33 protein-coding genes and 2 pseudogenes are annotated in these 55,609 nt (G+C 60.4%); 22 read left to right on the top strand and 13 right to left on the bottom strand.

The annotated features are described in order from the left end of the window. The first annotated feature begins 149 nt into the window (after window positions 1-149). Window positions 150-1,970 (top strand): DUF885 domain-containing protein, encoded by a 1,821-nt coding sequence (locus FJ398_03000; GenBank protein ID MBM3836927.1) that lies wholly within the window; start codon window positions 150-152, stop codon window positions 1,968-1,970. A 164-nt stretch (window positions 1,971-2,134) separates the two neighbouring features. Beyond that, on the top strand, window positions 2,135-3,625 hold the full coding sequence (locus FJ398_02995) for a hypothetical protein (protein MBM3836926.1): 1,491 nt from the start codon (window positions 2,135-2,137) through the stop codon (window positions 3,623-3,625). Window positions 3,626-4,057: 432 nt separating this feature from the next. On the opposite strand, the gene FJ398_02990 is transcribed toward FJ398_02995, so the two are convergent. Continuing rightward, entirely contained in the window at window positions 4,058-7,519 is a 3,462-nt protein-coding gene (locus FJ398_02990; protein ID MBM3836925.1) for a hypothetical protein, read from the bottom strand. Between the two features lie 202 nt (window positions 7,520-7,721). Between FJ398_02990 and FJ398_02985 the strand changes: the two genes are divergently transcribed. Together FJ398_02985 and FJ398_02980 are read left to right on the top strand one after the other, a co-directional pair. Next, window positions 7,722-8,393 carry a hypothetical protein gene (locus FJ398_02985; protein ID MBM3836924.1) on the top strand — a complete coding sequence of 224 codons (672 nt, stop codon included), beginning with the start codon at window positions 7,722-7,724 and terminating at the stop codon, window positions 8,391-8,393. A gap of 338 nt (window positions 8,394-8,731) precedes the next feature. Then, complete coding sequence (locus FJ398_02980) at window positions 8,732-9,820, top strand: hypothetical protein (GenBank protein ID MBM3836923.1); 1,089 nt, start codon at window positions 8,732-8,734, stop codon at window positions 9,818-9,820. 433 nt (window positions 9,821-10,253) lie between these two features. On the opposite strand, the gene FJ398_02975 is transcribed toward FJ398_02980, so the two are convergent. Together FJ398_02975 and FJ398_02970 are read right to left on the bottom strand one after the other, a co-directional pair. Continuing rightward, complete coding sequence (locus FJ398_02975; GenBank protein MBM3836922.1) at window positions 10,254-10,457, bottom strand: hypothetical protein; 204 nt, start codon at window positions 10,455-10,457, stop codon at window positions 10,254-10,256. 262 nt (window positions 10,458-10,719) lie between these two features. Then, window positions 10,720-11,277 (bottom strand): annotated as a pseudogene (locus FJ398_02970) (site-specific DNA-methyltransferase). 74 nt (window positions 11,278-11,351) lie between these two features. Here FJ398_02970 and FJ398_02965 point away from each other — a divergent pair. The 9 genes from FJ398_02965 (at window position 11,352) to FJ398_02925 (ending at window position 22,105) form a co-directional block, all read left to right on the top strand. Beyond that, a complete protein-coding gene (locus FJ398_02965; protein MBM3836921.1) occupies window positions 11,352-12,092 on the top strand; it encodes a hypothetical protein in 741 nt (246 codons plus the stop codon). Next, a complete protein-coding gene (locus tag FJ398_02960) occupies window positions 12,034-12,711 on the top strand; it encodes a response regulator transcription factor (protein MBM3836920.1) in 678 nt (225 codons plus the stop codon). The genes FJ398_02965 and FJ398_02960 overlap by 59 nt, the downstream gene beginning before the upstream one ends. After that, window positions 12,698-15,214, top strand: coding sequence for a DUF3471 domain-containing protein (locus tag FJ398_02955; GenBank protein MBM3836919.1), 2,517 nt, complete (start codon window positions 12,698-12,700; stop codon window positions 15,212-15,214). Before FJ398_02960 ends, FJ398_02955 begins: the two co-directional genes overlap by 14 nt. Window positions 15,215-15,282: 68 nt before the next feature. After that, window positions 15,283-16,239 carry an ATP-binding cassette domain-containing protein gene (locus FJ398_02950; GenBank protein MBM3836918.1) on the top strand — a complete coding sequence of 319 codons (957 nt, stop codon included), beginning with the start codon at window positions 15,283-15,285 and terminating at the stop codon, window positions 16,237-16,239. Beyond that, window positions 16,236-17,333 carry a hypothetical protein gene (locus FJ398_02945; GenBank protein ID MBM3836917.1) on the top strand — a complete coding sequence of 366 codons (1,098 nt, stop codon included), beginning with the start codon at window positions 16,236-16,238 and terminating at the stop codon, window positions 17,331-17,333. The genes FJ398_02950 and FJ398_02945 overlap by 4 nt, the downstream gene beginning before the upstream one ends. A gap of 131 nt (window positions 17,334-17,464) precedes the next feature. Then, on the top strand, window positions 17,465-18,832 hold the full coding sequence (locus FJ398_02940; GenBank protein MBM3836916.1) for a DUF1501 domain-containing protein: 1,368 nt from the start codon (window positions 17,465-17,467) through the stop codon (window positions 18,830-18,832). A gap of 37 nt (window positions 18,833-18,869) precedes the next feature. Beyond that, window positions 18,870-19,343 carry a Uma2 family endonuclease gene (locus FJ398_02935; GenBank protein MBM3836915.1) on the top strand — a complete coding sequence of 158 codons (474 nt, stop codon included), beginning with the start codon at window positions 18,870-18,872 and terminating at the stop codon, window positions 19,341-19,343. Window positions 19,344-19,617: 274 nt separating this feature from the next. After that, on the top strand, window positions 19,618-20,871 hold the full coding sequence (locus FJ398_02930; protein MBM3836914.1) for a histone deacetylase: 1,254 nt from the start codon (window positions 19,618-19,620) through the stop codon (window positions 20,869-20,871). A 91-nt stretch (window positions 20,872-20,962) separates the two neighbouring features. Then, on the top strand, window positions 20,963-22,105 hold the full coding sequence (locus FJ398_02925; GenBank protein MBM3836913.1) for a Gfo/Idh/MocA family oxidoreductase: 1,143 nt from the start codon (window positions 20,963-20,965) through the stop codon (window positions 22,103-22,105). A gap of 163 nt (window positions 22,106-22,268) precedes the next feature. On the opposite strand, the gene FJ398_02920 is transcribed toward FJ398_02925, so the two are convergent. Beyond that, a complete protein-coding gene (locus tag FJ398_02920) occupies window positions 22,269-23,567 on the bottom strand; it encodes an aminotransferase class V-fold PLP-dependent enzyme (GenBank protein ID MBM3836912.1) in 1,299 nt (432 codons plus the stop codon). A 481-nt stretch (window positions 23,568-24,048) separates the two neighbouring features. Between FJ398_02920 and FJ398_02915 the strand changes: the two genes are divergently transcribed. Next, complete coding sequence (locus FJ398_02915) at window positions 24,049-25,299, top strand: Gfo/Idh/MocA family oxidoreductase (GenBank protein ID MBM3836911.1); 1,251 nt, start codon at window positions 24,049-24,051, stop codon at window positions 25,297-25,299. Window positions 25,300-25,819: 520 nt separating this feature from the next. Here FJ398_02915 and FJ398_02910 read toward each other — a convergent pair. Then, window positions 25,820-26,920, bottom strand: coding sequence for a hypothetical protein (locus FJ398_02910; protein ID MBM3836910.1), 1,101 nt, complete (start codon window positions 26,918-26,920; stop codon window positions 25,820-25,822). Window positions 26,921-26,961: 41 nt separating this feature from the next. Here FJ398_02910 and FJ398_02905 point away from each other — a divergent pair, with 41 nt between their 5' ends. The 3 genes from FJ398_02905 (at window position 26,962) to FJ398_02895 (ending at window position 30,862) form a co-directional block, all read left to right on the top strand. Beyond that, window positions 26,962-28,227, top strand: a complete 1,266-nt coding sequence (locus tag FJ398_02905; protein ID MBM3836909.1) for a DUF3142 domain-containing protein — start codon at window positions 26,962-26,964, stop codon at window positions 28,225-28,227. A 358-nt stretch (window positions 28,228-28,585) separates the two neighbouring features. After that, complete coding sequence (locus tag FJ398_02900; GenBank protein MBM3836908.1) at window positions 28,586-29,659, top strand: hypothetical protein; 1,074 nt, start codon at window positions 28,586-28,588, stop codon at window positions 29,657-29,659. A 507-nt stretch (window positions 29,660-30,166) separates the two neighbouring features. Beyond that, entirely contained in the window at window positions 30,167-30,862 is a 696-nt protein-coding gene (locus FJ398_02895) for an MBL fold metallo-hydrolase (protein ID MBM3836907.1), read from the top strand. A gap of 109 nt (window positions 30,863-30,971) precedes the next feature. On the opposite strand, the gene FJ398_02890 is transcribed toward FJ398_02895, so the two are convergent. Continuing rightward, window positions 30,972-35,003, bottom strand: a complete 4,032-nt coding sequence (locus tag FJ398_02890) for a hypothetical protein (GenBank protein ID MBM3836906.1) — start codon at window positions 35,001-35,003, stop codon at window positions 30,972-30,974. A 503-nt stretch (window positions 35,004-35,506) separates the two neighbouring features. Here FJ398_02890 and FJ398_02885 point away from each other — a divergent pair. After that, window positions 35,507-36,850: a Gfo/Idh/MocA family oxidoreductase gene (locus FJ398_02885; GenBank protein ID MBM3836905.1), complete on the top strand. Its 1,344-nt coding sequence runs from the start codon at window positions 35,507-35,509 to the stop codon at window positions 36,848-36,850. Window positions 36,851-37,586: 736 nt separating this feature from the next. Here FJ398_02885 and FJ398_02880 read toward each other — a convergent pair. Next, window positions 37,587-43,097 carry a hypothetical protein gene (locus tag FJ398_02880; GenBank protein ID MBM3836904.1) on the bottom strand — a complete coding sequence of 1,837 codons (5,511 nt, stop codon included), beginning with the start codon at window positions 43,095-43,097 and terminating at the stop codon, window positions 37,587-37,589. Between the two features lie 348 nt (window positions 43,098-43,445). On the opposite strand from FJ398_02880, the gene FJ398_02875 reads away from it, so the two are divergent. Then, entirely contained in the window at window positions 43,446-44,153 is a 708-nt protein-coding gene (locus FJ398_02875) for a type II secretion system protein (GenBank protein ID MBM3836903.1), read from the top strand. 7 nt (window positions 44,154-44,160) lie between these two features. After that, window positions 44,161-44,400 (top strand): hypothetical protein, encoded by a 240-nt coding sequence (locus tag FJ398_02870; GenBank protein MBM3836902.1) that lies wholly within the window; start codon window positions 44,161-44,163, stop codon window positions 44,398-44,400. Window positions 44,401-44,547: 147 nt separating this feature from the next. Here FJ398_02870 and FJ398_02865 read toward each other — a convergent pair whose 3' ends face one another. From FJ398_02865 to FJ398_02845, 5 genes and pseudogenes are all read right to left on the bottom strand, one after another. Then, the gene (locus tag FJ398_02865; GenBank protein MBM3836901.1) at window positions 44,548-47,499 is read right to left on the bottom strand and encodes a hypothetical protein; all 2,952 of its coding nucleotides are present in this window, start codon (window positions 47,497-47,499) and stop codon (window positions 44,548-44,550) included. 272 nt (window positions 47,500-47,771) lie between these two features. After that, window positions 47,772-48,824, bottom strand: coding sequence for an esterase-like activity of phytase family protein (locus FJ398_02860; protein ID MBM3836900.1), 1,053 nt, complete (start codon window positions 48,822-48,824; stop codon window positions 47,772-47,774). A gap of 186 nt (window positions 48,825-49,010) precedes the next feature. After that, complete coding sequence (locus tag FJ398_02855; GenBank protein MBM3836899.1) at window positions 49,011-49,406, bottom strand: hypothetical protein; 396 nt, start codon at window positions 49,404-49,406, stop codon at window positions 49,011-49,013. Between the two features lie 199 nt (window positions 49,407-49,605). Beyond that, entirely contained in the window at window positions 49,606-50,556 is a 951-nt protein-coding gene (locus tag FJ398_02850; GenBank protein MBM3836898.1) for a M20/M25/M40 family metallo-hydrolase, read from the bottom strand. A gap of 480 nt (window positions 50,557-51,036) precedes the next feature. Continuing rightward, window positions 51,037-51,510, bottom strand: a pseudogene (locus FJ398_02845) (peptidase M28). Window positions 51,511-52,141: 631 nt separating this feature from the next. On the opposite strand from FJ398_02845, the gene FJ398_02840 reads away from it, so the two are divergent. Further along, window positions 52,142-53,404 carry a hypothetical protein gene (locus tag FJ398_02840; GenBank protein MBM3836897.1) on the top strand — a complete coding sequence of 421 codons (1,263 nt, stop codon included), beginning with the start codon at window positions 52,142-52,144 and terminating at the stop codon, window positions 53,402-53,404. Between the two features lie 10 nt (window positions 53,405-53,414). Next, complete coding sequence (locus FJ398_02835; GenBank protein ID MBM3836896.1) at window positions 53,415-54,095, top strand: class I SAM-dependent methyltransferase; 681 nt, start codon at window positions 53,415-53,417, stop codon at window positions 54,093-54,095. Window positions 54,096-54,164: 69 nt separating this feature from the next. Here FJ398_02835 and FJ398_02830 read toward each other — a convergent pair whose 3' ends face one another. Beyond that, on the bottom strand, window positions 54,165-55,412 hold the full coding sequence (locus FJ398_02830) for a hypothetical protein (GenBank protein MBM3836895.1): 1,248 nt from the start codon (window positions 55,410-55,412) through the stop codon (window positions 54,165-54,167). Between the last annotated feature and the right edge of the window lie 197 nt (window positions 55,413-55,609).

The raw sequence follows: 55,609 nt of genomic DNA, 5'->3' as shown, positions 1-55,609 counted from the left end.
TTTTTCGCCAGACTTCGTTGCTTGCTCCTTACAGATCCACTTCGGGATATGCTCGTCGCTCGCGCCTCGTCTGGCCGAAAAATCCCTTGCCGCGAACGTGAGCGTATTTATGAAATGGACCACTTAGCCGACGCAGGCAGGCTGGAAGCCTGCCCTACGTTGGCCAGACGCTGTTGAAGAGTTTCTCGGTTTCTCTGTTTTTTTTGCTGCTGGCGGGCTGCGCCCAGCACGCGCCCCCCGGCATCGTGCCGATCCCTGGAGCCTTTCGTCCCGGCAGCGCCGACGCGGAATTCACTCGCGTCTCGGAAGAGTTTCTCGCGGGTTATCTCGCCTTCCGACCCCAAACCGGAACTGCGCTCGGTTTCCATGAGTACGACGGAAAGATAACCGATTTCAGTCGGGCCGCGTTGGACGCGGAGTTGGCCCGCCTCAAGCGATTTGAACAGCAGTTGGCGGAGTTGAAGACCGGCGCCTTGAGCCGCCAGGCGTTCTACGATTACCGCATCCTCCGCGCCGCGATCCAGAGCGAGATTTTCAAATTTGAAGACATGGCCATCTTCACGAAGAACCCCATGACCTACGCCGGCGCGTTCGACGTGAACATTTACGTCAAACGCAACTTCGCGCCGCTCGAAGATCGCGTGCGGTCCGTGATCGCGATTCTGAACGAAGCGCCGAAAGTCATGGCTGCCGCGAAAGCCAATTTGGCGGAGTCCCTGGCCAAACCTTACGTCGAGACCGCCCTTGAAGTCGCCAACGGCGCGGCGGCGTTTCTGGGCAAGGACTTGGTCGAGGCTTTGCGGGGACTCAAGAACGAATCGTTGCGAGCGGTTTTTGAAGGGGCGAACGAGTGTGCGATTTCGGAGTTGCGGGGCTACGTCGCGTGGCTCGAAGTCCAGCAACTGCCCAGGTCGCACACGCGCTACGCCCTCGGCCGCGAGAAATACCAGAAGATGCTCATGGTCGAGGAGTTGATTGCTCTGTCGCCCGAACGAATCCTCGAAATCGGCCTGCAAGAGCTGCGGCGCGAACAAGCGATTTTCGCCGAGACCGCTCACCAGATCGATCCCTCGCGCAAGCCCATTGAAGTCTTCCGCGAGATTCAGAAAGACCATCCGACTGAGGACGGCCTGATTCCCGAGACGCGAAAGAATCTCGAAGCGATCCGGCAATTCTTGATCGACCGCAAGATCATCACCCTGCCCTCGGAAGTGCGCGCGCGTGTGGACGAAACGCCGCAGTTCGCTCGCGCGACGAGCTTCGCTTCCATGGATACGCCGGGGCCCTTTGAGACGAAAGCCACCGAGGCGTATTACTACGTCACGCCCGTGGAGAAGCATTGGACGCCGAAGCAAAAGGAGGAATGGCTCACGGCATTCAATTACTACACAACTGACATCGTCTCGATTCACGAGGCTTATCCCGGCCACTACACGCAATTCCTGTGCTTGAACGCCTCGGCGGCGACCAGGCTGGAGAAGATATTCACCAGCTACGCGTTCGTCGAAGGCTGGGCGCATTACACCGAGCAAATGATGATCGATGAAGGATTCGGCGCCGCGGCCGTGCGCAACGCGTCCCCGGCAGACCGCATCAAGGCGTTGAAATATCGGCTGGCGCAATCGGATGAAGCGCTGCTTCGCCTCTGCCGCCTTTGCGTGTCGATCAAGACGCACTGCGAAGGCATGTCGCTCGACGACGCGACGAGATTTTTCGAAGAGAACTGTTACTATGAACCGAAGCCGGCGCGCCAGGAAGCGCTGCGCGGCACGTTCGATCCCGGCTACCTCTACTACACCGTGGGCAAGCTGCAGATTCTGAAACTCCGTCGCGACTACCAAAAGCAGGAAGGCGCCCGTTACTCGCTGCAACGATTTCACGACGAGATGTTGCGCCACGGCGCGCCGCCCATCCGCCTGCTCCGAGAGGTGATGCTCAAGGATCGGAAGATTTGGGATGAAGTTCTGTGAGTCCTGGGAATCGGGGACCACACGCGCCCCCGCGTGTCCCGACCGGCGCCTTCGCCGGTCGGAACGTCGTTGAAACCATGGCACTGAGTCGGCCGATTCAGTCCGACTGAAGGTGGTTGGCGAGGGCGCCAACCACTGCGCGCGAGGGCGCGTGCGCTCCCCGGATGCGCTTCATGCGCTTCCAGAATGCCCGAATGATCGTTTCTGAGTTGCGCGCACGCGTGGCAACCGCTAAGCACAGCCCCATGAACCGCCCTCAACGCCTCTCATGGCTCGCGCACGCTCTACTGCAATTCGGCTTTTTCCTTAGCGCCTCGGCGCTTACGGCTAATTTTCTCCTGGCCGCTGAGCCAGTCAGCGCTCTGCAGGTCGGCCTCGCCGTGCGAGACGTGACGCCGGAGCTTCCGATCTGGCTGGCGGGTTACGCCGCGCGCAAAAAGGCCGCCGACAAACTCGATCACCCGCTGCTGGTTCAAGCCATGGCGTTGAAAAGCGCTTCAGGGACGCGGATTGTCTTCGTTTCGCTCGACAACTGCGAAGTCAGCCGCGCATTCACCGCGCCCGTCCTCCAGGAGATCGAAGACAAGCACGGACTCAAGCGCGGCGAAGTCATGATTGTCTCGAGCCACACGCATTCCGCGCCGGTTTTGGAAGGCACGCTGGAGACGATGTACCACTATTCGGATCAGGAAGCGCAGCGCGTGCGCCGGTACAGCGCGATGCTGCGCCAGAAACTCGTCGAAGTCGCCGGCGCTGCTTTGGCGGACTTGAAGCCTGCCCTGCTGGAACACGGAATTGGCCGCGCGGCCTTCGCGATGAACCGCCGCGTGTATCGCGACGACGCCGTCGTGTTCGGTGAGAACCCGGACGGCCCAGTGGATTGGGACGTCAATGTCCTGAAGGTCAAAGGCACGAACAACACCGTGCGCGCGGTTGTGTTTGGCTACGCCTGCCACGGGACGAGCATCGCGGGCGACGATTTTTACATCGTCTCAGGCGATTACATGGCCTACGCCCGCCAGCACATCGAGTCGCTTTATCCCGGCACGACGGCAATCTATCTGACAGGCATGGGCGCGGATTCCAATCCTTCGCCGCGGGGCACGCTCCTGGATTCCAAACGCCATGGCGTGGAGCTGGCCGGCACGGTGCTCGGCGTGCTCAACCGCCCAATGCGGCCTGTCGAAGGCCGGCTGAGACTTGCGTTCGAGGAACTGGAACTCCCGTTAGAGGATCCGCCCGGCCGCGAGCAACTCGAAAAGGACGCGCAAAGCAAGGACGCGTACGTCAAGAGTCGCGCCGAACTCTATCTCAAAAATCTCGCCGCCGGCAAAAAGCCGCCGACGGGCGTCCCACTTCCGCTGGCAGCAATCCGCATTGGCGACGACCTGACCTTCCTCGCGATGGGCGGCGAAGTCGTGGTTGATTACAGCATCCGCTTCAAGCGCCTGTTCGCCGCGGACCAGCCCTGGCCAGTCGGCTACGCCTACGAAGTGCCGTGCTACATTCCGTCTGTGCGGATTTTGAAAGAGGGCGGTTACGAAGCGCAATCGTCGCTCATCTATTACGGTTTTTACGGGCCTTTTCGGACCAAGATCGAAGGCCTCTTGACCGCCAAAATGACCGAGTTGGTCCGCCAGACGCGGAATCCGTAACACCGATGGAAAGGAAATCGCGTAGGCTGAGCGGTTGGAACGCGTGACGGGAAGGCTGCCTTCCCCATGAATCCCCCATCCCAATTCTGGGACACCACTTCGCATGAAAGTTACGCCCCTTGGAATTCAACGACGTGCTACTGCTTTCAGGGTAACCGTTCCGGACCGTGGCCGTTAGGCGCCTTTAGGCCGCTTCAGCGCTGGACTCCGGAGAGTGCGTGGAAGCAGCCTGAAGGCTGCGGCCCGCACAATCTCAGGTTCATGGGCCATGTGCATGGCTCGAAGGCCGTGGGAGCTTCCCATAAACCGGAGCGCTGGTCTCCGACCCGGCGCAATGACAAGGCGTCGCCGAAATCCGCCGGGTTGGAGACCGGCACTCCGCATGCCCGGTTCATTGGCGGCGAGCTGCGCTTTTGGGAAAGAGTTTGCGCATCACTGGTACGCAATGACGATCTGGTTCCCGGCGATCTTGATCGACGAAATCTTCTTCGGCGCGTCTGAATTGATCCGGAAGAAGCGTGCGGCTTCGCGCGGAAGCGGGATCGTGATTGTGCGGACTTGAGCGTCCACAATGGCGCTTGCTTCGGCGGCGAACGGCCCGGTCACGGCGAGCGCGGTTTCAAGTCTCACGGCCGGCGCTGGAGTCACGGTCCGGTAGGCTTTGACCGCTTTCGCATTCGCGGGATCGTTGATCAAAGTGCGTTCGCCGGTCGCGATATCCACCGAAAACCATTCGGCATACCCGGCCCCTCCACGTTCGTACCATACCATCCGGAACGGATAAAGGCCGGACTCCGGGACGACGAAGTCAAACGTCTCGTTCGCCGGACCGCCATTGTGGAATTCGAGCGGTGTGGCCGAGGCGTCGCTGATATTGCGGCTCGACGAAATCTTGTAGCCGTCATCCGAGACCACGCCGAAGCGATGAATGCCCGCTGACAATTCAAGGTAGGCCGTGATTTCGACCGCGAAATCGTCCAAGCCGTTGCCCGCCGGGTCGAGGTGAGGCAAGACGGCGTCGTTCTCGAAGTTGCCGCGCGGCCCTTCGGTCTTGTTAAAGTTGATGACGTCCGCCGTGAAATTCGTGGAGATCGCAGCGGGAATTGTGGAGTTGGCGGCGAGTTGATTCTCCGCGCGCTGGAGGCTGTTTTCCAAGGCCGAGCCTTGCGGCGCCTGGACCAATCGCAAGTTAAGGCCGCGCGCCAAACCAGGCCCTGGAACTCGAATCGACGTGTCGAGCGCTTTGTAAGTCAGCGTGAACCTCCATTCGTTCGTCTGCGCCACGTCGAGGTTGTCGCTGAAGGTCAGCCGCGCGGTGACGGTCGAATTCGGCGGCGGCAACGGCGACAGCGCATAACCCACCGTCGCGCCATTGGCGTCGCTGAGGATCGTGGGGGTGACCACGGCGTTGTTGACGCGCAAGGCGATGCTGTTGGTTTTGACGGTGGTGTCGCGATTCTGAATCGTCGCTTGCAGGAAAGGCGTCGCCGATTCCACGGTCGTGCCATGCGCCGGGGAAACTCCCGTTACCGTGGCTCGCTGAAGCCCCGGATCCGCCACCGGCACGAACACGAGGTAATTCTGAAAAATCCCGCCGTCCGACGGAGCGGAGGACACTTGACGCAACCGCAGCGTCTCGAGGCCGGAGAGGCGGACGATGACTTTGCTTTTGCCCAGGCCATCGGTGAGCGGAATGTTCCGCAGGAGATATCCGGTTCGCGGAGCCAGGAAAGAACCCAGTGTGCGCGTGGTCTGGTTGGGCTGAGAGCGGTCGCTTGTCATTTTCTCCAAGACCGCCTCGACTTGCGTGCCGTTGACGAGCGACTCGCGCAAATACACTTCGTAGGTGCCTGCCGGAAAAGTCCGGGTGTAGTTCATCCATTCGCCCGCCACGATGTCTCCGACGTCATAGTCGAACACCGAGGCCGCTGAACCGCCCGCTTTGGTGAACTTGTCGCGGGTCAGGTCGAGCGATTGCCGCATGCGCACGTAGTCGTCCGGGCGATACGGCACGTTCTGGAAGCTCGTCCGCGTGTCCGAATAGTCTGTGCCTTGAACGCCGGCCTGATTGGCGTATGCCTTCGCCTGCGGCCCGGTGCCTTCGGGGATCACGATCGGGTTATCGACGAACTGGCCGCCCCCGAAATTGAAATCCTCGATCTCGATCACCAGGTTGTTCGGCGAAAAGGTGTCGAAGTAAAGCGTCGAACCTGCGGAAGCGTTGTCGGAGTCCGTCACTTTGATTTCCACCGCGTAATTGGCGTTCGCGGCCAGGCCGCCGAATGAAACCGTCCGGCTGTTGCCCGCGCCGGTGATCGTCAAGCCGGTGGCGCTCGTGAGCGCGCTGCCGTTCAAACTGACTTCGATCTTTGCGTTGTCCAGGGGTTTGTCGTCCGTCGCCTTGAAGGAAACTGGCGTGGACGCGGGCAAGAAGTTGGCGAACTCAGCCGGCTTCACTTCGGAAATCACCGGGGGCGTGTTCGCGGCGACGGGCGGCGCCCAGATTTCGGCGTTGTCGTAAATGACTTCGTAGGAGTCTTGAGGCGCGTTCCGGTCGAAATCCTGATAACAATACAAGACGAAATTGCCGCTGCCCAAATACGCCGCGGACGGATTGTCGGTCCCGTTCCGCAGCACGTCCGGTCCCGCGGTGTCCACGTAAGTCTTCTCGAAGATGACGGCGTTGTTGTTGTCCTTGTCCAACACCTTGCCATTGATGATGACGCTGGTGCCTCGCCCTTCCAGAGACAGCACAAGCGTGACCTTTTCGTTCTTGAGCGCCGGGGTCGGATTCTCGTTGTGGAAATATTTGCCGATGCCTTTGGTGATCAAAATATCGGTCGTCGATTTGGCGAGGCCGTAGCCGGCGAGCGTGTCCGCGCCCGTCGTCGTCGGGATGAAACCCATGACCGCGAACGCGTCCTTGCCGTTCCCGCTGACCAGATCGACGCGGAGTTCGAGGCGCTCGCCTTCCACGAGATCGAACGTGCGCGAGGTCTTGGTGCTGGCGGAAAAGAGCGCCTGGCCTGCCGGCGGCTGGACAAATTTGAATTGGCCGCCCGTTTCCGTTGGCAACCCTAATCCCGTAACAAAGGTGAAATCCTTCCAATCGGTCTTCGTGTTGTCGTTGAAATCATCGACCACGGTGTGGTCCAGCACGAACGCTTCGGCGTTGTCGTAAGTCACTTCGTAAGTGTCCTGCGGCGCGCTGCGGTCGAAGTCCTGGTAGCAATACAGCACGAAATTGCCGGCGCCGAAGTAAGGCGCCGCCGGGCTGTCCGTGCCATTCCGCAACACGTCCGCGCCCGGGGTGTCGGTCACCGTCCGGTCGAAAATCACGGCGTTGTTGTTGTCTTTGTCCAGGACCCTGGCGTTGATGAGGACGCTCGTGCCTTGGCCTGTGAGCGAAAGCACCAGCGTGATGTTCTCATTCTTGAGCGGCTCGGCAGGATTTTCGTTCACAAAATATTTGCCAATGCCCTTCGTGATCAAAATGTCGGTCGTGGACTTCGCGAAGCCATAGCCGGCCAGCGTGTTCACGCTGGACGCCGTGGGGATAAAGGCCAGCACGGCGAACGCGTCCTTGCCGTTGCCCTTCACCAGATCGACGCGAAACTCAATCGTCCGCCCATCTTGCAGCGTGTAGGTCTCGGAGGTTTTCGTGCTGGCCGAAAAGATGGCCTGGCCGGCCGGCGGCTGGACGAACTTGAATTGCCCGGCGGTTTCGGACGGAATCCCGAACCCGGCCTGGAAGGTGAAGTCTTTCCAGTCGGATTTCTTGTTGTCATCAAAGTTGTCCAGAACCCGGGCGTCGTTCACAACGCAAGAGGCAGAGACGAGAAGGGACCACAGGACGGGGTTCGTGAGACATGCGTGATGGAGTGTCGAGTTCATAAGCGAGATTTTAGCCACTTGCCGCGCAATTCTTACCTTGGATCTGACATTCTTTCCATCACAATCCGCCGAAAAATGGACGGCTCCGCAGATATTGGGTCGATTTGGCAGCGAATCTTGGCTGGCTCTGGTCAAGAGATTACTCAGAAGCTCAGGCCACGAGGTTGCAGCGCGACCGGATGCACGGTAGGATCTGCGCAGCATGAGAGCCGTGGCCAGCCATCCTGCTCGACCGTTCGATGCGGGGCGAATTATTCAGTTGGCGCATGCGGCCAATCCAGCTAAGTGGTCGGGCGCGATGGAATCGGACTACGCCCGCGCGATGAACGATTTTCTGCTGTTGCTGCGGCAGCGGAATATCCCGTTCGTCGTGGTTGGAGGGATTGCTCTCCTGCAACATGTGCCCGGGCGAAACACCGAGGATTTGGACCTCATACTGGCCGCTCCGCATCTTCTGGAGATCCCGGAATTAGAACTCACCGAGCGAAACGACATGTTCGCCAAAGGCAATTTTCACGGTTTGCGCGTGGACTTGTTGTTTTACGAGCACCCTTTCTTCGGGAAGATTACGCGGGAATACGCGACCGAACTCTCCTATACCGTCGGCCAGCTCCGCACGGCGACCGTTGAAGGCCTGATCTTGCTCAAGCTTTTCGCGCTCCCCAGCCTCTATCGCCAATTCGACCTCGACCGCGCCGCCATTTATGAGGCCGACCTCGTCCAGCTTGTCTCGCGAACCGAGCATGAGGATTCGTTCTTTCTGAACGTCCTGTGCGAATACCTTCCCGGATCGGACCAGCGCGAACTCACTTCGATCTTGAAGGAAATCCGCCAGAAAATCGCCCGTCTGCGCGGCAGCGCTCCGGCGTCGTGAGTCGCAGCTACTGGAGACAAGCGGCGCCGTCCGCGACGAAGAGTTTCTCACTCTCTTCCCGAAAGGAGGAGAGGGCTGGGGAGAGGAGGGTGTTGGCTCGCTTCTGATGTTTCCAAGAAACCCCTCTCTCCAACTCTCTCCCCACTCGTTCCTCCCCGGGAGAGAGGGAAGTCTATTGGAGTCGCTGACCGACACTTTTAATCGCACCCCCAACGGCGTTCTTGAAATTCCCCGGCTGACTCGGCACGATTCGTCACCAGCAAACCTTGATCCCTATGACTCGAACTATTCCTTCCTGCCGGCGCCCAAGCGTTATCGCGCTTTCCCTGGGCGTTCTCATGTGGCTGCAATCCAGCGGACCGAGCCTCCGATCATGCTTCGCAGCCGATGCGGCCAAATCCGGCGAGCGCCGGCTCCTTTACGTGGCTCAACCTGGCATCCGCAATTACCTCGAATATGGCGGGCACGGCCTGATCGTCTTCGACATCGACCACGGGCACCGCTTCGTGAAGCGCATTCCAACCGCCGGTCTGGATGACGACAAGAAACCGCTCAACGTGAAAGGCGTTTGCGCGAGCGCCGACACCAAACGGATTTACATCAGCACGCTCAAATACTTGACCTGCCTCGATCTGGTCACCGAAAAGATTCTTTGGGAAAAATCTTACGAAGGCGGATGCGACCGCATGGCGCTGTCGCCCGATGGAAAGGTGATGTATTTGCCGTCTTTGGAGAAGGAGCACTGGCACGTCGTCAACGCGCTCACGGGCGAGATTATCAAAAAGATTGTGACCAAATCCGGCGCGCACAACACGATTTACGGCCTCGACGGCAAGCACGCTTTCCTGGCTGGACTGAAGTCGCCCTTGCTCCGGGTCACGGACACCAAGACCCATTCCGTGCTGCGCGAGGTCGGACCGTTCAGCAGCGCGATCCGGCCATTCACGGTCAATGGCCGGGGGACGCTCTGTTATGTGAACGTCAACGATCTGCTTGGATTTGAGATCGGCGATTTGACCACGGGCAAAATGCTTCATCGCGTCGAAGTGCAAGGCTACAACAAAGGCCCGACCAAGCGGCACGGTTGCCCCAGCCATGGCGTCGGCTTGACGCCGGACGAAAAGGAAATCTGGCTCACCGACGCGCACAACAGCCGCATGCACATCTTCGACAACACCGTGTTGCCACCGAAGCAAGTCGCGACCCTGGAAGTGCGGGATCAACCTGGCTGGATCACGTTCAGCATCGACGGCCGCTACGCCTATCCTTCCACTGGCGATGTGATCGAGGTGGCGACGCGAAGGACCGTGGCCGAGTTGAAAGACGAAGAAGGCCGGGCCGTGCAGAGCGAGAAAATGTTGGAAATTGTTTTCAAAGGAGACCGGCCGGTTCGCGCGGGCGATCAGTTCGGGTTAGGGAGGAAGTGAAGCGCCAGCCCTAGCCCCCTAGCCCTCTACAGTAGCCCGGATATTTCACACTCCTTCATGGGGAGCGCACGCGCCTCGCGTGCTGCGTGCGGCGCCTCGCCGCAATCGGGCGCCTGGACGACAAAGCTCGTAGCGCAGAGTTGCACTCTGCCGTATCGCAGAATTGTATTCTGCGGGGCGTCTCCCAGTCCGAGCACGCTGGGAGTTGCCGGCGCCCTGCCGATTGGAAATCGGCGATACCGCAGATTGAAAATCTGCGCTACGGTTCTCCGGTCGATCTGTCGTCAATCCCACGGTCTGCACAGTAGACCACATCAATGTCGAAGGTCAGCCGCGCCGAGCCATGGATGATCGCAGCCACCCCGCCGATGAGGATGAATTGACGTCGTGTCGAGTGAGCGATTGAAGAACTCCTTAAAAATCTGTTGGCATGTCACTTCAACCCCCATGAAGGATCTTTTGCTCTGGCTCGCCTGCCGGCTTCCCGCAGTTCGTCCGCGAAACGGGCAAAGTCCAGGAATTTCTGCGCCCGCTGCGCCGGTGTCAGTTTCAAGTTCTCTCGTAAGAGCGTTCGGTCCATGTCCTTTTTGAACGCTTCGATCAGCGGATCGTAAGTGTCGGCCGGAGCGAGGCCCATCTCGTCGTGGAACGCTTCAGACCGCGCGGATTCTCGGAATAGGAGGAAGGCTCATTCATGGGCGTTCGCCATCGTTGTTTCGATTGCTATTGAACACCATTCCGCCCTGCTTCGCCAGTGCCGTGTATCCTGACCAGCCGGTTCAGACCGTTCACGGGACTGATTCAACGATTTAACCTTGTAACGCTTTAACGGCTCTGACTGGGGCTTCCAGCGGTACGATGTAAATCGTGATGTCGGGCAGTTCGGGCAACCAACACCCTCATGGTTTGCGCCAGAGGCAAACGCATTTGCGCAGCGGATTGCGGCCATGCGCGCCCATTTGCTGGCTGCTGTTTCCTTTGCCGTTCGGCAAAACGAGGATTCGCTCCACTTTGAAGCCCAGCTTCTGCGCGAGGTCAGACAGAATCACATCCACCGAGACGCTCACTCCGGCGTAGCGCACGTTGTCGTTCACCATGAGCATCGGCGCTCCCGGCTTCAGCACGCGCGCGCACTCGGCGATGACGCACGCCATTTCGTAAAAATAGCCGCGAACCATGCGCGGGATGCCGTCGTTGTTGAGCAAGTCCAATTCCTTCTGGCTCTCCAGATAGCGGAGAATGCTTTGCAGCAAAGGCTGTTGGTCAGCCGCTTCGATGGCCTTGTGCCAGGCGGGATTGAGCTTCAGAAGTTCCTTGGTCCGATTCTCGACGGTGCAGCTCAACATCGCCTGGCGCAAGTTGACCAGCCCTGCTTCATCCACGCCGAGCAGTGCCAACTCCAGCGCGTAAGTGCGCGTGTAATCGTAGCGGTTGCAGTACGGCGGCGAAGTCAGGATACAAGTCAAGGAAGGTTTATGAGAAGAAGGATGCCTACCCATGGATCCACGGTTGGTCGCCGGAGGGTGCGCGATTGCTCACGCAGGTGTGGTCCGGGGAGGAGGGAAGCACCGCCATCGGCTGGTTGGAGGTCAAAACCGGAACGATGAAAGAAATCAAACGCTGGAAGCCTGCGTCGCAAATGACAATGCGCCTCTCCTGGAGCGGGCGTTACCTGGCTTGCCGATTGGGCAAAGGCGGTGAGAGTCAACGAAAAATTTCCGTCATCGACACGGAATCGGGCAGCGATACAATATTGATCGAAAGGGAAGTCCAAGACGTGGTCGGCTGGTTCCCCGGAGATGAAAGCTTTCTCTTTTCGAGTTCCCGCAGCGGCGCAACGGGATTGTGGGGAATTTCGCTTCGGGATGGCAAACCAGCGGGCGAACCCGAACTGTTGAAATCAAATGTCGGAGAGATCTCGCCATACACATTCACTCGAGAGGGGAGCTTTTATTACACGGAAGGCAAGCCCTCCGAGGATGTCTATGTGGCGACCGTGGATTTTCAAACGGGCGAAATATTGGAGCGGCCCCGCCGCCTGGCGCCCGATCGGATGCCCGGATTGCAATCCCATCCGGTCTGGTCGAAGGATGGCCAGAAACTGATGTTCGTCGTGCAACAGGGACAGAGAAGATTTATCTCGGTGTCGATGGCCGGCGGCGAACGGAAAGAGTTCCCGGTGGAGGAGGCATTCTCGAGTCCGCTTCAACAATATGACTGGTCGCAAGACGGCGCGCGACGGGCAGGAGGGTTTGGACGCAGCGCTGTCTAATCCGCCGGATCTCGTGATCCTGGATCTCATGCTGCCCAAGATGAACGGCTACGAAGTTTGCCGCCTGGCGCGAGGCCGAAACCTGGACATGCCCATCGAGATGCTCACCGCGAAAGGCCAGGAGGAGGACATCGTGCGCGGCTTGGAGTTGGGCGCGGACGATTACGTGACCAAACCGTTCAGCATTCGGGAACTGCTCGCGCGCGTGAAGGCGTTCTTGCGCCGCCGGCAGGCGCTGGAGTCCACCGTTTATGAATTTGGCGATTGCCGGCTGGACCTTGATTCGCATCGCTTGACGCGGGACGGCGCCGAAGTCGCGCTCACGGGCAAGGAATTCGGGCTGCTCGAATATTTCGTGAAGCGCGCCGGCCGCGCTCTGACGCGCGACAGCATTCTCGACGCGGTCTGGGGCAACGACGTGATCGTCACGGACCGCAGCGTGGACCGTTGTGTGACGACGCTGCGGAGCAAGGTCGAACCCGATCCGCGGCACCCGACCTTCATCCACACCATCCGGGATATCGGGTATCGATTTGAGATTCCTGATGCGGCGGGAGAGTCCCGAGTGCCTTCCAAGAATTCGGGTCAACCGCGAATGAACGCCAATGAACGCCGATAAACACGTGAACACACCACAGTTCCATCCCCACGAACCCACCCCTTCCCCTCTCGGATCGGGGAATTCTCTCGCCAATCGCCAATCAACAATCGCCGCTGTGATTTGCACCGCACTGCTGGCGGCTTTGGCGCTGTTTGTGCAGATCGCCCGGGCGGCTGACTCGGCAACCTACTCAGACCTGGAGCCGAACAAGTTTCTCAAGACCTGGCTGATCCTGGGCCCCGTCCCCGTCAGCCAGGCGGACTCCGACCCGGACGATGCCGCCCAAAGGAAGGCCTTCGAATCCGATCTTCTTGCAAGGGCCGGCGGCGAAGCGCAAATCCACGCCACCGCAGGCGCGAAACTCAAGCTCGGCGATTCCCAGTACGCATGGAAGCTCATCCATTCCCCCGAAGACATCGTCGATCTGACGGCGCCCTTCGGGAGCAAAGAATTCGTCACCGCTTACGCCTATGCCGAGATCGAAATGCCGGAGGCGTCCAGGGTGCTGGCCGGCCTCGGTTCGGATGACGCGGTGAAGGTTTGGCTGAACGGCAAACTCGCCCATGAGAATCTTGCCGGCCGGCCGGCCCGCAAAGACGAAGATCTGGTGCAACTCGACTTGCAGCGCGGCAAGAACCGGCTTTTGCTGAAAGTCCAAAACGCGCGCGCAAGCTGGGGTTTCGTGTTCCGCCGTCTGGGCGAGCAGAGCCTGGCAGACAAGCTCGTCGGCGCGGCGGCGACCGGCGATGCGGAGGCCCTGCAAAAAATCCTGGCGCGTGGGGTCAGCGTCAACAGGACGAACAAGGTTGGTCTGTCACCGCTCCACGCGGCACGGACGCGGGGATACACGAACGTCGTCGAGATGCTCCTGGCCAAAGGCGCCGACCCGAACGCGCCGATTCCGACACTCGAACAGTGGCTGGACGCGGGGGCCAAAGACGTCGTGAAAGGGCTCTCGCCCGGCGCGGCCATGCTCGTGGCCAAGGCGGGAAAGATTCTGCTGAAGAGAGGCTATGGTTACGCCAGCCTGGAACATCGCGTCCCGATCACGCCGGAGACGAAATTCCGCATCGGCTCGATTTCCAAACAATTCACCGCCTCGGCCATTCTCAAGCTTCAAGAGCAAGGCAAACTCAGCGTCAGCGACAAATTGTCGAAGTTCATTCCCGATTATCCGCGCGGGGACGAAGTGACGATCCATCATTTGCTCACCCACACCTCCGGCATTCACAGCTACACCAGCAAACCGGACTTCTTCGAGACGGTAACGGTCCCGGTCAAGCCGGAGGACTTGATCAAATCGTTCAAGAACGATCCGTATGATTTCGCGCCCGGTGAAAAATGGTCCTACAACAACTCCGGCTATTTCCTGCTCGGCGCCATCCTCGAGAAAGTTGCCGGCGCGAGCTACGGGGATTTTCTGAAGCAGCATTTCTTTGAGCCGCTGGGGATGAATAACACAGGCGTCCACAACGCCACCGACATTCTGGAACACGAAGCGACCGGCTACACCTATGAGCGCGGCGCGTTCAAGAAAGCGCTCGACTGGAACATGTCGCGGGCCGGTGGCGCTGGCGCGCTCTACTCCACGGTCGAAGACTTGTTCAAGTGGAACGAAGCCCTGTTCAATGGAAAAGTGCTCGGCGAGGCGACCTTGAAAGCGGCCTTCACGCCGGTCAAAACCGCGGGCGATCTGAAGTCCGGCGGGGAGACGCGCGAGGGGTACGGCTACGGCTGGGCGATCTCGCAGCAGCGGGGATTGACGGAGATTGCGCACGGCGGCGGGTTGCAGGGATTCCTCAGCTATTTGCTCCGTTTCCCGAAGGAGAATTTCACCGTGGTCGTGCTGGCCAATGCCGCGGCGCCGCCGCCGGGCCTCGATCCCACGGCGCGAGCCCGCGACATCGCTGAGATGGCTCTGTGGAAGAACATGGAACCGCGCGCGGCGCTTCAGGCCAATGCCGCCGTGTCGCCGAAGGGATTCGATGCCATCGTGGGCCGATATGACTACAGCAGCGCGGTGCTGGAGGTGACGCGGGAAGGCGATCGCCTTTTTGCGCAACTGACCGGCCAGCCGAAATTCCAAATCTTTCCCAAATCGGAGACGGAGTTCTTTTGGAAAATCGTCGATGCGCAAGTGACTTTCGTGAAGAACGACAACGGGGAAGTGACGAAAGCCATACACCGCCAGGGCGGGCTGATGATCGACGCAGCTCGGATCAAAGACGCTCCGATGGCAAAGCTCGCGCCCGAAGCGCTGCAAGCGTATGTGGGGAAATATGACTACGGCCAGGGCAAGAGCATCATGAGGGTCACGCGGGAAGGCGCTCGATTGTTCGCTCAGTTGACCGGCCAGCCGAAGTTTGAAATCTTCCCGAAATCCGAAACCGAGTTTTTTTGGAAATCCGCGGTGGCGGAGGTGAAATTCGTCAAAGATGGGCGGGGTAAAGTGATCAAAGCGACCCACAGCCAGGGCGGGCGAACTTTCGATGCGCCGCGAATGGAAGAGGTGACACCATGAATCTGCGCTTATTTTCCGGTTCGCAAATAGTAACTGCTTGAACTCGCGAAAGCGTTTCATCATTCGCCATGCAAAACATTGTTCTCGATCTCCGCAACGTCACGAAGTTCTACGGCGGCTTCAAAGCGGTGGATGACGTGAGCCTGCAAATTCCGGCGGGTTCCATTTATGGATTTCTCGGCCCCAACGGCGCGGGCAAGACCACGACGATTCGGATGGTTCTGGAAATCATCAAACCCACCAGCGGCGCCATCACCGTGCTTGGCCAGCCTTCCGCGCTCAGAGTCCGCAACCGGATCGGCTATTTGCCGGAGGAAAAGGGGCTCTACAAGAAGATGAAGGCCTGGTCGATCATCGCCTATTTCGCGACGCTGAAAGGCGTGAGACGTGGAGAGGCGCGACGGCGGGCGTTTGAGTTGCTCGAAAAATACGGGCTGAAGGATTTCGCCGAGAAACCTACCGACGCGCTGTCCAAAGGCATGGGCCAGAAGGTGCAGATTCTGGCGTCGATCGCTCACGATCCCGAACTGGTGATTCTCGATGAACCGTTCTCCGGCCTCGACCCGGTTAACCAGCAGGTGATGGAGGAAATCATTCGCGACCTGGCTCGCCGCCAGCGCACGGTGATTTTTTCCACGCACGTCATGCAGCACGCGGAGCGTTTGTGCGAACGGATTTTGCTGATCGCCCGCGGCCGGAAGATTTTCGACGGCACCCTCGCGGAGGCGAAACGGACCGTCCCGCGCCGCGTTTTGATCGAGACCAGCGACGACGTGGAGCCGATCCGAAGCCTGGCCGAGGTCGAGTTTATCAAACCGATGGCCAACGGAGCCGGCGAAACCGCCGGCCATTCCGCAGGCCGCTGGGAAATCCAAATGCGAGACAATGCAGATCCGCAAACCGTCCTCCAGGCCTGTTTTGCCCGGGGGATTCGGCTGCGAAGTTTCGATCAATCCGAGCCGTCCCTGCACGACGTTTTCGTGCGGTTGGTCGGACCCGAGGCACGGGAGGCCAGTTTTCGATGAAATACGCATTCTTGATCGCCTTGCGCGAATACCTGGAGAACGCCAAGACCAAAGGCTTTTGGATCGGGCTGTTTCTGTTTCCGGCCATCATCTTCGGCTCAATGCAGGTGCCGGTCTGGCTGGAAAAGAAAGGCACACCGACGCGCCACTTTGTTCTCGTGGACCCGTCCGGACAATTCGAGCGCGTGGCCGTGGATGCGCTGGAGAAGAACCATCAACGCCGCGTCATTCAGGAACTGCAGGCCTACGCGCGCAAGCACAGCCAGAACCGCTCCGCGACTTCCGGGCCGCCGGCGCAAGCGGTTTCCGGAACGAGCGCGGCGCGCAAATCCATCGAACCCTTATTAAGGGAATTGTCGGCGACGACGCCCGACGCGCTCGAACGTTTTCAGCGGCAGGGCGGCCAGAAGTTCTATCTGGAACAACTGCAGCCGTTCCTCGATCCGGCGGCGCCGGCGTTTGAAGAACCTCGCCGCCGTTTTCAGCGCGCCGAATTGCCGGCGGGTTTGAAGCCTGACATGGAATGGGCGACGTTGACGCAGGAGTTGCGGGCGTATTTGCGGGGCGGAAAGGAAGTGTCCGTCAACGGCCACGCGTCGGAGTTGTTCGCGGCGATTCTGATTCCGGCCGATATCGAGAAACGGATTGTGCGGCCCGGTGTGACGGCAACGCTCGTCCCCGATCCCGCGAAAGGCGTTGAATATTGGTCGGGCAATCTTGCGGACACGGAGTTGCGCGAGCAAGTCGAGCGGGCCATTAACGAAGAAATCCGCCGCCGGGAATTCGTGTTGCGCGGGATGGACCTCGCGACGATTCAGCAGGTCCAGCGCACGCACGTGCCATTGGCCGATCTGAATCCGAAAAAGGAGGAAGGCCAGGAACGCGTCAGCCGCGTCGATGTCATGCGGCAGTGGGCGCCGACGGCCTTCGTGTATCTGCTCTGGATCGCGATCTTCTCGATCGTGCAGATGCTGTTGAACAACACGATCGAGGAGGCAGAGAAGGCCAAACAGCAACATCCCTGCGCCGATTATCCCGACCAACCATCGCATGCCTCTCCTCATCTTCCGTGGGTTGTCATAACCGGAGGCTAGCACGTCATGGCGGACTTCGTCCAGGATGCCGGAGAGAGAGGTTTCGCCGGGAACAAAACAAAGCTCTTGGATTTTCGCACTGCTGAGCTATTTTGAATCCCGGCAAGCCCGTTCGAACAAAAGGCCGCATTATGCTGACGATTCTTGGAAAACCTGACCCATGGCAGAATCATTGCGACGGCATCTCCCGCCGGCACTTCCTCAAAATCGGCGGCATGGCCATGGGCGGCCTGTCGATGAGCCAACTGTTCTCGCTCCAGGCCGAAGCCGGCTCCGGCCGTGCGCACAAGGCGGTCATCAACATTTATCTGCCGGGTGGCCCGCCGCACCTCGACATGTTCGATCTGAAGCCCGACGCGCCGTCCGAATATCGGGGCGAATTCCGGCCCATTAAAACCAACGTTCCCGGCATCGAGATTTGCGAGCACTTCCCCAGGCTCGCTCAAATGATGGACAAGTTCGCGTTGATCCGCTCCATCGCGGATTCGGACGGCGACCATGACTGCTACCAGTGCATGACCGGGCACAAACGGCGGGAGCAAACGCCTCAAGGCGGATGGCCGATGTTCGGTGCGTGGGTGTCCAGGGTTCAAGGGTCGAATTCGGGCGTGCCCGCGAATGTTGCGCTGATGTATCCAACGGGCAACCGCACCTGGGGCGAGCCGGGCAACGGCGGTTTCATCGGCCCGGTTCACGCGCCAATCAACCTGGTCGCGAAAGATCCGAACGCCAAGGCTCAGAACATGATTTTGCAGGGCATCACGCTGGAGCGGCTGCGTGATCGCGACCGGCTCCGGACGGCGTTCGATCAATTCAGGCGGACCGCGGACACGAGCGGCATGATGGAGGGTCTCGACCATTTCAATCACCAAGCGATGGGGATTCTCTCCGGCACGGGACTGGTCGATGCCCTGGACCTTTCCAAGGAAGATCCCAGAATTCTCGAACGCTACGGCCAGAACAATCCCAAGTACGAGCGCGATGGCGCGCCCAAAATGATCCGGAATTTCCTGGTCGCCCGGCGGCTCGTCGAAGCGGGCGTGCGCGTCGTGTCGCTCAATTACAGCCGATGGGACTGGCACGGCGCGGACGGAATGAATTTCCCGAAATCGCGGGAAGAGTTTCCACTTTTGGACCAGGGTCTGTCGGCGCTGGTGACGGACTTGCACGAACGCGGCCTGGACAAAGACGTTTCCGTAATCGTGTGGGGCGAATTCGGACGCACGCCGCGGATCAACAAGATGAACAGCCGCGATCACTGGCCGCAGGTGAATTTCGCGTTGCTCGCCGGCGGCGGCATGCACACGGGCCAGGTGATCGGCGCGACGGATCGCGTCGGCGGCGAAGTCACGGAACGCCCGGTGAAATTCCAGGAAATCTTCGCGACCCTCTACCACAATCTGGGCATCGACGTCCGCACGGCCACGGTCAAGGACATCCAGGGCCGGCCGCAATACCTCGTCGATTCCGGAATCGAGCCGCTGCAGGAACTGATCTGACTCCCCCTTGCGTCAGGGTTCGCGGTTAAACAGGACCATGAAAACGATTCCCGTCCTCACGAGCGACGAGATTCAGGAGGATCGCCCAATGCCCAGTCGAAACCACTCCCGCGCGTCGCACAACCTGAGCGTGTTGCTGGACCGGTTCAATGACCGTTTTTCAATCCACCAGCAGTTGACGCTCAACCTGGACGGATGGCAGACCATCTCTGACATTTGTCTCTACCCCAAAGGGAGTTTGTCTTCGGACTGGTTGACCGATGAAGACGAAGTGACCATCCCTCCCGCGTTGGTTATCGAAATCCTCTCCCCAAAGCAGAATCTCCAGCCGTTGGTGGACAAGATCCGCGAATATGGCCGGCACGGAGTGAAATCGTGCTGGCTCGTTGAGCCGGCCACGCGCGTTGTGTCCGTCTTCCCGGCCTCGGGCGGAAGCCGCGCGTGTTCGGAAGGAACCTTGCGCGATGAGACCGTGGGCATCGAAATTCCGCTGGCTCAAATTTTCGCCTGATTCGGTTGCGCGTAGTTCCCGCCTTTAGAGCGACCTATCCAACGCGTTCGGCTTTTCCATCGCCCGACCGGCTGAAGCCGGGACTACATACGCCCATCCTCAATCCTTCATCCTCTTCGGGTACGGCTTCGCAGTGCCTCGTTCTCTGCGCGAATCGCCCCGCTTGGCTGACATGGGATCGAATCGTTCAGGCCAAGCTAAAGTTTCCTTGAAAGGCGCCGATTATGAGTTATTTATAACAGCGCTCGAACAACCCTAGCTCCATTCGACCCAAATGGCCCGCGCTCTCCAGGCGACGCTTGTGCTCGTGGCACTCTCTTTCAGCACGATGGCACACGGACAGAACAGCCTTCGTTGCTCGGTCATCCGCGCCCAGCAAAATGGCGTCGTGATCGCCTGGGAGGCTGCTCCAGGTCGAAGCTACACACTTGAAGAGACGAGTTCGCTGCACGGTCCCTGGCGCCCGGCCGGAGTTTATCTCGCCACGACGAATCGGCTGGCCGCCAGCCTGACCATCAGCGAGCGCACCAAGTTCTTCCGCATTCTCCAACCGCAACGGGCGCCGAACCTGCAATCGGCCGGCACCTGGCAAACCGGCTACGCGTTCGATCCGCGTTTCGCGAATTACTACCAGAATTCCGCCGAAGTGCCGCAGCGCGTCCTGTCGATCAACCAGCAACTGAAGGATCAAGGATTGCTCGGCGAGCTGGCTCCGATTGAGCCTGTGCCCGACGCAGGCGCGTATATCGCCATGGTCCACACCCCGGCTCACATCCAGGGCATTCATTCGATTCCGATTGACCAGGGCCACGGGGCCACGGAACCAATCGGCGTGATCGCGGATCTGGCCACGGCGCACGTTCTGGGCGCGGTGCGAGATGTCTGCGAGGGCAAAATCCGAAATGCCTTTTGCAACATCCGCCCGCCGGGCCACCATCAGATCAACAGCGGCTATTCCTACGGCTTCTGTTGTCACGCCAATGCGGTCATCGCGGGGCGCTTTGCCCTGGAACGCTATCCGAATTTCATCAAACGTGTCATGATCGTGGACTGGGATTACCATCATGGCAATGGCACGCAGTTCTTTGTCGGGAACGACCCGGCGTTTCTGTTCTACGACACCTGCGCGGGCGGCTTCTATTCCGGCGGCGATGAATCCCACCACGGCCTCATGACGGGAAATCCGGGCAACGACGGCTTTCTCCGCGAATGGGAGAATGAGATGCTGCCCCTGGCGAAGGAATTCAAACCCGATCTGATTCTGATTTGCGCGGGGTTCGACAGCAAGAAAGGCGACCTCATGGGCGGCCTGGGATTGACGGCGCGCGGGTATTCGCTCCTGACGCGCAAAGTCATGGATATCGCGGATGCCTTCAGCGGCGGGCGGGTGGTCTCGATTTTGGAGGGAGGCTACGCCGACAACAACGGCCAGTTTCCCGGAACGTTCAATGGACTGAAACAGGCCGTTGAGAATCACGTCCGCACCCTGATGACCGGCGAACTCCAGCCCGAGACTCCGTTCTTCTGAAAGGTCCGGCGGCTTTCACGGATGCTCAAACCGACGGCCACGATGGAGGCGCACCCGATCTCCAACGGCGAAACTCCCTCTCCTCCATGAAGTGGAGGAGAGGGCTGGGGAGAGGAGGAGGGCCGTCTTTATTTCGGCCAAACAATGGGCCGGAGCAACCGCCCAATCATTTCGCGATTTCCGAAAAATTCTTGAAATGAAGGAAGTCGATGCCGTCGTCGTCGCGACGCCGGATCACTGGCACGCGATTCCCACCCTGCTGGCGTGTCAGGCGGGCAAGGATGTGTTTGTCGAGAAGCCGCTGGGCCTCACGATCCGCGAGGGCCGCACGATGGTCGAAGCAGCCCGGCGTTATAACCGGGTCGTGCAAACCGGCCTCCAGCACCGCTCTGCCCCGCATTACAAGGAGGTCGAGGACATCATCCAGAGCGGCCAGATTGGCGAAGTCCATTTCGTGCATGTCTGCAACTATTCCACGGTCTATACGGCCGCGGGCGGCCCGCCTCCGGATTCCGATCCGCCGGAAAGCCTGGATTGGGACATGTATCTCGGACCGGCGCCCAAGGTTCCCTTCAATAACCTGCGCTTTCGCACTTACCGGCGTTTCTATGATTACTCAGGGGGGTTCATCACGGACTTCGGCGCGCACCGGCTCGATTCCGTGCATCAAGTGATGCATGATGATCGGCCGCTGTCCGCGATGGGGGTGGGGGGATTGCACGGACCGAAGAGCATGATCGACACGCCGAACGTTCTCCATGTGACGTACGAGTACAAAGATTGGGTCCTGAGCTACGAGGGAATTCAGCTCAACGGCTTTGGCACGGGGCCGCGCCTGCCCGGCGGACGGGTCCCGTACAACGCCTCCGGCGCTCACGACCGTCCTCATGGCGAAGCGTTCTACGGCGCCAAAGGCACAATTTTTTCCGACCGGGTCGGCTATGAGATCTTCCCGGCGGCGCGCGGCGGCGGGGAACCCAAATCGGTCGCCGGCCGCGACTGCACCGATCTGCACGCGCGCAACTTCATCGACTGCGTGCGGTCGCGGCAACGGTTCGTGGCGGATGTCGAGATCGGGCACAAGTCAACCATCGTCGCGCATCTTGGAAATATTTCCTACAAAGTCGGTGGCCGGAAAATTCGCTGGGATCCGGACAAGGAACAGATCCTTGACGACCCGCAAGCTGCGGCATTGCTTGAGCGCAAAGCCCGAAAGCCGTGGGATCTGATCTAACCTTTGCCTTTTGGGCAGGCAAGCATGCCTGCTCCTGGAGATTGTTCTGAGAGCCTTCCAAAGTGCCACTCAAGACTGTCTTCGTCGTTAACTTCGTTGCAATCTTTGTGGACGGACGCGGTCTTCGACCAAACTACAGGGCAGGCAGGATGCCTGCCCTACGTTAAACCCCGCTGGCCATGTGCTGCTTGATCGCGGCCAGCGCGCGGTCGATTTCCGCCGTCGTATTGTAGAAATGCGGTGAGAACCGGATGCCCGGACGATCCGACCCAAGCCGCGTCGCGCAGCCGATGCGATGTTTCGCATACAACGCCGCCGAAAGTTTTCCGATGTCGAGATTCCCGGGCCGGAACGACACCACTGCGACCGACCGCGCCGGTTCCAGGCTCGTCCAGATCTTCACGCCTTCGATTTTCCGCAGCCCTTCGAGAAGCATTTGCGTCAACTGCCGCGCGCGGGCTTCGATCGCGCCCCGGCCGATCTCGCTCTGAAATTTGAGCGCGCGGCCGAAGCCCATGATCGCCGGCTCGTCGCGCTGGCCGAACGCCTCGAAGGTTTTCGAGATCCCGACCGCGCCCGGCATGGCGCTCAGAATGCTCGCCCAAATTTTCGGTTGTGCGGATTTGTTGATGTAAAGCACGCCCACTTCTTTGGGACCGCACGGCCATTTGTGCGCGCTGCCTGTGTAGAAATCCGGTTGCATCTCGCGTAAATCGACGTCCAGGAGTCCCAGCGACTGCGCGCCATCGACCAGCGTGAGGATGCCGCGTTCGCGGGCCAACCGGCAAAGTTCTTTCGCCGGAAACAAATCGCCGACGGTGCTGGTGAGATGCGTGAAGCCAAGCATCTTCGTGCGCGCGCTCATCGCCTTGGAAAACGCATCGAGGTAATAATCGAATCCGGGGTGCGGATTCACCTGCTCGACGAGGCGGATCGTGAACCCCCAGCGCTTCGATTTCTCCTGCCACGCCGCCAGGTTGCTCGGATGATTGTCCCAGCACAACAACACTTCGTCCCCCAGTTTGAGATCCACGCCGCTGGACACGAGATTGTTGCTTTCGCTGGTGTTCCGGGTGATGACGATTTCCTCGGGCGTGACGCGAAGGAACTCCGCCAGCGCCCGGCGCGTCGCTTCTTTGCCCTCACTCATCTGGACGCGATTCTGGAACGACGGATCGCGGTCCATGTCGCGGGTGTGGCCGTACATCGCTTCGAGCACGGGCGCCGGCGAGGGACAGAGATTGGCGGCATTGAGCACGCCGAGATCCGGCGGCATGACGAACTGCTCCCGGACTTGCAGCCAGAATTTCTCGTCGGGCGCCGCCGGCGTGCCGGGCAACGCGGGGCGCGCCCACGTGAAGCCGGTCCGGGCAAAAACAGCGGCCGAGCCACCCCAGGCAAAAAGACGCGCGAATTCGCGGCGATTCACGGAGCCAAAATTGTTCTGAGCATCGGCGCGCATAACGATCTCCTTCCAGGGCAGGTTTAGTCGTTCAGGTTTTTCGAGCGCCAGCTTACGCCGACCGGGAGTGGAGTTCAAAGTCTAAGGTTTCGAGTACAATCCACCGTAATCCACCGTATCCCCTCGGTTTAGGTAGTTACTGCTTGGTCCGCGGGATGGACGACAAAGCTCGTAGCGCAGAGTTGCACTCTGCCGTATCGCAGAATTGTATTCTGCGGGGCGTCTCCCAGTCCGAGCCCGCTGGGACTTGCCGGCGCCCTGCCGATTGGAAATCGGCGATACAGCAGATTGAAAATCTGCGCTACCGTTCTCCGGTCGATCTGTCGTCAATCCCACGGTCTGCACAGTAAGGTGGGGCGAAGCTCCTGCCGAGCCAACGCCATCGAAGGAAACCTCCGCAGGAGCGTCGCTCCACCGTTGTTAAACTGAGGGGTTGCCAATCCACGCTTGATTCGAGTGCTATTCCGCGGACAATTCGATCATGCAAAAGGCACCGCCTTCCTCCCCCAAGTTATTCCTGAATCGCCGCGCATTCCTGAAGCAAACCAGCCTCGCCTCGACTGCGGCCGCTCTGGCGCCCGCGATTAGCCTGACCCGCGCAGCCGTCAGCAACGACACAATTCACATCGGTGTGATCGGCGCCGGAGGACGCGCGCGGGGTCTGATGCAAGTCCTGACGAGGATTCCCAAAACCAAGATCATCGCCGTGTGCGACATCTACGACGCCCATCTTTCGGCCGCGAAGAAGATCGCGGACGCCGGCGCTTTCGCCACTCATGAATATGAACGACTGCTCGAACGCAAGGATGTGGACGCTGTGCTCATCGGCTCGCCGGACCACTGGCACGTTCCAATGACCATCGATGCCTGCGCCGCCGGAAAGGATGTCTATGTCGAGAAACCGCTCACGCACAGCCGCGACGACGGCAAAACGGTCGTCGCCGCGCAGGACCGCTACCATCGCGTCGTGCAGGTCGGGACGCAGCAGCGGTCGATGCCGCAGTTTCACAAGGCGCGCCGAATGATTCAGGAAGGTGTGCTGGGCAAGATTCACAAGGTCCATCTCACGTGGAATCGAAATTTCCTGCCGTTCCAGAAAAGCGTTCCCTCGATCCGCGCCGAGGATTTGAATTGGAAAAAATTTTTGGGCGCCGCGCCGGAACAGCCTTTCGACGCGTATCGATTCCGGAATTGGCGATGGTTCTGGGATTTTGGCGGCGGCATTCTGACCGATCTCATGGTACACTGGCTGGACGGCGTGAACTGGCTCCTCGATCTCGGCATGCCGGCGGCCGCGACGACCGTCGGCGATCACTTCGCGACCAAAGGCGTGTGGGAAACGCCGGACACGATCCAGACGTTCCTCCAGTATCCGGACAAAGGATTGCAGATCTACTTTGAGGGCACGTTTGTCAATGCGCGCAACCGGGCCATGACCGAAATCATGGGCGAAAATGCGACGCTTTACCTCGACCGCGGGCGCCTTGAACTTCATCCGGAATCGGGCCGCAAACTGGAACCGAAAGAAATCGTGCTGGGTTCCGGTCCGCGCGGCGCGGATTTCTTCAAGGAACCCGACGGCGAATTGCTGCACTTGACCGATTGGCTCGACGCGATTCGCGCGCGCAAAAAACCCAGCGCGCCCGCCGAAGCCGGCGTCCTGGCCGCCGAAGCCGCGCACATGGCCAATCGCGCCTATCGCGAAGGCCGTGTCGTGCGGCGAGTGGCGTGAAAACAGGATTAGTTCTTTGAGGATTCAGAGGAAAACTGCCTCAGAGCGTGTCCGAAAATTGCGCGGGGTCCTGCGGCGAGGGATTTTGGCTGTGGCCAAGGCGGCGAGGTCCGAGCATCCCCAACGCGGGCTGTAAGGACCGAGCCAACGCAGGCCACGGACAAAAGACCCGCCGCCCGGAGGGTTTTCGCGCCAAAGGCCGCCTGGCTTCGTTGCTCCTCAGTCGAAGATCCAGGGAGGATATTCTCCTTCGTTGCGCCTCGCCATCCGGCCTTTGGCGCGAAAACAGGACCCCGCGGAATTTTCGGACACGCTCTCAGTGGTGATGTCGGTCTTGGCCGCTGTCTTCCTTTCCTCCGTGATTCCTTTGTGGCCGAAGCCTGCGGTTCGGCTACCAGATGGTTCCGCATTGAAACTGGAAGGCGTGACTTGCGGAACGAACGTTTTTGTCGGCGGTGGAAAAGCAGATTCCTATCGGGGTTGCGCGCGCCCTAAAGATCGAGCCAGGAATGCTCGGCGGTCAATCCGGCGACTCTCCCCCGAAAGTCTTCCTGAGATAGCCGAGATAGTTGCGCGAGATGGGGGATTGCGCCCAGTGCCGCGCCGAACGGGCCAATTGACCGAAGATCGCCTCAAACTCCGCCTGGCTCAGCGCGTACGTGCCAAGCAGCAACGCGGCGGCTTGCCAAAGGGCATCGTGAACCGTTCCCAGGCTCTTGCCATCCGGCCGGCGGCGCAGCAAGGAATAGACTTCCTCCAATTCCTGATCGGTTCGGTCGCCTATTTGATCGCTCAGCAACAAGACGTGATTCTCGATCAGATAGAAATAGAGGGAGTATTCCGGCGGGTATCGATTCATCTCGGAGTCCGGAGGCGGCTGCCGGCCTCCCCGAAACATTTCGCGCAGCGGAGGCGCTTCCCAAAATACGGCTTTCTCGCCGTCGTAAAGCGGGACCGAGCGCCGGTCCAGAACTCTGACCTGCTTCTGACCTTCGTTTACTTCGAGAGCGAGCTGCAGTTTCTCGGCCTTGAGCCCCTGGGCGATCACCAATTCTTGCAAGGAAGGGATCAGTTCGACCGCAGGCTCGAGTTCGTCGTCGGATTCTTTCGTAGGCATGGTTGCAGGCAGTGTTTGGATGTCTCCGTTCAAGAGTCGCTCCACCGCGTCGTCGATCATTTCATCTTCGTCGCCTTCCGCTTCGAGAAGGGACAGGAGGAACCTGGCCTCAAGCGTGGCTGGAGTTTTGGATGCCTCGGCAGCGGCGAGGTCCCGGAATTCGTCAGGCGCGCCGCGCAATATCTCTACGAAATCCACCGCCAGGGCTTCGGTCAGTTCGGGCTTCTCGGCCTGCTTTCCATCCGACAGATCTTTGACCAAACGAAGCGCATGATCGAACGCTGCCGGGATGTCCTCCGCATCTGCAGCCATCGAGAAAAGATGGTGGCGCGCTTCGATGTCGCTGGGATCCAGCCGCAGCGTCCTTTCGAACCACTCGCTCGCCCAGGCAGTCTTGCCGCAGGCGCGGAACAGATTCCCCAGACGCGAACACAGGAAAGCATTGTTCGGCTCACTGTCGTTGACTGGAGGGGTTACCGGGTTCGGCTCATTTCTCCTCGACAAGCCCGGTCCGGAATCGAAAGTTGCCGCGCATTGAAAGCGAGATGAAACGCTTTGTTTCCCTCTTCCTGATCGGCGCAGGCGTCCTGGCCGCTCTTCTTGCCTGGCCGCGTGAGAACAAACGCGCTCGCGGAGTTATGCCGAGCGAGGTTTATGTCTGGCAGCGATCCTGGACGCCGTCATTGGAAGATGCCATCGCGGAACGCGCGGAGGCCTTCGCCGAGTTGGTCGCTCTGAACGCGGAGGTCACCTGGCGGAGCAAGCAGCCGCACGTCACGCGCGTGGCGCTCGATTACGCGGCCCTGCGCAGCAGCGGCCGCCCGGTCGGCCTGGCCTTGCGCGTCGGGCCTTTCGCGGGACCCTTCGCGGAGGAGGACCAGCGCACTCGGTATCTCGCCGATCTGGCGGTTTCATTGGTCGAGGCCGCGAAGAGCCACGGGCTTCACCCTGCCGAACTGCAAATCGATTTCGACGCTGCAGAATCGAAGCTGGACGGGTACCGCGTCTGGGTGGAGGCCATCCGCAACCGCGTCGCGCCCATGCCGGTCACCATCACCGCGCTGCCATCATGGCTGAACCGAGCCGCGTTCAAGCGCCTCATCGCCGCCGCCGACGGCTACGTCCTGCAAGTGCATTCGCTCGCCCGGCCACGCGACGCGCGTGCGCCGTTCAGTTTGTGTGATCCGACCGAAGCGAAGCGCGCGGTCGAGAAGGCCGGACGCCTGAGCAAGCCCTTCCGCGTCGCTCTCCCCACTTACGGTTACCAGATCGCATTCGACCGCGGCGGCAAGTTCGTGGGTTTGTCCGCCGAAGGTCCGGCGAAGCTGTGGCCGGAAGGCACGCAACTGCGCGAGGTGCGGGCGGATCCTCAAGCCATGGCCGAACTCATCGCTCGCTGGATCAACGACCGCCCGCGGGCACTGACGGGCGTAATCTGGTATCGGCTGCCAGTCGAAGGGGACACGCTCAACTGGTCCTGGCCAACCCTCGCTGCCGTGATGGACGGCCAGGTGCCGCGACCTGGCTTGCGGGTTGAACTCCGGCGCCCCAAACCTGGACTTGTTGAAGTGGATTTGATTAACGCGGGCCAGGCCGATCATAATGCTCCCGTTCGCGTTGGACTGACCTGGAATTCGGCGCGGTTCGTGGCGGGCGACGCCCTGCAAGGGTTCGAACTGAAGGGCAAGGAAAACGCTGTCGAATTCGCGGCAACGCCAGACTCCGCAAGGCTGGAGGCCGGCCGCCGCCGCACCATTGGCTGGGTCCGATTGGATCAACCGGCCGAGGTGCACGCTGCGCTCGAACCCTAATCGGATCGGCAAGGCCGCAAACCAAAGGGAGCGCGGCTGTGGTCGAAGACCCAACCGCAGCGCGTTGGAACTGACGGGCGGCTGCGGCTGGTGCTGCGCACACAGCCGCGTTCCGAAAAAGCGTCGTGGCTTGCGACGATTTCGGGCGGTACTGATAGACTCCAAGTCTGCGCTACGGGGAATTCTGTCCTGCACCGCTGGTATCCTCTCAGTTAACGACGGTGGGGCGACGCTCCTGCGAAGCCTTTCTTCGATGGCATTGGCTCGGCGGGAGCCTGGCCCCACCCTCAACTGAGGGCATACTCCAAGGTTGACAACCCCGCAGCCGCGAAGGAGCTTTCGGTTACGTTTTCGTCTTATGAATCGAGCGTGCGCGACAGCGGCCGGAGTGGTGGTTTTTTCGGCATGGGTGCTTGGCCAAGGATATCAGCCCGGACCTTACGCGCCACGGCAACCTTACCCGGCACGCCCGCTCACCCCGTATCGAAATCCGGCGCTGACCAACGCGGTGACCAATTTCCCGCAACGGCCCGGACTGCCCGCGGGGCGATCCTACTTCACGAACACTCCGCCTGGCGCGGCGCCAAATCGCTATGCGCCTGCGCCTGGACCGACGAACTATTTGCCAGGCGGACGCTACGTCCCAAACCGGCCTTATCGCACGAACTTCGCGCCCGGCGCTCGATTCGCCACGAACGGCTTCGCACCCACGAACTATGCGCCGGGGAACCGTTTTGCGCCCAACCCGTATTCGTTCCCGAACGCTGTGCCGCGCGCCGGCTACGGCACGAACGCGGCGCGTTTCGCGCCGACGCTGACCAATCTCCCCGGTTACACGACCATGACGACGAACGGTCAGACGGGCAGCAACAGCTTCGCGTCTCCGCCGGGCACGACCAACTTCCTCCTTCCGAACTCCACGAATTCACAATCGCGCCTGGCGCTCACTCCGGCGCAGCGGCAATCCATCGAGCGATTAGCCCTGATCTTCCATGGGATCAAGAAGCCGCCCGTCACTTCCTCGCAGCGGCAACAGATTCTGAACTCGCTGCTCGATTCGATTCCGGGCATGGCATTTCTGCGCCGAAGCGGAGGGGGAGACAAAGCCCGTACGCCGAATCTGCCCTCTTTTGAATCAGTGACCAAGCTGGTCGATGATCTGGCCGCGGCGTGGCCGAGCAAAACTTTCACGTATCAGCAGAAATTCCAGTTGGCTCTGGACTTCAACCGAATCGTGAACTGCGGCAACTTGACTGAGGGGGAAGTGTTGGTGGTGGTCAACGATGCCCGGCGTGTGCTCCAGCAAATAGGAGTCAGCGAAGAGGCGAAAAACACGCTCATCGACGATTTGAGCGCCATCGCGGCGGAAGTGCAGAAGACTTACGCCAAGGAGACGAAGGAGACGGCTGTGACAGCCGAACCGGAGAAGTAGGATTCGGCTCGCTGAGGACAGGCTCGCCGTACCGCGGGACGGCGGGAACCGCCCTCGCGGTTAAACCTCCCACATTGAGACTATTGAGACACCTGGCTGGCGCACACCGTTGACGCGTGCGGCATTTGGGTTTACTTACTGGGAATCAAGCCAGGAATCATTAACCAAAAACCAAAACCATTCGAGATCGGAGTTATGAAAATGCCGCGAATTCACACGCCCGCCCTCCCGCTGCTGGGATTGGCGTTGAGCTTCCTTATTCCATCAGTGACCGCGCAGCTTACTTCCAACGCGGACCCTTCCAGACCGAGCTTTACCGCCGTCCAGCATCAAGCCGGAGGAGAAATCCTTTTGCGCCTCAATGTTCCCACGAATAACAACGTGCGGCTGGAGGTCTCCACGGATCTGGTCACCTGGACGCCGCTCTACACGTTTCCCGCCGCGCCCGCGGCGCAGAGTTACACGGATTCCACGGCTCCTTACCTGCCGGTCCGATACTACCGCGCCATGCACTTGGCCTCGCCCACCCCGATGACGGGCGATCATCTCGTGACGTCGGACGGCGACGTCGTGGTGTATCCGATCGATCACGCGACCTTCGCGGCGAGATGGAAGGACAAAATCATCTACTTCGACCCGGTCGGCGGCGGCACGCGTTTCCAGAGGCTGCCGCGCCCGAACATTATTTTCATCACGGACATTCACGGCGATCACCTCAACGCCGCGACGCTCACGGCGATTGACGCGAAGAACGCAGAAATTGTCGCGCCGCAAGCGGTTTATCAGCAGTTGGCGAGCGACTTGAAAGCCAAAACCAAAGTCATGGCCAATGGCGACAAAGCCGAGGTTCAGGGCATCACTGTCGAAGCCATTCCAATGTACAACATCACACCGGGCCGCACCGGCCACACCAAAGGCCGCGGCAACGGCTACGTCCTGACCATCGGCGGCAAGCGCATCTACGTGGCTGGCGACACAGAGGACATCCCGGAAATGCGCGCCTTGCAGAACATCGACATGGCGTTCGTTTGCATGAACCTGCCGTTCACGATGGATATCAATCAAGCCGCCAGCGCGGTGCGGGAGTTTCGTCCCAAGGTCGTCTATCCGTATCACTACTCCAGCAGCGACGTGAATCGGTTCAAACAGCTCATCGGAAAGGACGTGAGCGTCGAGGTCCGTTTGCGGAAGTGGTACTCGTGAGCGGCGCGGAAGTCGCGGGATTGGAGTAATGGAGTCTTGGAGTCTTGGAGCTCTGAATACCGATACTCCAACACTCCATCCCTCCACCACTCCAGTTCTTCCCCTCCGGTTACTGCATCTGCACCTTCAATCTGTAAAACATCGTTCGGTTTGCGCTGTTGGGCAACGCGGCATTGGCGCGATACGTGTCGGTGACCGTGCCGTCGCGATTCTCCTTGGAGCCAATCAGAGTCAGATTTGAATCTGCGGCGCTCCAGGAGTGGAGGTCCTGGCTCGATTCGACCGCGAACTTCACGCCGCGCGCAGCCGGTCGGCGACGGAATTCCAGAGTGACGTAGCTGGCCTTGACGCCGTTGACCTCGAATGGCGCGACGGCTGCCGTGGGGCCGAACCGAGAAGCGGGATTCTCCGGATCGGAACCGGTGGCAAATTCAAAAAGATCGCTCAACCCGTCGCCGTCACTGTCTTTCGCCGGATCGCCGACAAAAATGTCCGCGCCGGTCCCAGACTCGCCGGGCGTGCCGCCTGTCCTCACGCTCAGAATCCAACGCGAAGGATCCGCGGGATTTGGGTTCGTGGCCGGTTCCTTCAGCACGAGGCTCAGGGTGTCGCCGTCACTCAGCGGCGGCCACGGGGTGTTGTTGTCATACTGGAATTCCTTGATCATGCTGCCGTCCGCTGCCTGGATCGCGATGGTTTCACCGGCGTTGTCCAGGCGGCCCCGAAACTGGCCCGCGATTCTTGAGCCGGGAACTTGCGGGTAGCGAATCGAGAAAGCCCGCCTGTCCGCGACCAGCACGACGGATTCCCCGGGCTTCAAGAGTCTGGCGGACACGGGAGCGAAGGCAAAATCGAAATCCACGCCGTTGACCAGCTTCACCCCGGAGAGATCGATCGCGTGTTTCGCGATGTTGCGCAGTTCGAGGAATTCAAATTGCCCGGCATCGACCAGCCCCGCGGCCGTTTCCGCAGCCGTAGGCAGCGCGGGACGATACATGATTTCTGAAACGACCAGATTCGCGGCGCTCGCCGGCGCGGCGTTGAAGAAGAACGTCGCCGTGGCCAGCGGCGTCCATTGCCTCTGGAAGTAAAGCCGGGTGTTCACGGTGACGGAAGATTGAAGGCTGATCGGTCCGGAGTATTTGAGAGCCGCGCTGCTGATGTCGCCGCCGGGAAGCCTCGGATCGGAACTGTCCAACGTGTAATAGAGGTCGCCTTCCGGATACTGATTGGTGAGTTGAACGCGGCGATAGGGCTCGATGGCAAGTTGGACGGGCGCGGAGATCGGGCCGCCGTCGTGGCTGAACACGGGCGGGCGATACACAACTCTCCCGGCGCGCAAACTCTGTTCGTCCAGCCATTCCAGGCGCGGCACGATCCAGTTTTTCAAATAATCCACCTCCGCTTGCCAGGTTCGAATCTTGGTTTCGCCGGCGGGGTTAGGCCAGTCGCGCGTGCCCAGGCGCGGCCATTTTCGGAAATGGCGCGCGACGGGATTCTGGATCTCCGCCGGGGCGCGATTGCTCACGGCGCCCGTGTAATCGTCGAGGAGCGTCGCCATGTGCCCGTCAATCGTGGCTAAAACATTCTGGGTGGCAAAGATCGTTCGGCGCATTTGCCAATATCGATCCCAGTGCGCCAGTTTGTAATCGGGATCGGCGTGGAGCCGCGGATACCAGAGTTGCCCGGCGCCGTTGGCGTTGTCGTAAAGCCAGCCCGTGGCGCGGTCGCCGGTCGCGTAATCCGCGTTGCCGAGCGAAATGTTGAAATCCCACAACGGCCCGGCCCGCAGCCGGCCGGCGCGATCTTTGTGGAAGTAGGTGCTGAACACGTAGCCATCGACCTGTTTGGAAATCTCGAGCAACCACTGCGCATCGATGAAAGTGTCCGGGTCAATGTATGCGCGGTAGCCGTTGGTGGGGTTGCGGAAGTTCGCGCCGTTGAGCGCCGTCTCAAACGAGTTGATGTTAGTGCGCAGGTAAAGAAGCTGAGTCGAGTTCAAACGATCCGGATCGAAGCTCTGCAGCGGAATCGCGAATCGCGAAGTCGTCCAGTTGCTCTTCAACGCGTCATCCTTGTCTTTGCGAAAGATGTAGCCACCCGTGATCAATTCGGGATCGACGGTCTTGTCATTGAGGTTCTCGATCGGCACGCGGTCCTTGCCGCGTTTGAGTTTTTCCGTGAGGAGGTAAATGCCCCGGTAGCTGGTGTAGCCGACGCGTCCCGCCACGGGCCGAACTTGATTGAAGAACAGCTCGACGAACCGGCTGCGCACCGAGGTGCCGTCTTCACCGCGCAGCGCGATCATCCAATCGAAGACCAGTTTGTTCCGCATCAGGGTCTTCTCGCTCCAGGGGCCGATCAACGCCCAATCCGATTCCGCGGGCATGCCGAGCAAACTGGCGTCGCGGTCTCTGGCCGCTTCGTCCCACAATTCCAGTGAATAGCTGCGCTGGTCGAAGCCGGCCGAACTTTCCCCGCGCACGTGGACTCCCGCAGGCCCGGCATATTCAGGCGGCGTGGTCAGGCTGGCCCGTCCGGTCTTGGGGTCGCGCTGAATCACGACGGCGTAGCTGGGACGAAACGGCCGGGAGCCGCCGGTGGAGCCATCGATGTTGACGCCGAAACTGTCCACAAAAATCAGCGGCAGATTCGAATCGAAAACTTTTCCCGTGCCGGCGTAGTTTGCCAGCGAAGCATCCATCGGGACGAACGTGCGGCTGCTCGCCCGACCGGGCAGGTGGCCCGGCGCATAGACGCGCGCTTTGACGGTCGTGAATTGCGTGATGGACAGCGAATTGGTGAGGAGCAACGAGGCCGGTCCCGGCTCCGTCCGGTCCAGCGTGTAACGAATTTCTGCGCCGGGCACACTGGGGGCCGACAGACTCAGCGTCACGGGCTCGCTCACGAACCCGCCCGCATGCGAGAATTCCGGTTCCGGACTGAGGGACGCCGGCGCGGGAACCATTGTGTTCACGGTGCCGGGAGACGCAGGATACATGTAGCCGCGTTTGCGTTCGGTTCCTTTTTCCCCATAGGCCACATTTTTCTCCTGCGGGCCGTATTCAAACGCGCTGGCAATCGTCTTTCCATCAGGCCGCACCAGCGCGAGGTAACCGCCGCTCCTGGCCAGGTTGAAACCCGCGTGCAAAAAGCTCGTCGCGGAGAGTTGGCGACTGCGCCCCGACGCGAAGACGACTTGATAATTGTAAGGAGTCATTGTCAGGGCCGGGATTTTCCATTTCGTCAGATTGGCTTTGGAATCGGTGAGATACCATCCGGCCAAATCCACCGAGGCCGCTGAGCCGTTCATCAGTTCGATCCAGCCTGGCTTGTCCGCAAATTCGTCTTCGAACTCGCTGTTGTTGGCGACGAATTCCGAAATGATCGGCCCGCCGGTGTCGATGACGGGAACCGCGAGGGTCGTGGCCCGAAGATCGTCTATGCTCACATGCATGCCGGTCGTCGTGGTCCGCGCGGTGAAAGCGAACTGATCCCCCACGCCCGGCGTGAAGCCCGGCGTCGGCAAGTCTGTGCAAACCGGCCGGCTTTCAAAGCTCAGATCCAAGCCGGCCGAATCCCAGTGGATCACGACCGCGCGGCTGGACGGACTGAATAGGAACGACCTTTGGACATTGGTGATGCTCACCCCGCCGATGAACACTTCAATCGAAGGCGGATCGTTGGCGGCGTCGAGCGTGTCAAAGGCAATGGTCAAACCGCCTGGCAACGGCGCGAACCCGCCTTCGCCTGTGCCGTTGTCCTTCGGGATGCGCCCGAAGTTGATCGACCAACCTTCGCCCGACGCTGCGCCCGTCGGCGTGTCCATGATCACATTGAACTTGAGGTCGAAACTTTTGATGACGTTGCCAGGATCCAGGTCTGGGAGTTTGAAGGAGCCGATGGCATGGGGCGCGTTTCGCTCGGCCAGCCGAAGCGCTTTTCCATAGACACCGGCCACTGGAGCTCCCGAACCTGCTGGTTGATCTGAGCCGATTAGCGTGCCATCAGCGAGATCGACGGTCGCGTCTGTGAACTCGAAGATTTGATTGGAATTGCCGGGCGGGTAGCTGGCGGCCAGGACGAAGGGCGCAGCAGCGAGCCAGGCCGCTGCCCAGAGAACAAGACGAGCATGGTGCATAAGACGTCTCAGGTTTGGATGTTGTGTGCTGCGAGGGAGGATAGGGATTGCTCGCCTGGAGCGAAAGAGAATTGCGGCTGCCGCGCGTAATCCGCACCGCTGAGTCAAGAATCTGGCGAAAGGAGCGCGGGCAGCCTGCCGGCCGGCTTTCTTCGAGATCTTCAGGCAGCCCGCGCGGGCAAGCTGCTCGCGCTCCTTCTTGAATCAGCCGCGCGTAATCCGCTGGCGTGCCCTCGATTGCTCGTTTCCCTCAGCTCAGAGCGTGTTTTGAGAATGACCGCTGTTCGTAGCAGCCGAGGTAACGAGGCCGAATTCTCAGGCAAATCGGAAAAGCGGGTCTTACGTCAGCGCCACGTTTTTCAGAAACAAGCACTCAGAAGCTCTCCCTCCGGGAGATCGAAGGAAACTTGCGCGTCGGGAAGCGTGGGGAAGCAAATCCTGGCACCGGAAGCCTGGTCCAGTTAAGTTTCCTCTTCAAGATCCACCATGAAACAAGGAAAGCCATGAAAACGATCCCTCGCAGACAATTCCTTAAAACTTCCCTGGGCAGCGCCGCAGCCATATCGGTCGCATCGCGAGTTGCCGGAGCCGAATCCGTTTCCAAAGCGCCCGCCAGCGAGCGCTTGCAAGTTGGCTGCATCGGCGTCGGCGGCCGGGCCGGATATCTCATGCAAACTTTCGCCGGACTTCGGAACGCCGACGTCGCGACCATCTGCGACATCGATTCACGGCGGCTGGCCGGCGCCGTGTTGAGTGTGGAAAAGGCGCAAGGGACGAAACCGAAAACGGAGACCGACTTCCGCAAGCTGGTTGAGGACTCCAAGCTCGACGCCCTCGTCGTGGGCACGCCGGATCATTGGCACGCGATCCCGACCATCCTGGGCTGCATCGCGGGCAAGGACGTTTATGTCGAGAAACCCGACGGGCACAACATGGAGGAGGGCTTGCGCATGATCGACGCAGCCCGAAGGCACAAACGCATCATTCAACTCGGAACCCAATCGCGCACGAGCGAGCATTTCCGATCCGCGATGGCGTACATCCGCAGCGGCAAACTGGGCCGCTGTCTCGTCGCGAAAGGCTGGGAGAGCGCCAAACAAGGTTCCATTGGACGCCCGCCCGACAGCGAACCGCCGCCCGGCGTGGATTACGACACCTGGCTGGGTCCGGCGCCGAAGCGGCCTTTCAACGTGCGCCGGTTCCATGGCAACTGGCGCTGGTTTTTTGACTACGGCACGGGCGACCTGGGAAACGACGGCGTGCACCGGCTCGACATCGCGCGCTGGGCGTTGAGCACGGCCACCGAAGCGCTCGGCGAACCGCCGCTGGGTTTGCCCACCGCGATCTGCGCCAGCGGCGGCAAATGGTATTTCGACGACATGCAAGAATGGCCGGACACCTTGCAGGTCACTTACGAATACGCCGGGAACCCCGGCAAGATTCTCACTTACGAAATGCGGGTTTGGTCGCCTTACGACTATTACGGGAATGAAGAAGGCGCCGTGCTCTACGGCGACCAGGGGTACATCGTGATCGGGAACAGCAGTTGGCAGGCGTTCGATCCCCAGCACAAAGTGGTCGCGCGCGGCTCCGGCGATAACAGCGGCATCACGCACATCCAGAATTTCGTCGATTGCGTTAAGAGCCGAAAAAAACCCAACGCCGATCTCGAAACCGTCGGGCACATTTCTTCCGTGCTGTGTCATGCGGGAAACATTTCCTGGCGGGTGGGAAGAAAGATTTTCCTCGACCCGAAAACCGAGCGATTCATCAACGACGACGAAGCGAACAAGCTGCGGACCCGCCCGGAATACCGCAAGCCATGGGTGCTGCCGGAGGTGGTTTGACGTCAATTCTGCACGACTTTGTCAATGGCCCTGGTCGCTGGGGCGCGATTAAGAGTGTCGGTCAGCAACTCGGATTGACTTCCCTCTCTCCGCGCGAGGAAGGGCTTCTTAGCCGTGACTATGCAATTCGACGCCGCGTTCCCCCTCACCCCAGCCCTCTCCTCCCTGCATCTCGGTTTCAGCCCCGCCTCGACGAGTTGCGGCACGATTACATCGGGGCGCTCCACGCACCGTCTAGCCAGACGCGACGCCGTCGAAGTTTGATAGGCATCGCCCGCCGAGTCGTCCGGCTCTTACCTTACTTTCGGGACAGAAGAATCGAGCATGAGATCCAGAGACGTGCCGCCTAACCAGATTCAGACGGCCATCAAGGAAGGCATTCTCAGGAAAACTTGACGGTAGGGCGAGCCTGTCCCCAGCGAGCCGAGTCGGACGTGTTCCACGTACGTTGGAGCGGCTCGCCGGGACGGACTCGCCGTACCTGGTTCATGGGCCGTGTGCATGATAATCAGGCCAAGGCGGCTTCCATGAACTGGGTAGGGACGGATTCCACTCGATTCCACTCTGTCCCTGACGAATCCTTGAGACGTCTCTTGAAGGGAGAGACGGACCAAGGAAAAACCTGAAGGCCCCGTTGGGTCCATCGTCTCTTCCTGAGTGGCGATCTGCCTCAAGGCTTGATTTGGGACGGAGTGGAATCCGTCCCTACCACGCCAATTTCCGGCAGACCAAGGCGTTATCGCTGCCGGGCCCGGAAGAAGCGTTGCGGAAAAGTCCGCGCCCGGTCGTCAAAGAAATTGAACGTCCCGCTCGTATTCACCCCCGACGCGACTTCGGTCCACTGGCTGAGATCGGTCGAGGCTTCGATCGTGAATGATGCGCTAGGCGCGCTGGTCAAGGTCAGCGGGAAACGCCCGTCCGGGAGCAACGGACCGCCGCTCAGTTTGAGCGACGCGGCGGCCGCGGCGAGATTCACAGACAAGGTCGCCGGCTGGCTGACGACGGCGCCGAACTCATTTTTGATTTCGACCACGTAACCCCCGGCCTGAGTCGCCAACGCATTGTTCAGAATCAACACGGCATTTGTCGCGCCCGTGACGGGCTTGTCGTTGAATCGCCACTGATAAGTCAGCGGCTCCGTGCCGCGCGCCGCGACGCCGAGCATGGCCTGAGCGCCCTGGGTGACAGTCAAGTTCTGCGGCTGCGCAAAGATCGCCGGCGGCGCGTTGGTTTCGGCGACGATGCGGTAGTTGTCGAACACCAGGGCGTTGTCGCCGGGCGTGTTATCGGTCAGCCAGGCGGCATCGATGAATCCGAGTTGCAGCGCCGCGCCATAGGTCGTGATGGGCCGGTCCGTCACGAGCACTTCCTGATCGAGAAATGCGCTCCAGGTGTTGTTTCGGAAATCCATCGAGATCGCGAGTCGATACACGCGGTTGTTGTCAAAACTCACGCCGGTGATGCGCGTCCCTTCGCCGTCATTCAACTCGTAACTCACGAGTGAGCCGAAGTTGTCGAAGTCGAGCGAGAACAAGCGCTGGCCGTCCGGGTTAAAAACGGCGAAATCGAAAAAGTCGCTCTCGCCGTTGGTGGATTCGGTGATCAGAAGCGCCGTGGAGAATTCCACGACGGGCAGTGTGTTGGTGATGGGTTTCCAGACGGAGGTGCGCGCGGTTTGCCCGGCCACAATCCCGCCGACTTGCGCTTGCTGCCCGGCGCCGAAAAGAGGATTCACGACGATGGCCTGCCCGCCCGTGCCGGATTTGTTCCAGCCTTGCTGGCCCGCCAGCGGTTGCTGCGCCTGGTAACCTTCGCCGGCTTCAAACCCGGTTGAATAGACCACTCTCGGTTCGGCGGCGGGGACCAGCCTCAAGATTACACTTCCACTCTCGCCGTTGAAGCCGTCCACGGCGAAATGGTAAGTCGTTCCCGCCTTGGCCTGGAATTTCACCTTGCTCGTGGCAGCGCCGTCCGCGTCGTCGTTGCCCGCGGCAACCACGAGGTTCGTCAGGCTGCCGCCCGTATAGACCGCGAGGATGGTGTCGAAGCTACTGCCGGCGGCGCCGAGAATCCAGGCGCCGTTCTCCGGAGCAGTCCAGCGATACCAAACCGACCGGCCGCCCGTGTCTCCGGCGTGATCCGGCTCATCGGGTTCTTTGCTCGCCGAGGTGGTTCGGCCCGCGGTCACCCAGGCGTTTCCGGTCAGCATCTTCGCGTCAGAAAATAGATCGTTGTCCGGCGCGTCGGAATTGCTGACCACGAAATAAGCCGAACTCAGCGCAGCCCCGCGCGGCGTCGTCACGCGGATCGGGCCAGTCGTGGCATTGTCGGGCACTTTGGCAACAATGCGCGTGGGCGATTCGACAACCGCGGCGGCGCTTCGAATTCCGTTGAAGTCCACCACGCTGTTGGTGGCGAAATTCTCGCCGGCAATCGTGACGTTGGAGCCGGTGTCGCCACGAGTCGGGGTAAAACTCTGAATCTTCGGCGTGTCTCCGGAAAACGTCCAGTTGAGCACGACTTTTCCGAAGCCGGTCGCGTAACCATCCACCGCGACATGATACAGCGTGCCCGCCACGGCATCGAACGCCAGCGAACTCGTGGTGGCGCCCTGCGCGTCGTCGTTGCTCGCGATCACGGCGAGGTTGGTGAGCGCAGCGCCGGTGTACACCGCCAGGACGGTGTCGAAGGCGGCGCCGCGCGTGTCGAAAGTCCATCGCCCGCTCGTGGGCGCGGTCCAGCGGTACCAGAGCGATTTCACGGCGCTCAGGCTGGCGTGTCTGGGTTCGCCCAGTTCAAAGCTGGCGCCGGTGTTGTCGCCTGAAATCGTTCCCGAAGTTCCCGTCAGCAGAAGGCCATTGGCGAAATGATCGTTGCTCACCGGCAGTGTCACCGTGAAGAGGGTCGTGCTCGACGCGACGCCAAGGGCCGTGGTCACGCTGAGCGGCCCGGAGCTTGCGCTGGCGGGGACGCGCACGGTGATTCGGTTGGGCGAATCAACGGTAAAATCCGGTGCGGCCGCGGTGTTGAACTTTACTTCGGTGGCGCCCGTAAAGTTCGCGCCCAGCACAATCACGACGCTCCCCACGGGGCCGCTGTTCGGACTAAGATTGTCAATGTTCGGCCGGGCAATCGCGCTCGCCCAGGATAAGGTGATTTCGCCGGAGGTGTCGCGGAAACCGGAAACCACAATTTGATAAACCGCGCCCAGAACAGCCGCGAAGGAAACGCTGCTCGTGCCCGTGCCGGAGTCGGCGTCATCGTTCGATGCGACGGGCGTCAATCGCGCGACGCTCGTGCCGGTGTAAACCGCCAGCATCGTGTCGATCTTGCTGCCGGCGGTGTGAAAGTTCCACGTGCCGCTGGCGGGCGCGATCCACCGATACCAGATCGTCCGGCCGCCCAGAGATTGCGCGTCTTCGGGCAAATGGTCCGGTTCCCCAGTTTCCTTGGTCCCGCCGACGTTGCTGCCCACGACGCTTCCGGAAGTGCCGGCAATCGTTTGCGCATTGATGAAGAGATCGTTCGAGGGCGGAGGGAAAACCACGAAGGCCAGATCGTTCGTCGCGGTTCCGCCCGGCGTCGTCACCGTAATCTGGCCGCTGGTCGCGCCGACCGGGACTCGCGCGGTAATCTGCCTCGCGGAATCCACCGTGAAGGTCGGATCCACAATCCCGTTGAACTGAACCAGCGAAGCGTCGGTGAGGTTCGCGCCGATGAGGGTGATCGCTCCGCCGATAAACTGGCTCTTCGGGCTGAAGTCCGAAAGGATCGGCGTGGGGACGATGCCGAAGCTTTCGGGGCTGCGCGCCGTGCCGTTGGGCGCGATCACTTCGATGAAGCCGCTGGTGGCGCCCGGCGGGACGGTCGCTGTGATTTGAGTGGCGGACTGCACGCTCATCTGGAGTGCGCGGAGTCCGTTGAAGCGAACTTCCGTCGCGACATTCAAGTTCGCGCCCGTGATCGTGATCGTCATGCCGACTCCGCCATTGGCCGGTGTCACCCGCGAGATGGCCGGTTCCAAAGTCACCGTGAAACTTGCGGCGCTCGTCGCCACACCGCTGGGTGTCGTGACGGTAATGCGGCCCGTCGTGGCGGACGCCGGGACGGTCGCGGTGATTTGGGTCGGGGAATCGACTTTGAAAGCGGCGGCATTCACCTCATTGAATTTCACGCCGGTGGCTCCGGTGAGATTGGCTCCGGTGATCACGACGGTGCTGTTGGGTCCGCCGCGATCCGGCGCGAAGCCCGCAATGGCCGGCGTAGGAAGCACCGTGAAATTCTCCGTCGTCGTGGCCGCGCCATCCACGGTCGTGACGCGGATTGGGCCGGTCAAAGCGCCCAGCGGAACGATGGCGGTCACACGGCTTGAGGAATGGACGGTGAAGGCCGTAGCGTTGACGCCATTGAAGGCGACGGCCGTCGTTTCGGTCAGCTTCGCTCCGATGATCGTCACGATGGCTCCGGCGCCGCCGGTCGCGGGACTGAAGGAGGTGATCGAAGGCGGCACGCCGGATGGTTCGAGGATGAAGCGCCCCCACCACGTGGCCCAGGAGTTGGTCCGCGTGCCGGCGTATTGCTGAAGCGTCCACAGGTCCAGGTCGTTGATGGGATCGACGACGGTGCTGCTGTAGTCCCCCCAGCGGTTGCGTGTGCCGGACACGGTTTTCACATACGCGGATTCGCCGTTTTTCAACACCGTGTCCGCGCGCAGAGTATTTGCCGGGTCGGTGGCCGCGCGGAACGAGTAATTGGCGCTCACGTACTGCGTGTCGGAAAACCGCGAATATCCGATCAACAGGTCGTTGTTCTTGTTCACGGCGAGACTGGGGTAAGCGTAGAAGTTTCTGCCGGTGGCGTCGTCCATGCGCCCGAACTGCCGGACATCGCCTGCCAGATCCAGTTCCCACCATTGCACGGAACTGCGCGTGGGCGCCTCGGTCGGCAAGAACACGTTGTGCGCGACCCAGAGCGAACCATTCCTCAGAACCACGCTGCCGGGCATCCGATGATCGCCGTTGTGAATCTTCTTCTCGGTGCCGAGTTGCGGCGCGAAATCCTGCGGATTGGGAAATGCGGCCCAGGTGTTCGTCGTGGCGGGGAAGGCGATTCCGGCCTCATAAACTTCCGCTCCCAGCTCGCCACCAAGCGTGCTGAGGCGAAGGAATCCTTTCCCCGAAGAATTCCCGTTCACGGTGTTGATGAAATACATGGTCGAATGGCTGTGATCGTAATCCACCGAAGGCGCCAGAACGGGCGCGGATTTGTCGTCGAACGTCGTGGCCGAAATCGGTGCGGCGCCGCCGGAGTAAAGCCTGGTTTTGTCAAACACGTTTACGCGGGAGAGCCCGAATTTATTGGTGCCAACCGTGTAGAGTGACGCCGTGACCGCCAGCCACTTGGCGTTAAGCCCAACGATTGGAAAGTCCGCCCAGTGCACTTTGGACGAGTCGCCCGGCACAGCCCGGCCGAACCAATTCCCGGTGGGATCGCTGGTCTCGGACACGGCGACCAAAAGAAGTGAATTGGTCTTCTGGCTGTTCGCGCCCGTAACCAGAACCCAGCGTTCGGCCGCCGAGTCGTAGAGCACGCGCGGGTCAAAAGTATTGACCACGCCGTCCACGAGATTGGTCCAGAAGCGGAAGAGCGTCACGGTGCTCAACGCTTCGCCCGTCCGCGTCTGGATTCGCACCTGAGAATTGAGCGCGACCAGCAAGTGGTTCGGGCCCACCGCGCCTTGCGTGTCGGGCGGGATCGCGCGGTCGTTGTCCTCCAGCCCCAGGAACCCGGCTTTCGGGGCAGGCGGAGGGAGGTTCGCGGGCGCCACGTTTTTCCGGACCAGACGCGGCACGCCCGGAACGACAGCGGACAAACCGGCGCTTTCCGGCGTGGCCTCCGAGATCAAATTGAAGGGGGGCACGGAAATCGGTTGGTAGATCGGCGGCAATGATTTCTCTGCCTCGGCCATAGCTTGGAAGCTCTTAACCCGGCCAGGAATCGCGGGGACTTGCTGGCGCGGAAAAGTGGTGTTGCTTTGCGCAGCGAGATCAAAACCGCTGGCGAGGAAAAGGAGCGCAAGAAGCGGGAACCCGACCGAAAGCGTGCCGTTGGGCCACCGCGGCTTGTTCCTAATCTTAATCCTAATCCTACTCCTGATCCTGTTGGAGAGATTATGATTAGGATTACGAGTAGGATTAGGAGAAGGAGAAGCGGCAGCTCGCGGCGCCGGGCGTGATTGAATTCTCATGTGTCGTGTGGTCTTGAAAGCGTTTGGCACATTCGGCTTTGTCCACCGATAGGATCACGCTGGGGCATCGGGGTTCGGCTCACCGGCGAGGATCTGCCTGCTGTGCGAGGGCAGTCTAAATCTCGCCGGAAGCCTGAAAAGGAAATTCGCAGAACGGAGCAAGCCCCAGAAACCCCCAGGACTTCCTGCTTGTTTCACCACGGGGAGATTGCTACTCTGGCACAGACCTAAAACAGCAACCCTGAAATTCAGTCTATAAAAAGCGCTCCGCCTGTTTCCACAAAGAGCCCGTCAGCGAACGTCCAATGCGTTCGCCATCCCAACGCGTTCCCCCTCGATGCGTTTACGATGATCGAGCTTTTGGTGGTGATCGCGATCATCGCGATTCTCGCCGGGATGCTGCTGCCCTCGCTGGCCAAAGCCAAAGACAAGGCCAAGGTGATCCATTGCGTGAATAATCTCAAACAGATGGGCATCGCTCATCGCATGTATGCGGACGATGACCCGAAAGGCACGTTGTCTGGCACGCCCACGGACGGCAGTGACGACTTGACCTGGATGGTCCCAGACTGCATTCAATCGGCCCAGTCTCGTTCCGTGTTTGTCTGTCCGTCCACGGACAATTTCATTGGCACGAACGTATCGATGGTGAGCGGACGCCAGATTTTCACGGATTTGACCTACCAGGCGCCGTACAAAAGGGCGCGCAGCGCGAACACCAAGAATTCCGATTTGCGCGGCGTCAGCTACGAGCCGAATGCCTTCATGAACTGGGTCATCCGGAAAACGGACACCACGGTTCAGGGATACGTTCACAAGAGCACCGCCTTCGGCCTCAAAGGCCAGGTCTTCGGCCCATCGGATATTCATCTGATCTTCGATGGAGACCGCCAGGGCACCGGCGCGATCAACAATTATCCCGACAAGAACGACAACCACGGCGCGGCGGGAGTGAACTTCCTCATGTGCGACTCCAGTGTGAAGTGGGTCAAGGGCGGCACCAATTACCTGCGCGCTTACGAGATTTCGCAGGACGAAAACCGCTCGACGCCGTAATCGGCCCTTGAAACACGCGCTCTGTGACATCGGCAAATTTATCCGGGAATTTGGAAAGCTTCAAAAACAGTGGCGCAGATGCCCCAATAACAAAGTGCCACTCGGTTGCCTTCAATTGGCCGACTGGGAACTCGCTTTCCGAAGCAACTCCGGCTGTACGCCAATTATCAAGGTCAGCGACTTTGACAAAGCGGCAGACAGGCTGTGGCGCTTTGTTGAGAAAGAGCAAACAAGTGTAGGTGCCTGAATCTGGCCAGAAAGCAAATTGCAAATTGGATCAAATCTCAAGCTGCTTTCGCAGTTCGTTTCGGACCAGAGGTGCGATTCAAAGCCTCCGCTGTGTTCAGACGCTGATTCCGAACACAATCGCCCCACTTCAGGATATGGGCAATTTCTACTGCCGGATTCGATAGAACTTCATCCGCTTGGCGGAATCGACATTTTCTGTGAAGGTGGTTTTCGCGCCACCGCTGGGCAAACCGGCGCGGAGGACGCTCCAGGTCTTCAAATCTTCCGAAACCTCGACCGTGTAACTGGCGCCGGGTGACGAACTCCACGCGAACGTAATTTGTTTCCTGGCGGCGTCGAGAGTCGTGGATTCGAATCTCACTCCCGCAGGCGCCCCCGCAGGCACGAACACCGCGCCGTCCGGTTGCCGCGAATTCGCCGGGATGCGCGTGTCCACGGTGAACCACGTGATGGAGCCGTCGCGACCATCGGTGCGATTGTTGATGCCTTGCGGCGAAAGCGTGACATCGACGATGTCGCCAGGGGTCAGATTGGCGTAAACGCGCCGGACTGGATTTGTCCCGTTCGGCCCGTCGATCGTGATGGAGTCAAGCAGCTTGCCATTCACATACAAGGCGCCCGAGACACCGTCCCCACCCAGATTCGTTTTCCGAACCTGCCAGTTGATCGCGGCGGGTGTGACTTTGCTCAGTTCGGTGGAAACCCAACGGCGCACCGTCCAGTGTTCTTCGTTCGGGAAACTGTTTTCGCCATTGGGGTGCGTGTCCTGCGCGCCTTGAGAAGTCCAAGGACCGGAGCCGCCGATATTCAAATTCCACGCGGCCCCATTCCATTGCTGAGCGTCGCCATCCCAGGTTCCCTGGCCGGGGCCGCCCTTGTAAGCAATGAAATCGACCGTGGGATTGTAATTCGTGGCGCCGCCGTCGGCCGTGAAATTCCGGTAGCCATTGAACCACCCATTTGTTCCCTGAACCCCTGAGAATTCCGTAATCGAATTGGCAATGAGGTAGAGCAGCACATTGTCCGCCTTGTTATTCGGGTCGGTGCCCTCGGTGACTTCATCCGAATCCGAGAAACCGTCGCCGTCGGTGTCGAGTTTGTTGGGATCGGAGGTCGGCTTGCCGAGTACCTCGTCTTTGTCGCTGCGCCCGTCGCCGTCGGTATCGGTCTTTTTCGGGCTGCTGCCGGTGTCGGTCACGCTGACAAATTTGCCGGTCGCGGTCTCCACGACGTCGTTGAGGCCGTCGCCGTCGGTATCCGCCAGGGTGGGGTTGCTGTCTCGGGCGAACTCATCCGGATCCTTCAAGCCGTCGTTGTCGGCGTCTCCTGTGCGGGAGAGTTTGGTCAGGTCATTTGCAAAATAGACTTTCTCCCAGGCGTCCGGAATGCCGTCCCCGTCGGTATCGCCCGCGCCGGCCGGGATAAAGACCGTTCCGTCCGGCTGCAACGGTGTGGCAGGAACCACCGGATCGATCAGGAGCCAGTTCGCGCTGCCATCCTGGCCGTCATTGTCCTGGCCGTTTGCGCCGGTCGGTCGGAGCACGAGATCGACAATGTCGCCTGGAGAAAGATTCGCGTAATAAGCCCGGATGACCCCGACGCCATCGGTGCCGGCGAGCACGGCCTTGTCCACTTCTTTGCCATTGATATGGAGCGCGCCCGTCACGCCATTGCCGCTGGTGCCGAGATTGGTTTTGCGGACGTGCCAGACCAACGCGTAAGGCGTGGTCTTCGTGACTTTGTTCGCCACCCATCGGCGAACCGTCCAGTGGACCTGGCCGCTGTTACTGCCGTTGGGGTGGGTGGTTTCCCTGCCGATCTCGTCCCAGGGCCCGGCTGCGGCGGTGTTCAAATCCCATTGCGCGCCGACAAATTCCTCCGGCTTGAACGGCACGAAGGCCGTCTGGGGATCGTAATCCTTGTTGCCTTGTTTATCCGCCGTCACGTTGCGGTATCCGTAAAACCAATCGTTCTCGCCTTGCACGCCGGAGAATTCGTCCCGCGATTTGACGATAGCGGTTGTCTCCGGATTATCGTTGCCATCCTTGGGATTGTGGCCGGCGGCCGCTTCAAAACCGTCCAGGAAATTATCGCCATCGGTGTCTCGGACAAATGGATCGGTCGTCGGCGCAACCTTGATTTCGTCGCCGTCGCTCCGGCCATCTCCATCGGTGTCTTTCTTGAACGGATCGGTGCCCGTGTCTGTGGCGCTGACGAATTTGCCGGTGTTGGTTTCCACGCCATCTGCCAGGCCGTCTCCGTCCGTGTCCGATTTGGTGGGATCTGAGCCCAAGAGCATTTCCGCCAGTTCGGTCAGACCGTCGGCGTCGGCGTCGCCTGTGGCCTTCAACTTGGCGAGGTCGCCCGGCGCATACAAATTCTCCCAGGCATCGGGGAGTTGGTCGGCGTCCGTGTCAGGCGCGAGTTCAATTCGCATGGTGGTGATGGAACCGTCGGAACCGTCGCCGCGGCCTCCATCTGGCCCGGCGGGCGTCAGCACAAGGTCGATCAGGTCGGTCGGTTTGATGCTGACATAATTCGTGCGCGTGACGCCGCGTCCGTCGTTGCCCAGGATGGAGACGGCCACCAGCCTTTTTCCATTGATCCAGATGCCGCCGGTGACGCCGTTGCCGCCGCCGGTGTTTTCCTTGCGCACGGTCCAGACGATCGCCACCAGACTCTCGCCCGTGAGTTCCGTGGCTTCCCAACGCCGGATGGCCCAATGTTCTTCGTTCGGCGGGCTGTTGATTCCGTTCGGATGGACGCTCGACGGCCCCTGGAACGTCCAGGGCCCCGCGGAAGCCGTGTTCAAATCCCACGCCGTGCCGGTCCACATCTGGCCCGCGCCGTCCCACGGCCCCTGGCCCGCGCCGCCGGCGTAGGGAATGAAATCGGCCTTCCGATCGTAATTCTCGGTTTCCGCGGTCGCGGTGTAATTCCGGTATCCATTCGACCAACCGTTTTGTCCTTGATTGCCGGAGAACTCAGTGTTGGACGTCGCGATGACCTGGGACTGAACCGCGACTGGCGCCAGGGAAAGCGCTGAAGTTCCGAGTGCGAACGTGAGGAGCCAAGACGAAGAACGAATCGTTTTCATAGGAAGTTGTTGCAGGCCGTAGATTTTGGCCCCGGCCAGCGATGACGCAAGCGCATTTTTCGGCTTCGCGCACAGCCAGTGCATCCACGAGTTTATCAGTGATCCGTCGACGTAGCGCAGAGTTGCACTCTGCCGTATCGCAGATTTGAAATCTGAGGCACGGCGGCTAATCCGGTGCGGTCGGGTGAGTTTGTCGCGCAGCCGAGTGCAAGTCGGCGATACGGCAGATTTCAAACCTGCGCTACGAGAATTCTGTCCAGATCTCGCCGCGATCACTTCGGCTTCAATTTGGCGGCGGGATTCCTGGCTTGCTCCTGATTCTGATGCTCCACGTCGGGCCGCAAACACCGGAACAACGTCGGCCGCGCGTCGCGCGGGAAGCGAACGCGGCCCATGTTATTGTTGTCCGTGACCAGCCAGATGGAATCGCGATCGACCGCCAGGCCCTCCATCACGCCCGTCGGGAAGCGTTTCGAGTAGATGTATTCCGGGTCATCCTCGACGCCGCGGAAATCATATTCGGCCAGGACACGATGCGTCGCCGGGTCCACCTGGAGCACGCAACGGCTTTCGCGCAGCAAGACCCAGAGCGCGCCGTCGAACCAGGACAAGTCCGAGTAATCCACGTCGCGGGCTTTGCTGCCGCGCGGCTGCACCATGAAATCGTCCATGACCTTCCACGATTTCAAATCGACGACAATGATCCGTCCGCGCGCCCGCTCGTTGGCCACGTAGAGGTGGCCGCCGCCGATCGCGATGCCTTCGAAGGAAGCGTTCCTGTCGATGGTGTGAAAATACTTGCGCACCGGTTCCCAGTCGATCTTCAGCCGCTCCAGAGTTTTCGCTTTGAGATCAGCCCGCAGAATCCAGCGGTTGCCTTCTTCGCAAACGTAGATTCGGCCTTCGGCATCTTCCGCGATTCCTTCGCAGTCGTAAGGACCGATCCTCTGATTCTGGAAGGAGGCAAGCTGCGGCTGGGTAAACAAGCCCGGCAAAAGTTCCAGGTCTAGCGAATGCCAGCCTTTGCAAAACTGAATCCGGTACAACCCGACGGCGGAGTTATCGACCGTCAACAATTGGCCGTCGTGGGTCCAGAGCAGCCCGGACGCTTCGAACGGTTTGCCGCCCGGCACGTTCAACTGCCAGGCCCGGTCAATCTTGAGCGTGTAACGCGGCCAGGCCTGCGTGGAGGTGACGCCCGGGAGCGGGCCTGTTTCTCGATCCGGTTTGGGAAGAGCGCTGGCCTGGGCCAACGTCGCGTTCAAAGGAGCGTCGAGGCACATCAACCATGGAACCAACAAATGGGTCAGGAGTGATCCAACCATGGGCCAACCCTAACAGAAGCGCCGGCTCAAGTATAGAAACCAAGCGCATCCCTGAACCACGGATAAAATTCGAGAACCACAAATGGACACGAATAAACACTAATGAGAACGTCAGCCAGATGGCATTAGCGACATCCTCGACAAGATGGCAACAATCCGGAACCAATATTCCGCTCGTACAACGCCTCAACGGGCCGCTCCAGGTCCAGGTTCAGGGAAAACCTCTTTGAGAATGGCCTCGGCGCGCTCGCGTGCCATGGTTCGGTGGAACATTTGCAGTTTGTTACGCAACACCTCCAGCGTTGCCGTCACCATCCTCGCCGTCTCTGCATCACCCAGGATCGGATGCGCTGCCACAATGGCGCACAACTGGCCCATAAACATCAACCCTTCCACGCGCTTGCGATGCTCGGCCAGTCTTTCCATGTCGGGGTCGTCCACCAACAAGTATTCCTCCTCCCAGCGGTTCAGCTTGTTGACGCTTCGGCTCCACTCTCCGGCATTCGCCGGGAAGTCGCTGACGAATCGTTCCAGGAGGCTTGGAGGATTGTCGATGTCAACCGTGGTCGTGAAACTGTCCACGCCATGAAATTGCCAGAATCCAGCCCTCCACGCAAACGTCGCGCTTGGGTGGGAACGTATCGACCGTAGCGGCGGCCCCGCTTTTCCGCAGGCGGATTGTCCAAAGTGGCGTGGCGCTTCGCTTCCCACCACAGTCCAAAATGATTCGGTTGCAGCGTTGCCGCGCCGCGCTCTCTGTGGCTGAACTGCTTTTCAGGTCTTATTCCGTCGGCTTGCGCGGCAGCTTTTCGTCCATCGTCGAGGCGTGATACAGAAACGCGGCCATGATGGTCGCGGCTTGTTTTATGTCGTCGGCCTGGATGCGGTCGAAGACATCCTGGTTGGAGTGATGCGTGCGTGTGGGGTACTCGACCGGATCCTGGATGAACTGGAAACCTGGAAGGCCGACCTCGTCGAAGGAAAGATGATCGGTGCCGCTGGTGTTGTTCAGGGTCAGCGTCTCGGCGCCCAGGTCGTTGAACGGTTGAAGCCAGCGCCGAAAAAGCGGGCGCACGGTTTCGTTGCCTTGCAGATAAACGCCGCGAATTTTCCCGGTGCCATTGTCCAGGTTGAAATAGGCGGAGAACTTTTCGTAATTGGAATGCCGCACAAGCTGGCGCGTCGAGCGCGAACTGCCCGGCGCCGGCTGACTCGCTGAATTGCCGTCGCTCTGTTCGCCGGAAGAACCGGACTCGCTACGGCTGGTGACGTTCGTGTAATACCCGAATTGCTGAGCCACGTAAGCCTTCGATCCCAGCAGGCCTTGCTCTTCACCGGTCCAAAGCGCGATCCGGACGGTGCGCCGCGGTTCCAACTTCAGCGCCTGAAGAATGCGCACCGCTTCCATCGTCGCAGCGACCCCAGCGCCATTGTCGGTGGCTCCGGTGCCGGAGTGCCACGAGTCCAGGTGCGCGCCGATCATGACGAGTTCGTCTTTGAGATCGCTGCCTGAAATTTCCGCCACGGTGTTGTAAGCCATGAAATCGTCCTCGTGGAATTTCGCTTTCAGTTCGACAGCCATTTTCAATTTCTCGCCTTGCTGGATCATTCGGACCAGGCGGTTGTAATCTTCGACCGCCAGGGTGATCTGTGCCGGAATCGGCGTGGCATTGGTCAACCACGGCGAGGGACGCTGAGCGCCAAAACCGCCTCGGCCTGACCCGCTCGGCATGGATGCCTGGGCGATGAAAAACGTTCCGCCGTCGCCGTTGGAACTTGGACTCACCGCCAGCGCCGCTTCTTCTTGCTGGATGAAAGACAGCACACGCCCCTGGAAACCAAACTGGCCTCCAGTCGGAACCGCGGCGGGGCGCTCCGCCAGGGTCGCTTCCAGTTCCTGAGGTTGCCCGTCGCGCAGAAATTTGACTTTGAGCTTCTCACCTGTTTTCCGAGCGCGAATCTCAGCAACAAGCTGGTCGTAGTTCTGAATCGCCTTGCCGCTGACCGCGGTCACCAGATCGCCGGTCATGATCCCTGCCTTTGCGGCCGGACCGTTCTCCACCACCTCCGTGAGCCGCACGCCGCCTTCCGCATCCGAGCCCAGGATGCCGAGATAAGCGCCGCCGCTACCGGCGCCGCCTCGGCGCCCGGTGACAGGCGGTGACGACGGAGGCGTGGCACCGCGCCGCCCGCCGCCGGAACCCGATCCCGCAGAGTTCGCCATCCGGAGCAGGTTGGTTTCCGAAATGCGGACAGCCAGCGGCTCGAAGCGCGCGCGGACCTCGCGCGGCGGACTCGTGAGCACAATGGCGCCCTTCAACTTGCCTTTGTACTTTTCCAGATCGGATTCGGTCCGGGCGTCGAGAAAGACGACTTCGGCGGTGATCGGTTCTTTGAATCCAGGCGTCCACGCTTTCGGGGCGCCGATCAATGGGAAAGCGTAGGGCTCGACGATCTGCGCGGAAAAGCGTTCGAGCGACCAACCACGCCCGAAAGGCCCCCAGGCTTCGAGTTTCGCGTTGCTCAATCCCCAGGACACCAGTTTGTCGCGCGTCCATTCATTGGCTCGTTTCAGGTTCGGCGATCCCGTGAGGCGCGGCCCAATCACATCCGTCAGGTAGCTCAAGGTCTGCATGACCTGGGAGCGATTCAGGCCTTCGTCGCGGATGCGAGCGATGGGATCGTTCGTCCGCGATGCCGAGGCGGCGGCGGCGGTGCGATTGGACGACGGCGTCTCCGACGGGCGCGCCCCGGGCGGTGTCGATTGCGGTTCGCGGCCGCGGCGGATTTCCTCCACCGCTTGCTGGAGCGATCGGATTTGTTTTTCGATCTCGGTGAGTTTATCCGGCGGCGCTTGGGCAAAGGCGCTGGAGAGAATGACAAAAGCGCTCAGGGCCAATGTTAACGAGACGGCAAACCGCGTTCGGGCAACAGTCTTGGTTTTCATAATCGATGGGTCATCTGACGCTACTTCATCGGGCATTCCAGCACGCCGGGCAATCTTTTCTTCGCCTGCGCCATCGAACCGGTGCATCCAACACACCGGGAACGATTGGCTCGACCTTGCGCCAATCCCTTGCCAGACCCAGCACAACCGGAGCGTAAAACGTTAAACGTAAAACGTCATGCGGAACTGACCACTGACCACTGACCACTGGCAACTGACAACTGATCACTGGCAACTGGCAACTGACAACTGGCAACTGACAACTGGCAACTGACAACTGGCAACTGACAATCTGATCGCTGCTTGACGTATGAAGATAAATCGAAAGGCATCCGTTGACCCAAGGCGAATTCCCTGCCGAGCCGTCTCCATGCGCGTAACCGTCTGCTGCCTGCTGTTCGCCGCGGAGACAACGTTCGGTCAGACCGATCCGGTGACGTTTGAAACCTACCTCCGCAAGAGCGTCGTCGATAAGAAGACGCTCGATGTCTTTCTGGACCCCAAGCAGCTTTCCTGGGCCAAGTTCGATCCGATCACCGGTTATCGACTCGGCAATTACATGCCCAGGGATGGAATCAACCGGAGTTCGACGATTTCGACATCGCGGTCCAACGGCGCGCGAACCGCGCACGCCTACGTGGACAAGCCTTGCCGGATCAACACTTACGGCGACAGCTTCACCCAGTGCCATCAGGTCAACGACAGCGAAACGTGGCAGGAATATTTGGCCGGACATCTGGGCGAACCGATCCGGAACTTCGGGATGGGCGGCTTCGGCGCGTATCAAGCGTACCGCCGGATGATTCGCGAGGAACAAACGCACCTCGGCGCCAGGTATGTAATTTTCTACATCTGGGGCGACGATCACGTGCGAAGCCTCCTGCGCTGCCGTCACGCCGCGATTTATCCGTGGTGGAACGACGATGGCGGCCGCGCGTTCCACAATAATTTCTGGGCCAACATCGAGATGAACCTCCGGACCGGCCGGCTTGAGGAGCACGAGAACCGGCTGCCCACACCCGAATCCGTGTACAAAATGACCGATCCGGATTGGACCGTGCAGGCGCTGAAGGACGACCTGGCGCTGAACCTCATGATGTATGCTCGCGGCAACGTGAGCGATCTCGATCTGGAAGGCGCCCGCAAACTGGCGGCGCACCTCGGCTTCGACACCGCGGCGCTGAAAGACGCGCAGCCTTCACGCACGCTCATCCAGCAACTGCTCGACCGCTACAGCTTTGCCGCCACCAAGGTCATCTTGACGAAGGCCAAAGATTTTGCCGGCCGGCACGGAAAGAAACTGCTCATCGTGCTCTTCGATCCCTCGCGCGTCATGCGGCCGCTGGTGGACGGCAAGCCGCGTTACGACCAGGAGATCGTCGATTTCTTGAATGAACGCCAGTTCCGTTACTTCGACATGAATCTGGTTCACGTGGAGGATTTCAAGAACTTCAAGATTCCTTTCGACCAGTACGCCCGCCGCTACTTCATCGGCCATTACAGCCCGGCGGGAAATCATTTCTTCGCTTACGCCATCAAAGACACCGTGATCGATTGGCTCGACCCGAAACCGATCACCTACCAGAATCAAGACGACCGCTGGATCACGTTCGAGGGTTATCTGGAGAAATGAGCCGGTTGACATGAGCAAACGACTGACCCGCCCCGGCGTTCGCGCAGGTTACGATCTCTGGTCTGCGAGCTACGATCAGACGCCGAACCCTTTGGTCGCCCTGGATCGACGGCACACGATGGCACTCCTTCAACCGCATCCGGGGGAGCGTATCCTGGATGCAGGCTGTGGCACGGGCGGCCATTTCGATTTCATGTTGGGCCACGGAAGCAAACCGGTCGGGTTGGACTTTTCTCGCGAGATGCTTCGGCTGGCGCAGCGGAAACATCCCGGAATTCCGTTGGTCCAAGCCGATCTGAACGATCAACTCCCCTTCCGAACACACGCCTTTGACGCGGCTTTATGCGCCTTGGTGGGTGAACACTTGATCGGATTGAGCACGCTGTTCCGCGGGCTGGCCGCTTCGCTGGCTCGGAGCGGACGTCTCGTGTTCTCGGTGTTCCATCCCGCAATGGCCGCGGCGGGAACGGAAGCCAACTTCGAACGGGGTGGTGTGGAATATCGGCTGGGAGCGGAGCGGCACACCGTGGACGACTATCTCGACCTGATCGACGAGGCCGGACTTGACCTCGTCAATGTCCGCGAGTTCTGCGGCGACCCAAAACTCGTGGAGGAGATTCCCTCCGCTTCGAAATACCTGGGACGCCCGCTGCTCTTGACGGTCGAGGCGCGCAAAGCGAGCAACCGCTGACCACTGAGACCCCTGATGACCGTTATCAGTGACTGGCCACCGGCCACTGACAACTGACCACTGCTCTCGTCACTTCCCGAACCACGGCTTGGCTAGCGGGTCCGTGGTGAGGAAGCGGAGCAACTGTTCCGCAACCTTCTGCCGCCCCGAATTGCTCGGATGCACGCCGTCCCCGGCGAAATCCGCGCGCTCCCAAACGAGATCGTCGAGTTTGCGCCCTTTCAGTCCATCCGCCCAGAGATACGGCCCCCAAAGCAGCAAGGGCGCTTTGGTGAGCGAGAGTTCCGGGTCGCCTTTGATCTGGCGCTGAATGAGCCAGCGGGCGGGAAAGGCGCTTTCGTAGGCATACGGCTCAGGGTTCAAGGGTCCGGTGGCGTTCCCGGCGTAAATACGGCTGCCGAGATAAGCGAGGCGGAGATTCGGGAACTGCGCCTTCGCGTTGTGCAGCACCGCCAGCGTGTCGCGTTCGAGTTTGCGCCCATGTTCCTGGAGCGAACCGGTCGGAGCTTTGTTGGCCAGTTTGATCCACGCGACCTGGACTTGCCGCGGCGAAACTCTCGCCGCCGCCAGCCGCCGCCGCGCTTCTTCCCACGGACGGCCTTCCGCCGGCACCCATTCCGCCATCGCTTGCCCGCCTTGCGCGCAATCCACGATGGTGACCTTGGGCGACTTCAGGGGCGATTGGTCGGCCACTTGTTTGAAGCGCGAAAACTCCTGGGTCGCGTTCGACATGCTGATGGACACGAAACCAATGACGCCGTTTTCGTCCGGCTCGCCTTCGGCATTGAGCGGACGAATCTTGGCCAATTCTGCCTCGGCCGCTTTGCGGTGCGGCTCCGGGGGAGTGTTGCGTCCGCCGCCGTAAAGGCCGCCCTCTTCGCCCTCGTAACGGTCGGTCGCGCTCATGTCCGCGAGCGGCGTGAGATGTTCGGGCGCCGGGCGTTGATTTGCGGTTCGAGCGCCGCCTGCGCCGCGCGCGCCGGCATTGCGGGCCGCCATCGCGCGCTTGAGGTACGCGTCTTCCTCGGGAGTGAGTTTATCTCCGCGCTGATTGCGCTGGAAGAGCGCGCGAGCTTTGTCCCAATCGATGTCGGCGGCAGCGCCCGTCGTGGCGTTTGGAGTCCCCGCTTGTTTCCGCCGCTCGGCGCGGGTGCGTTCGAGGTAAGCGGTTTCCTCGGCCGTGAGCGCTTCGCCCCGCTGGCGCCGCTGCATCAGCTCGCGGGCCTTGCTCAAGTCCACCGGCTCGACCGCCTGCTGGCTGTGAAGTGACGTGATGCTGAGAAGGAGAAGGCCACTGAGATAGAGAAAGCGTTTCATAGCGTTGCTTGAAGTTAGTGACACAAGAGTAAGCCGGCGGCAGGAAGCTGCAAGCGGCCAGAAAGGCCGACTTAGTGGTCCGTTTCGTAAATACGCTCACGTTCGTTGCGCCCAATTTGGCCTGGGGCAAGGCGCGACGAGCGAGCATCCCCCGCCAGTGGGGCTGTGACCGAGGAGCAACGCAGCCCCAGGCAAAA

The organism is Verrucomicrobiota bacterium (genome assembly GCA_016871535.1).
GTDB lineage: Bacteria > Verrucomicrobiota > Verrucomicrobiia > Limisphaerales > SIBE01 > VHCZ01.
Note: the sequence above shows the minus strand (reverse complement) of the source record. Positions and strands in the feature narration are given on the sequence as shown.

Excerpts from the sequence above, each read along its gene's own strand:
- FJ398_02915 (MBM3836911.1), top strand. The coding sequence starts at position 24,049 with ATGCAAAAGGCACCGCCTTCCTCCCCCAAGTTATTCCTGAATCGCCGC.
- FJ398_02900 (MBM3836908.1), top strand. The coding sequence starts at position 28,586 with ATGAATCGAGCGTGCGCGACAGCGGCCGGAGTGGTGGTTTTTTCGGCA.
- FJ398_02840 (MBM3836897.1), top strand. The coding sequence starts at position 52,142 with ATGCGCGTAACCGTCTGCTGCCTGCTGTTCGCCGCGGAGACAACGTTC.
- FJ398_02945 (MBM3836917.1), top strand. The coding sequence starts at position 16,236 with ATGAAATACGCATTCTTGATCGCCTTGCGCGAATACCTGGAGAACGCC.
- FJ398_02990 (MBM3836925.1), bottom strand. The coding sequence starts at position 7,519 with ATGAACTCGACACTCCATCACGCATGTCTCACGAACCCCGTCCTGTGG.
- FJ398_02940 (MBM3836916.1), top strand. The coding sequence starts at position 17,465 with ATGCTGACGATTCTTGGAAAACCTGACCCATGGCAGAATCATTGCGAC.
- FJ398_02885 (MBM3836905.1), top strand. The coding sequence starts at position 35,507 with ATGAAAACGATCCCTCGCAGACAATTCCTTAAAACTTCCCTGGGCAGC.
- FJ398_02890 (MBM3836906.1), bottom strand. The coding sequence starts at position 35,003 with ATGCACCATGCTCGTCTTGTTCTCTGGGCAGCGGCCTGGCTCGCTGCT.
- FJ398_02865 (MBM3836901.1), bottom strand. The coding sequence starts at position 47,499 with ATGAAAACGATTCGTTCTTCGTCTTGGCTCCTCACGTTCGCACTCGGA.
- FJ398_02895 (MBM3836907.1), top strand. The coding sequence starts at position 30,167 with ATGCACTTGGCCTCGCCCACCCCGATGACGGGCGATCATCTCGTGACG.
- FJ398_02860 (MBM3836900.1), bottom strand. The coding sequence starts at position 48,824 with ATGGTTGGATCACTCCTGACCCATTTGTTGGTTCCATGGTTGATGTGC.
- FJ398_02960 (MBM3836920.1), top strand. The coding sequence starts at position 12,034 with ATGACTGGTCGCAAGACGGCGCGCGACGGGCAGGAGGGTTTGGACGCA.
- FJ398_02985 (MBM3836924.1), top strand. The coding sequence starts at position 7,722 with ATGAGAGCCGTGGCCAGCCATCCTGCTCGACCGTTCGATGCGGGGCGA.
- FJ398_02880 (MBM3836904.1), bottom strand. The coding sequence starts at position 43,097 with ATGAGAATTCAATCACGCCCGGCGCCGCGAGCTGCCGCTTCTCCTTCT.
- FJ398_02920 (MBM3836912.1), bottom strand. The coding sequence starts at position 23,567 with ATGCGCGCCGATGCTCAGAACAATTTTGGCTCCGTGAATCGCCGCGAA.
- FJ398_02935 (MBM3836915.1), top strand. The coding sequence starts at position 18,870 with ATGAAAACGATTCCCGTCCTCACGAGCGACGAGATTCAGGAGGATCGC.
- FJ398_02955 (MBM3836919.1), top strand. The coding sequence starts at position 12,698 with ATGAACGCCGATAAACACGTGAACACACCACAGTTCCATCCCCACGAA.
- FJ398_02850 (MBM3836898.1), bottom strand. The coding sequence starts at position 50,556 with ATGCCGAGCGGGTCAGGCCGAGGCGGTTTTGGCGCTCAGCGTCCCTCG.
- FJ398_02905 (MBM3836909.1), top strand. The coding sequence starts at position 26,962 with ATGAAACGCTTTGTTTCCCTCTTCCTGATCGGCGCAGGCGTCCTGGCC.
- FJ398_02980 (MBM3836923.1), top strand. The coding sequence starts at position 8,732 with ATGTGGCTGCAATCCAGCGGACCGAGCCTCCGATCATGCTTCGCAGCC.
- FJ398_02830 (MBM3836895.1), bottom strand. The coding sequence starts at position 55,412 with ATGAAACGCTTTCTCTATCTCAGTGGCCTTCTCCTTCTCAGCATCACG.
- FJ398_02930 (MBM3836914.1), top strand. The coding sequence starts at position 19,618 with ATGGCCCGCGCTCTCCAGGCGACGCTTGTGCTCGTGGCACTCTCTTTC.
- FJ398_02835 (MBM3836896.1), top strand. The coding sequence starts at position 53,415 with ATGAGCAAACGACTGACCCGCCCCGGCGTTCGCGCAGGTTACGATCTC.
- FJ398_02995 (MBM3836926.1), top strand. The coding sequence starts at position 2,135 with ATGCGCTTCATGCGCTTCCAGAATGCCCGAATGATCGTTTCTGAGTTG.
- FJ398_02875 (MBM3836903.1), top strand. The coding sequence starts at position 43,446 with ATGATCGAGCTTTTGGTGGTGATCGCGATCATCGCGATTCTCGCCGGG.
- FJ398_02975 (MBM3836922.1), bottom strand. The coding sequence starts at position 10,457 with ATGGGCCTCGCTCCGGCCGACACTTACGATCCGCTGATCGAAGCGTTC.
- FJ398_02950 (MBM3836918.1), top strand. The coding sequence starts at position 15,283 with ATGCAAAACATTGTTCTCGATCTCCGCAACGTCACGAAGTTCTACGGC.